The following is a 55,879-nucleotide window of genomic DNA, read 5'->3' on the forward strand; positions in this document are numbered from 1 at the left end:
GTCCTGCTCGAGCGCTGCGTCGAACTGCTGGCGCCCGCGCTCGAGAACGAGGGCGCCGTCTTCGTCGACGCGACCCTCGGCATGGGAGGCCACAGCGAGGCCTTCCTCGAACGATTCGACGGACTCCGGCTGATCGGTCTCGATCGCGACACCGACGCGCTGCGCATCGCGGGGGAGCGGCTGGCCCGATTCGCCGATCGCACGACCCTCGTGCACACGGTCTACGACGGCATTCGCGCCGCCGTCGCATCGGCGGGAGTCGACCGCATCGACGGCATCCTGTTCGACCTGGGTGTCTCCTCGCTGCAGCTGGATGAGGCCGAGCGCGGCTTCGCCTACGCCAAGGACGCGCCGCTCGACATGCGCATGGACCAGTCCGCCGGTATGACCGCCGCAGACGTGCTGGCCACGTACGGCGAGGGCGATCTGCGTCGGATCTTCGAGCGATACGGCGAGGAGAAGCTCGCGGGCCGCTACGCGCGCGCGATCATCGCCGCGCGTCAGGCGGAGCCCATCGTCCGCTCGGGCCGGCTCGTCGAGATCCTCGACGCCGCCACGCCCGCGGCGCTGCGCAACGCGGGGCATCCGGCCAAGCGGGTCTTCCAGGCGCTGCGCATCGAAGTCAACGCGGAACTCGCCGCTCTCGAACAGGCGCTTCCCGCGGCCCTCGAGCTGCTCGCGGTGGGCGGTCGCATCGTCGTGCTCAGCTACCAATCGCTCGAAGACCGCTTCGTCAAGCGCGAGTTCGCCCGCGCGAGCAGCTCGACCGCCCCCGCGGGCCTGCCCGTCGAGTTGCCCGAGCACGCGCCCCAGTTCCGCCTGCTGGTGAAGGGGGCGGAACTCGCCTCCGACGCCGAGCGCGAGTCCAACCCGCGCGCCACCCCGGTACGACTTCGTGCCGCCGAACGAGTCCGGGAGATCGTATGAGCACCACCACGAGCACAGCCTGGGCCATTGAGCCGCTCGAACGCGGGTCCGAGGTCGGGCGTCGGCCGGAGCGCACTCTCCGCCCCGTCGAGTCCCCGGCCCGCCGTCGTCGTCCCCGCCTGGTGTACGGCATCATCGCCGTCGCGGGGGCGCTCGCGATCGCGGGTGCACAGATGGTGCTGTCGGTCCTGTCGACCCAGAGCTCTTTCGAACTCGCGAGCCTGACGCAGCAGCAGCGTGATCTGACGGTGCAGAAGCAGATCCTCTACGACCAGGTCGCCGGCCTCAGCTCGCCCCAGTACCTCGCGGCGAACGCCGCGGCACTGGGCATGGTCATCAACGAGTCGCCGAGCTATCTCCGCCTCAGCGACGGTGCGGTCCTCGGAGCGCAGCAGGCATCCGTCTACACGTCGACGATCGACCCGCTGGGGCGCGGTGCCGTGTCGAACGCGCTCATCACCGAGACTCCGCTCGTCACCGCACCCGATGCCACCATCAACGGCGTGCAGGCGCCGCCTGCGGCCGAGACCGAGACGGGCACGGGGATCGATCCGGCGACACCCCCCGCGCTGACCGACGGACTACCGACACCTGCCACACACTGAGACCATGACGACGAGAAGCACGCGAACCCCCCGTCGCCGCACCGTCATCGCCCTGGCCGTGGTGCTGGCCGTCCTCGTCGCCTTCGTGGTGCGCCTTGTGGACATCCAGGTGGTGAATGCCGGAGAGCACATCGACGACTCGCTGCGCATCGCGATGGGCGGCAAGACCACTCTCTACGGCACGCGCGGATCAATCGTCGACGAGAACGGCAACGTCCTCGCGGGCAGCATTCTCACCTACGACGCGGAGCTCGATCCCAGCAACGTGGGACCGATCGAGCGCACGGATGCCTCGGGCAACGAGATCGAGGTCGACTGGCCGACCGTGGCGGGCGAGATCGCCCAGATCACCGGCCAGAGCGCCGAGGACGTGCAGAAGATCGTCGCGGACGCCCTCGCGGTCAACCCGAAGTCGCAGTACGCGTCGCTCAAGAACGGGCTCTCGACCGAGAAGTACCAGCAGCTGCTGGATCTGCGCATCCCCTATCTGACGATGCGGCCGCATCCCGCCAGGACGTATCCCGACGGGGCCGTCGCCGGCAACCTGGTCGGATTCGTGGGTTCCGACGGGGAGCCGCTGGAAGGACTCGAGGCCGCCCAGAACTCGTGCCTGGCACCGACCGAGGGCGAGCGCGTCTTCCAGCGGGGCAAGGACGGCGTGATCATCCCCGGCACCGAGCAGGTGACGCCGGCTGTCGACGGTGGCACGCTCACCCTCACGATCGACCGCGACCTGCAGTACTACCTGCAGCAATTGATCGCGGAGCAGGCGACCAACCAGGGTGCGCAGCACGGACAGATCATGGTCGTGGAAGCCAAGACCGGCAAGATCCGTGCCGCGGCGGAGTGGCCCACCGTCGACCCGAACAACGTCTCGGCGACGGCGCCGGAGGATCGCTCCAGCCGGATCTTCCGCGGCACGTTCGAGCCCGGCTCGACGTTCAAGGCACTGTCGGCGGCGACGGTGATCGATGCGGGTGCGGCGACGCCGACCTCGACCGTCACCGCGTCCGGGCGCGAGACCTTCCCCAACGGCGCCCGTGTCCAGGACGCGATCCCTCACGGGGCTTTGAACTACACGCTCGCGGGCGTGCTCATCGACTCCTCGAACGTCGGCATCTCGAAGTTCGCCGAGAAGGTCCCGGCGCAGACGCGCTACGACTACCTGCAGAAGTTCGGCATCGGCCAGATCAGCGGTGTGGACTTCCCCGGCGAGGCCAAGGGGACGCTGCGTCCCGTCGACCAGTGGGACAACCAGACCTTCTACAACACCTCGTTCGGTCAGGGTGTCGCCACCACGCTGCCGCAGCTGATGGGTGCCTACCAGGCGATCGCCAACGACGGTACGAAGGTGCCGCTGTCGCTCGTCGAATCATGCACGAAGGCCGACGGAACGGTTCAGGACGCGGATGCAGGCGCGAGTACGCAGGTCGTGAGCGCGAGCACGGCGAACCAGGTCCGCGAGCTGCTCGAGAACGTCGCGGTGCAGGGCGGCAACGCCAAGACCACGGCCATCAGCGGCTACCGGGTGGGGCTGAAGACCGGAACAGGCGAGATCTCCGACGGCTCCGGCTACAAGAGCGGTGTCTACTTCACCACCATGATCGGCATGGCGCCGGTGGATGACCCGCAGTACATCGTGGCGGTCACCCTCGATCAGCCCACTGCGGTACGCTCGTCTGCGGCCAACGCTGCGGCCTTCCAGAAGGCGATGACCCAGGTCTTGAAGACCTACCGGGTCCTGCCCTCGGATTCGCAGCCCGAGCTGCTGCCGAAGATCGGCTGAGCGGCGCCCTCCAGGACATGATCGCACTCACACTCTCCCGCATCGCCGAGATCCTCGGCGGAACCCTGCTCCCCGCCGGCTCTGACGACGCCGACACCGTCGTCTCCGGCGACGTCGACACCGACTCGCGCCAGATGCGACCCGGCGGTATCTTCGTCGCCAAGCCCGGCGAGACCACCGACGGGCATCTGTTCGTCGACGCCGCGGTCGCTCTCGGCGCCGTCCTCGCGATCGTCGAGCGCCCGGTCGACGCCGCGGTGTCCCAGATCGTCGTGCCCGACACCGTCGCCGCCCTCGCCGATCTCGCCCGCGCCGTCGTCGCCGAGGTACGCGCCGGCGGCCGCTTGCGGATCGTGGGGATCACCGGCTCCAACGGCAAGACGACCACCAAGAACCTGCTCGCCCGCATCCTCGAGCCGGAGGGCGAGACCGTAGCTCCCCGTGCCTCGTTCAACAACGAGGTCGGCGCGCCGCTCACGATGCTGCGCGTCACCCACGACACGCGCTTCCTGGTGAGCGAATTCGGTGCGAGCGCCCCCGGCGCGATCGCACACCTGGCGGGGCTCGTCGAACCCGACATGGGCGTCGTGCTGATGGTCGGCATGGCTCACGCCGGCGGCTTCGGCGGCATCGAGGCGACCTTCCACGCCAAGAGCGAGCTCGTGCGTGCGCTGCGCCCGGGCGGACTCGCCGTGCTCAACGTCGACGACACGCGCGTGCGGGCCATGGCCCCCATCGCAGCCGAACGGTCCGTCGACGTGCGCTGGTTCGGTCTCGGCGAGGATGCCGCCGTGCGCGGCAGCGATGTCGAAGTCACCGCATCCGGCACGCGTTTCGTCCTCACGGTCGATGGTGAGAGCCGCCCGGTGGCGCTGCGCGTCCTGGGCGCCCACCACGTGATGAACGCCCTCGCCGCGGCAGCGGCCGCGACCGCCCTCGGCGTGGCGATCGACGACATCGTGACCCGTCTGGAGTCCGTGGAGCTCGCCGAGCGCTGGCGTATGCAAACGCTGGGCTCCGAGCGCGTGCGCATCATCAACGACGCCTACAACGCGAGCCCCGACTCGATGGTCGCGGCGCTGCGGACACTGGCGCAGATCACCGCCCCGGACGAGCGGATGGTCGCCGTCCTCGGCGCGATGAGCGAGCTCGGCGAGTACGCGGGGGAGGAGCACGACCGCATCGGCGAGCTCGCCGTCCGTCTGCGCATCCCGCGCATCGTGATCATCGGACATGCCGCGCGGCGCATGTACCTCGCGGCGGTCGCCGAGGGTTCGTGGAGCGACGAGGCCGTGTTCTTCGACGACGCGGATGCGGCGTACACCTACCTCATGGGGGAGCTGCGCGACGGCGACCGCGTGCTCGTGAAGTCGTCCAACTCCGCCGGGCTCCGCTTCCTCGGCGACCGTCTGGGAGAATCGTTCTCGTGAGATCACTCCTGACAGCCGCCGCGATCTCGCTCGCCTTCACCCTGTTCCTGACGCCCGTCTTCCTGCGGCTGTTCCGGGCGTGGGGGTGGGGTCAGGTGATCCGCACCCCGGAGAACGAGCACAACCCGAGTCACGGCGCGAAGCGCGGCACGGTCACGATGGGCGGCACGATCTTCATCGTGGGAAGCCTCGTCGGCTACTTCATCGGCACCTACGCGGGCGGCAACCCGCCCACGATCTCCGGCCTGCTCGTCATCTGGATGATGGTCGGCTTCGGCGTCGTCGGGTTCATCGACGACTTCATGAAGGTGCGTCGCCAGAACAGTCTCGGACTCTCAGGCTGGCGCAAGATCATCGGCCAGATCCTCGTCGTGGTTCCGTTCGGCATCGTCGGATTGAGCCTGCCGAACGCCGACGGACAGACGCCGGCGAGCCCCTTCGTGTCGCTCTTCCGCGACATTCCGGTGCTCTCTTTCATGGCGCTGGGCGCCGTCGTCGGATGGGCGCTCTACCTGGCGTGGATCGCGTTCCTCGGCGTCGCCGCCTCGAACTCGGTCAACGTGGCCGACGGCCTCGACGGGCTCGCCGCCGGCTCCGGGATCTTCGTTACGAGCGCCCTTGCCCTGATCTCCTTCTGGCAGTTCAAGCAGCCGTGCGACCTCGACGCGATCGGCCGCGGGCTGCAAGACGCCTGCTACCAGACGCGCGATCCGTTCGACCTCGCGATCATCGCCGCATCCTTCATCGGTGCACTCGTGGGCTTTCTCTGGTGGAACGCTCCCAAGGCGCGGGTGTTCATGGGTGACGTGGGCTCGATGTCGATCGGCGGTGTGATCGTCGCTCTCGCGATCCTCACCCGCACCGAGATCCTGCTCGCCGTCATCGCCGGCGTCTACGTCATCGCATCGGGCTCCGTCATCCTGCAGCGCTTCTACTTCAAGCTCACGCGCGGCAAGCGACTGTTCCTCATGAGCCCACTGCACCACCATCTCGAGATGCGCGGCTGGCCCGAGATCACGATCGTGGTGCGAATGTGGATCATCGCCGGCCTTCTCGCGCTGACCGGCGTCGGTCTCTTCTACGTGGAATGGCTTGTGCGATCGTGACCGATGCTCGTCTGGACGCCCTGAACAGCTGGCACGCCGACTGGAAGGGGCTGCGGGTCGTCGTGCTCGGCCTGTCGATGACCGGATTCTCCGTCGCCGACACCCTGGCCGAACTCGGTGCCGATGTGCTCGTGGTCAGCGAGAGCGCCGATGAGGAGTACGCCCGGCTGCTGCCGGTTATCGGTGCACAGCTGTGGACCGGGCCGCTGGACACAGTCCCCGAGGCGCTGGTCGCACATCGCCCCGACCTCGTCGTCGCCTCGCCCGGCTTCGCCCCGCATCACCCGGTGGTCTCCTGGACGCGCGCCGAGGGTGTCCCGCTCTGGGGCGACCTCGAGCTGGCATGGCGCGTGCGCGACAAGGTGCCACGGCCGGACGGGTCCCCGCACGAGTGGATCCTCGTCACGGGCACCAACGGCAAGACGACGACCACGCGACTGACCGCCACGATGCTGCAGACCGCGGGCTACCGTGTCGCCCCCGTCGGCAACATCGGGGTCCCGGTGCTGGATGCGGTGCGCGATCCCGCCGGATTCGATGTGCTCGTGGTGGAGGTGTCCAGCCACCAGCTCTGGTATCTCTCGCTGCAGACAGGGCCCGAACCCGTGTCTCCCTGGGCCAGCGTGTGCCTCAACCTCGCCGACGACCACCTGCAGTGGCACGGATCCTTCGCCGCGTACCGCGATGCGAAGGCCGTCGTCTACTCCCACACGCGGATGGCCTGCGTCTACAACAAGGCCGACGACGCCACCCGCCGGATGGTCGAGGGCGCGGACGTCGTGGACGGCGCGCGCGCCATCGGCTTCGACCTCGGGATGCCGGGTCCGAGTGACCTCGGCGTCGTGGAGGGCATCCTCGTCGACCGGGCCTTCCTCGACGACCGCCGCAACAGCGCCCTGGAGCTGACGACGCTCGAGGAGCTCGCCCGCCAGCAGCTCGCGGCTCCGCATATGGTCGCGAACGTGCTCGCAGCCGCGGCGCTGGCCCGGTCGGTGGGCGCGGAGCCTGCTGCCATCCGCGAAGCGCTCGCCCGGTTCCGCCTCGACCCGCATCGCATCGAGATCGTCGCCACAGCGGCGGGGGTGACCTGGGTGGACGACTCCAAGGCCACGAATCCGCATGCCGCCGCATCCTCGCTCGCCGCCTACCCCGGTGCCATCTGGATCGTCGGCGGTCAGCTGAAGGGCGTGGATGTCTCCGACCTCGTGGCGACGCGCGGCGTCCGGGCGAAGGCGGCCGTCGTCATCGGCGCCGATCGCATCGAGGTGCTGGCGGCGTTCGCGCGACACGCGCCCGCGGTTCCCGTCTTCGAGGTCGTTGAGACCGAGACTGAAGACGTCATGGCGCAGGTCGTCGAGCTGGCGATGAAGATCGCGCACGACGGGGACGTGGTTCTGCTCGCCCCCGCCGCCGCATCCTTCGATCAGTTCACGTCCTACGCGGACCGCGGGACACGCTTCGCGGACGCCGTGCGCACGAGGATCGAAAGGGATGCGGGTGGTCGACACGACGAGGACCAGGCCCCTCCCGCAGGAGCCTGAGCCCGCGAAGCGGGGACTGGCCGCGCGCGTCTCTCTCGGACGCGTCTTCGCTCCTGTGCCCAGCGAGTTCCTGCTCATCGCGTCGACGGCGCTGATCCTCACCGGCTTCGGGCTCGTGATGGTGCTCTCCGCGACGTCGGCGACGAGTGAGGACGCCGGCGGCGGTCCCTACGACGCCGTCATCAAGCAGGGCGTGTTCGCGGTCATCGGCATCCCGCTCATGTTCCTCGCCTCCCGGATGCCCCTGCGGTTCTGGAAGCGCATGGCCTGGCCCGCCCTGATCGGGGCGACGGTCTTCCAGCTGCTCGTGTTCACGCCGCTGGGCATCACGAACGACGGCAACCAGAACTGGATCCGCATCGCAGGCCTCCAAGCGCAGCCGTCGGAGTTCCTGAAGGTCACCCTCGCGATCTGGCTGGGATACATCCTCTATCGCAAGCGAACGCTGCTCGCCGACTGGCGCCACGTCTTCATCCCCGCTGTTCCGGTGGGCATCGCCGTCATCGGAACGGTCATGGCCGGGCACGACCTCGGCACCGCGATCATCCTCGTGCTCATCATGCTCGCGGGTCTGTTCTTCTCCGGCGTGAAGCTTCGGGTCTTCCTCCTGCCGCTCCTGCTCTTTGCGGGCGGCGTCGCGTACTTCGCGATCTCGAGCCCCGACCGCATGCGCCGGTACATGAGCTTCCTCTCCAACGACTGCCTCGCCGACTACTACGGCGACTGCTACCAGCCGCTGCACGGCATCTGGGGCCTCGCCGGCGGCGGCGTGTTCGGCGTGGGCCTGGGCAACTCGAAGGAGAAGTACAGTTGGCTGCCCGCTGCGGCCAACGACTACATCTTCGCGATCGTCGGAGAGGAGCTCGGGCTGATCGGCTGCATCGTCGTGCTCACCCTCTTCGCGATCTTCGCGGTCGGAGCGTTCCACATCGTGCGCAAGACCGACGATCCGTTCGTGCGGATCGCCGCCGGTGCGATCACCGTCTGGATCATCGGCCAGGCGTTGCTCAACATCGGCGTCGTGCTGCGGCTGCTGCCCGTCTTCGGCGTCCCCTTACCGTTCCTGTCGCAGGGCGGGACCTCGCTCATGTCGGTGCTCATAGCCTGCGGTGTGCTGCTCTCGTTCGCGCGCACCATCCCGCACAAGGCGCGCTCAGCGGCATCGCCGTCGCCGCGTGGCAGAATCACCCGGTGACGACGTATCTTCTCGCCGGCGGTGGCACTGCCGGTCATGTGAACCCCCTGCTCGCGGTCGCCGACGGGCTGCGCGAGCGAGAGCCGGACGCGCAGATCCTTGTGCTGGGTACCCGCGAAGGGCTGGAGTCGCGGCTGGTTCCCGCCCGCGGCTACGAGCTGCTCATCGTCGACAAAGTGCCCTTCCCGCGTCGCCCGAACGGTGCGGCGCTGCGCTTTCCCGCCCGATGGCGGCGTGCTGTGGCGCAGGTGCGCGGCTACATCCGCGAGCGCCGGGTCGACGTCGTGGTGGGATTCGGCGGGTATGCCGCGGCTCCCGCGTACGTCGCCGCCCGCCGTGCCGGGGTCCCCGTCGTCGTGCACGAGGCGAACGCGAAGCCCGGGCTGGCGAACGTCCTCGGCGCTCGTCGCGCCGCCGCCGTCGGAGTGGCCTTCGAGGGGACGCCGCTGCGCCGCTCCGAGGTGGTCGGGATGCCGTTGCGCCGAGAGATCGTGTCACTCGACCCTGCGGCTCTGCGGCCACAAGCCGCAGCGTCCTTCGGCCTCGACCCGGCTCGCCCCACGCTCCTCGTCTTCGGCGGGTCGCTGGGTGCGCAGAGACTCAACGACGCGTTCGCAGCCGCCTACGAAGACGTCCTCGCCGCCGGCTGGCAGCTGCTGCACATCACCGGAGAGCGGTCCGAGCTCGCCGACCCGGCCGTGCGCGGCTACGTCGTGCGTCGGTACATCGACCGGATGGACTACGCCTTCGCGGTCGCCGATGCGATCGTCTCCCGCTCGGGAGCGGCGACGGTCAGCGAGATCAGCGCGCTCGGCATTCCCGCCGTCTATGTTCCGTATGCGGTGGGCAACGGCGAGCAGAGCCTGAATGCCGCATCCGCCGTCGCCGCGGGAGCGGCGTTCGTCATCCCGGACGCCGAACTGGACGCCGACCGGGTGCGCTCCGAGGTCCTGCCGCTGATCGCGGACCGCTCTCGCATCGCACGGATGCGGGAGGCATCCGTCGTCGTCGGCACACGCCGCGGAACGGAGAACGTCATCGCGCTCATCGACCGCGCGCGGGGCTGAGCCGGCTCAGCGCATCGCGCTCAGCGCATCGGTCACGAGTCGGACCGCTTCGTCATCGGCGATTCCGAGCGAACGGACAGTCGCGGTGTACGCCACCGCGGCTCGCTGGGCCTGGCTGCGCAGCGGGTCCTCCGCGAACGACACGAACGTCCCCGCGCGACCTCGGGTCTCGATCACGCCGTCCGCTTCGAGCTCTTTGTACGCGCGAGCGACCGTGCCGGGTGCGACCCCCAGGTCGTCCGCGAGGGCCCGCACGGTGGGCAGCTTCACGCCCGGCGCGAGGGAGCCGGCGGAGATCGCGGAGACGACCTGCGCACGCAACTGTGCATAGGGCGGTTCAGGCAGAGTCGCATCCACGTTCAGCGAGAGCATGCTCTCCTTCGTAGCGCCGGCGACCAGCGCCGTCAATGCGGAGCGGGACCGTCCGCGCGCGCCGGAGCCGTGCTCGGACGGGGCGAACGTAGACTTTGACGGTCATGATCAGACCCGACCTGAGCCTTCCCCTGCCCGCCGACATCACGGCGGCCCATTTCATCGGCATCGGCGGATCCGGGATGTCCGGACTCGCGAAGATGTTCCTCGAGCGCGGCATCCGCGTGTCCGGTTCGGACCGCTCCGACTCCCGGGCCCTGCGTGAACTCGCCGCTGCGGGCGCCGACGTTCATGTCGGCCACGACGCCGCACACCTGGGGGATGCGGACACCGTGGTGCACACCGGAGCCATCTGGCCCGAGAACCCCGAGTTCGTGACGGCCAAGGAGCGCGGGCTGAGCGTCATCCACCGCTCGCAGGCGCTGCACTGGCTCATCGGGTCACGCCCGCTCGTCGCCGTCGCCGGAGCGCACGGCAAGACGACCTCCACCGGGATGATCGTCACCGCGCTGCAGGCCCTCGGCGCCGACCCGAACTACGTCAACGGCGGTGTCATCGCGCAGTTGGGCACCTCCAGCGGCACGGGCGCCGACGAGCTCTTCGTCATCGAGGCGGATGAGTCCGACGGCACGTTCCTGCTGTACGACACCTCCGTCGCACTCATCACGAACGTCGATCCCGACCACCTCGATCACTGGGGGAGTCGCGAGGCCTTCTTCGACGGTTTCGTCCGCTTCGCCGACGACGCCTCCGAAGCTGTCGTGATCTCGGCGGACGACCCCGGCGCCCGCGACGTGCGTGCCCGCATCCGGCACGAGAGAGTGCTGACCTTCGGCGCGAACGAGCACGCGGACGTGCGGGTCACGGACATCGACGCCGCCGCGACGGTGTCGTTCACCGTGAGTGCCGAGGGGCAGTCGGAGCGCGTGTCGCTCTCCGTCCCCGGGGAGCACAACGCCATCAACGCGGCCGGTGCGATCGCCGTTCTTCTCGCGCTGGGCCATGCCTTCGCCGATGCGGTGCGCGCCGTCGCGGGGTTCTCGGGCACCGTCCGCCGGTTCGAGCTGCACGGCGTCGAGCGCGGTGTGAGCGTGTACGACGACTACGCGCATCATCCGACCGAGGTGCAGGCCGCGCTGAGCGCCGCGCGCACCGTCGTGGGCTCCGGCCGGCTGATCGCCGTCCACCAGCCGCACACGTATTCGCGCACGCAGCTGATGTCCGGCGAGTTCGCACGCGTGCTCGAGGAGCTCGCCGACCACACGGTCGTGCTGGACGTGTACGGCGCGAGGGAGGATCCGATCCCCGGCGTGACGGGGGAGCTCGTCAGTGACGCATTCGTCGATGCCGCCCGCGTCCACTACGTCGCCGACTGGCAGGAGGCGGCCGACTACACCGCCGACATCGCTCGTGAGGGCGACTTCGTCATCACACTGGGCTGCGGCAATGTGTACCAGATCATCCCGCAGGTGCTCAGCGCGCTCTCTGCCTCGCCGACGCCCGAGGACTGAGGATGCGTCGACCCTCGCCGTTGCCGCCGCAGGGCGGGAGACCCGCCGAGACGCCGCTGCGCGCGCGCCCGGTGGAGCCGCGGCGCGAGAAAGCGCCACAGCCGGTCGCGGACGAGGATTTTCAGGAGACGGCGCCCATCGCGCCGCTGTTCCTGCCCGGAGGGGGACCCGCGACGCCGAAGGCCGACTCGGCACAGGACGCCGAGCGTACGGATGCAGAACGCGCCGACACCGCCACGGCGCCCGTCGGCTGGCGCGATGTGTGGCGCGCCGCCCGCTCTCGGCGCAAGGCGCTGCGCGCCGAGGTCAGGCGCTTCACGGTCCGCCAGCGTCGCCGGCGCATCCTCTGGCTGAGCGTGGCCGCATCCCTCGTGCTCGTCACGATCGCGACGGTCGGCGCGGCGTACAGTCCGCTGTTCGCCGTGCAGAAGATCAGCATCGTGGGCACCTCCCAGCTGTCCGCCGCCGACGTCGAGGCTGCCCTCGACGGCCAGCGCGGAACCCCGCTCGCCGCGATCGACGCGTCCTCGATCAAGGCGGCGCTGGTGGCTTTCCCGCTCGTGGAGAGCTACACGCTCGAAGCGCGTCCGCCGCACGAGCTGGTCGTGCGGATCGTGGAGCGCACGCCCATCGGCGTGGTCTCCGGTGCCGCCGGTTACACCCTCGTGGATGCGGCCGGCGTCGCGCTGTCGACCTCGCCGACTCCGCCGGCGGGCTACCCGCTCGTCGACGCCGCGGGCGGTGAGGACGGGGTCGCGTTCGCCGCGATCGGCAAGACGATGCGTGCGCTGCCCGCCGACCTGCGAGCTCAGGTCACGCAGGTCGAGGCGAAGACCGCCGACGATGTGACGCTGACCCTCGGCGGGACGAACACGCGCGTGGTGTGGGGGAGCGCGGACGAATCCGCGCTCAAGGCGCTCGTGCTGCAGAAGCTCACGGCGACCCGTCCGCCGGACGGCGTCGCCGTCTACGACGTCTCCTCGCCCGAGGTCCCCGTCATCCGCTGACGCCTCCGGCGACGATTCCCGCGGGACTTGGGCGACACGCCCGCGCGCCTGCGCGCAGCACGGCGTGCGGCGCATACCTTCAATTCAGGAATTGCATACCGAGCAATACTTTAACCCTTTACGTGAGGTTTAAGGTTCAACGCTTCGGTAGGGACGTCGGTTCAACGAGACGAAAGGGCTGGGATGAGCCAGAACCAGAACTACCTCGCGGTCATCAAGGTCGTCGGGGTGGGTGGCGGTGGAGTCAACGCCGTCAATCGGATGATCGAGCTGGGTCTGCGCGGAGTGGAGTTCATCGCGGTGAACACCGACGCCCAGGCGCTGCTGATGAGCGACGCGGACGTCAAGCTCGACGTCGGCCGCGAACTCACGCGCGGTCTCGGAGCGGGAGCAGATCCCGAGGTCGGTCGACGCGCCGCCGAGGATCACGCCGAGGAGATCGAGGAGGCGCTGGCCGGTGCCGACATGGTCTTCGTGACCGCCGGTGAAGGTGGCGGAACCGGCACGGGCGGCGCACCCGTGGTCGCACGCATCGCGAAGTCGATCGGCGCGCTGACCATCGGTGTCGTCACCAAGCCGTTCTCCTTCGAGGGTCGCCGTCGCCAGAGCCAGGCCGAGGCCGGTGTGGCGAAGCTGAAGGAAGAGGTCGACACCCTGATCGTCGTCCCCAACGACCGCCTCCTGGAGATCAGCGACCGCGGCATCTCGATGATCGAGGCCTTCGCCACGGCGGATCAGGTGCTGCTCGCCGGTGTGCAGGGCATCACGGACCTCATCACGACCCCGGGCCTGATCAACCTCGACTTCGCCGACGTGAAGTCCGTCATGCAGGGAGCGGGCTCCGCTCTCATGGGCATCGGCTCCTCCCGTGGCGCGGACCGCGCCATCAAGGCGGCCGAACTGGCCGTCGAGTCGCCGTTGCTGGAAGCCTCGATCGAGGGTGCGCACGGTGTTCTGCTGTCCATCCAGGGCGGGTCCAACCTCGGCATCTTCGAGATCAACGATGCGGCGCAGCTCGTCAAGGAGGCTGCGCACCCCGAGGCGAACATCATCTTCGGCACGGTCATCGACGACACGCTCGGCGACGAGGTGCGCGTGACGGTCATCGCCGCGGGATTCGACGGCGGCGAGCCCAGCCCGCGGCTCGAGCCCGTGACAGCGACGCGCCCCGCGGTCAACCCGCTCACGACGCCGGCCGCCCCGGCCGTCGCCGCGGAGCAAGCAGCGTCCACCCCGGTGCCCGCCGCTGAGGAGCCGCCGGCAGTGCCGGTGACCGCGGGCGTCTCGGAGTCGTCGTCGTACGACTCCGCCTTCGGCGACGACGACCTCGACATCCCCGACTTCCTGAAGTAAGCCACGCGCAACGGGCGGGTCGCGGACATCCGCGACCCGCCCGTGCCGATTCTCCTGGAGGACGAGTGGGCGACACTCTCGCATCCCGTCTGGCGTCGATCGACGCACGCATCGCGGAGGCGGCCACGGCCGCGGGCCGAGACGCGAACGACATCACCCGGATCGTCGTGACCAAGTTCCATCCCGCGTCCCTCGTGCGTGAGCTGCACGCCCTCGGCGTGCGCGAGGTGGGCGAGAACCGTCAGCAGGAACTGACGACCAAGCGCGAAGAGACCTCCGACCTCCCGGATCTCGTCTGGCATTTCATCGGTCAGGCCCAGACGAACAAGGCGCGCGCCATCCGTGACGCCGCATCCGCGGTGCACACGGTGGATCGTGCGCGTCTCGCCGACGCGCTGCAGCGTGCAGCAGGCGAGGGCGACACGGCGCTCGATGTGCTCGTGCAGATCAACCTCACCGACGACCCCGGACGCGGAGGGGTCGCCCCGGACGGCATCGAGACGCTGGTCGAGCACGTCCTCGGTTGCGACACGCTGCGCCTGCGCGGCGTGATGGCGGTGGCTCCTCTGGATGAAGAGCCCGCAGCGGCCTTCGCCCGCGTGGCCGAGTATGCCGCGCGCGTGCGGCGGATCGAGCCCGCGGCGAGCTGGATCTCGGCGGGGATGACCGGCGATTTCGTCGAAGCAATCGCCGCAGGCGCGACACACCTGCGGATCGGGTCGGCAATCACGGGTCCGCGCCCGCTACACGGTTAGCCTCGAAGAGGACGAGCAAACGGAGGATGCGATGTCGAACCCGCTGAAGAAGACCATGGTCTACCTGGGCCTCGCTGACGAGGAAGAGGTCTACGAGGAGCAGCCGGCTCCGGTGCGCGAGCGCCGCAGCAAGCCCGAGCAGGTCGTCGAGAAAGCCGCGCCCGTGACCCCCATTCACCGCCCCGCGGTCGTCCGTCAACCCTCCGTCGGTGCGGTGACCGAGATCCTGACGGTGCACCCCAAGCAGTACCGCGATGCACAGATCATCGCCGAGAACTTCCGCGAGGGCGTGCCGGTCATCATCAACCTGTCGCAGATGAGCGACGCCGACGCGCGCCGCCTCATCGACTTCGCGAGCGGACTCTCGCTGGGTCTCTACGGTCGCATCGAGCGCGTGACGAGCAAGGTCTTCCTGCTCTCGCCGGAGAACGTCGCCGTTTCGGGCGACGGTGCCGTCGCGCAGGCCGACCCCGAAGCGACGCCGTTCGCTGCACAGCAGTAACGCGTCGTGGAGGTCGTCCGCCTCGTCGCCTCGATCGCGAACATCCTGCTTCTGATCTACCTGCTGGTGCTGTTCGCGCGTTTGGTGCTGGATTACATCCCCATCTTCAATCGCGAATGGCGCCCGCGTGGTGCGGGTCTCGTGGCCGCTGAGCTCGTCTACACGGTCACGGATCCGCCCATCAAGCTGTTCCGTCGTTTCATCCCCCCGCTGCGCGTCGGCCCGATCGCGATCGACTTCGCTTTCACGCTGACGATGCTGCTCTGTTTCATCCTGCTCTCGGTCACCGGTTCCCTCGCAAGGTGATTCACGGCCGACTATGCTTGGCTGAAGCGGCCCGTCCGCGGGCATCATCCCCCTGAAATCGGCACGCCGCCACGCCCCGAAAGAGGAATCATCATGGCATTGACTCCGGATGACGTCGTCACCAAGCAGTTCCAGCACGTCCGGTTCAAGGAGGGCTTCGACCCGGACGAGGTCGACGACTTCCTCGACGAGATCGTCGTCGAATGGCGCAAGACCATTGCGGAGAACGACGAGCTGAAGGCGAAGATCGCCGCTCTCGAGTCGGGCGCATCCTCGGCTCCCGCCGCCGCCGAGCCCGCCGCTCCGGAGCCGGTCGCCGAGACGCCCGCTCCGGCCCCGGTCCCCGCTGCGACTCCGGCTCCCGCTGAGGGCGCCGCCGCTACCGCAGGCATCATCGAGCTGGCGCAGCGCCTGCACGATGAGCACGTCGCCGAGGGCAAGGCTCAGCGAGACCAGCTCATCGCCGACGCTCAGGCCCAGGCCGCGACGATCGTCGCCGAGGCCGAGGCGAAGGGTCGCGACGAGATCGCTCGCCAGGAGAAGGAGCGCAAGGCGCTCGAGGCCCGCATCACCGAGCTCCGCCAGTTCGAGCGCGATTACCGCGCCGAGCTGCGCAGCTTCATCGAGGGCAAGCTCCGCGACCTCGAGACCTCGCCCAGCGGTTCGTCCAACACGCCGGTCTCGGCCATCGGTCTCTGAGTAAGGCCTTGTCGGACCGACGACCCCTGCGTCAGGCGGCGGCCGGCATCATCATCGCGTCTCTCGCGGTGCTGGTGCTGGCCGCCGACCAGTTTGCGAAGCTCCTTGCGATCGCCGAGCTGCCTCCAGAGCAGCCGGTCCCCATCATCGGGGACTTTCTGATCTTCTACCTCGTGAGGAATCCGGGTGCGGCGTTCTCTCTCGGCGAGGGCGTGACCTGGATCTTCACCATCGCGATGGCGGCGGTGGCCGTGGCCATCGTGGTCATCGCGCGCCGCATCCGTTCGCGGGTCTGGGCGGTCGTGCTGGGCCTGCTGCTGGGCGGCGTTCTGGGCAACCTGACCGACCGGCTGTTCCGGGAGCCGGGATTCGCGGTCGGCCACGTGATCGACTACATCTCCACGCCCTGGATGATGCCTGCGATCTACAACGTCGCGGACATCTTCATCGTGACGATGATGATCTCCGTCGCTCTGCTCGTGCTCGTCGGCCTTCGCTTCGACGGCACGCGCGAGCGTCGTTCGAGCGCCTCAGCGCCGACGGGCGATGCGGCTACGGCCGGCGACGCCGCTCCCGCGGGTACCGGCGAGTTGCGCGATCCGCTCTTCCCCACGGCCGACCCCGACGCGGGCGCTCCGCCGGCGGTGGGCGACGGTCGCCGCGAGAGCTGATGGAGTCGCGCAGCCTGCCCGTTCCCGACGGGCTCGACGGCGTCCGTGTCGACGCCGCGCTCGCCAAGATGCTCGGCTTCTCGCGTACGTTCGCCGCGGAGATCGCCGACGCGGACGGCGTGGAGCTCGATGGCCGGATCGTCGGGCGTTCGGACCGCCTGCGTGCCGGCGGCTGGCTTTCGGTGAGCTGGGAGCCCAAGCGCGAACCCGAGGTCGTTCCCGTGGAGGTGCCGGATCTCGGCATCGTCCATGACGACGACGACATCGTGGTGGTCGACAAGCCTTCCGGCGTGGCGGCGCATCCCTCGCTCGGTTGGGACGGCCCCACCGTGCTCGGCGCCCTCGCCGCCGGCGGCTATCGGATCGCGACCACCGGTGCCGCCGAGCGGCAGGGGGTCGTTCATCGGCTGGATGTGGGCACCAGCGGGTTGATGGTCGTCGCGAAGACCGAGAGCGCCTACACCGCGCTCAAGCGCGCGTTCAAGGAGCGCGAGGTCGAGAAGATCTATCACACTGTCGTGCAGGGGCATCCCGACCCCCTCGCGGGCACGATCGATGCGCCGATCGGACGGCATCCCTCGCATTCGTGGAAGTTCGCGGTGCGTCCAGAGGGCAAGGATTCGGTGACGCATTACGAAACGCTGGAGGCGTTCCCCGGCGCATCGCTGCTGGAGGTGCACCTCGAGACGGGCCGCACCCACCAGATCCGTGTGCACATGGCCGCGCACCGCCATCCGTGCGTCGGCGACCCGCTGTACGGCGCGGATCCGACGATGTCGGCGCGCCTCGGCCTCACTCGCCAGTGGCTCCACGCGCGAGAGCTTTCGTTCACGCATCCGCTGACCGGCGAATGGGTCACCTTCACGTCCGAGTACGCGCCGGATCTGGCCGCCGCCCTCGCGATCCTCCGCCGCGACTGACCCCGCGTCGCATCCTGCGCACCGTCTCCCTCGAGCGCCGCTCGCATCCCCGTTCTCCCGCGAGACTGCATCCCCTTCACGAGATCACGGCAATTGCCCGTGATCTCGTCGTGGATATGCAGTCTCGCGGTGGAGACGGGGTATCCCGCACGTCGACGATGAGGACACCTGGAGCGTCTGGCGCATCCGCCTGCGTCGGGACGAAGGCGATGCTCGAGCACGCGGGGTTCACGCAGGCGGCCGAGGTGAGCACCCGCGACCCACGCCGAACCGCGAAACTGCATCTCGTTCACGAGATCACGGTCATTACCCGTGATCTCGTGCGGGAAATGCAGTCTCGCGGGGAGGAGGGCGGGAGGAGAGGAGGAGAGGAGGGGAAGTCAGGGTTCGCCGAGGCGGTCCGCCAGCGCGCGGGTCTCGGCGCGGGTCGCAAGAAGCGCGTCGACCAGCCCACGGTACGCGGCCTCGAGTGCGGCGGGGTCGCCGTGAGCGGCGGCCAGCGTGAGCCCGCCTCGGAGGTTCGTCACGGCCGCGCCCAGGCCCGCGGCCGTGATATCGGCAGCGACCGCCAGATCCGACATGAGGTGGGGGTTTCCGACATCCGCCACCTCCCGCAGCTCCCGCGCCAGGGCGAGCGACAGGTCGCCGAGAGCGGCGGATGCGGCGCAGGCATCCGTCGCGGCGGCGAACACCGTCGGAGAGCGGTCCGGAGAATCGGTCAGCGCAAGCGCGGCGCCCAGCCTCTCCGAGGCCTCGGCGTCGGTCCCGGCCGCCGCGATGAGCCGATCGCCCAGCAGATCGAGGGCGAGCGCGCGTTCCCGGGCGCGGGGTTCGTCGGGTGTGTATGCGCACACCATCGTCCCCAGTGCCGCGCCGACCGCCGCCACGACCCCGCCCGCGGCGCCGCCGCCCGGATTGCCGGTCGGGCGGCGCAGGCCCTCGAGGAAGGCGCCGATCGTGCGGCCGGTCAACGCGCCCGTCGCCATCAACGGCCGCCGGCGAAGCGCGTCGGACCGTCCTCGAGCGCCGCGGCGACGCGCGCGCGCATCTCGTCATCCAGTCCTGAGAGGTCGTCGAGCGGGTACCAGCCCACCTCGCTCATCTCGCCGTCGGCGGGGTACGGGTCACCGTCGAGCCATGTGCATCGGAAGGTGAGGTCGAGGTAGTCCGTCTGGTCGCCGTTCGCGTACACGACGCGAGGAATCTGGTGCACCCAGGCGAGACGATCGACCCGGATGCGGACGCCCGCCTCCTCTTCAGCCTCCCGGCGCGCGGCGTCGGCGGGCTCCTCGTGCGGATCGACGATCCCCGTGATCGGCGTGAGCGCGCCGTTGTCGCTGCGCCGTCCCAGCAGGATGCGTCCCTCGTGCACGATCACCGCCGTGACCCCGGTGAGGGTGAGCGGGTGGGTGCCGACCATGCGGCGCAGTTCGAGGATGAACTCGGGGGTTGCCATGCCGCCAGGCTAGTCGACGGGGCCGATCGGGCGTCCGATGTCGGAGGTCCGCGTACCCTGGACAGGTGGCAGACTCCTTCGTTCACCTCCATGTGCACAGCGAGTACTCGATGCTCGACGGCGCCGCCAAGATCGGCGCGATGACGCAGGCGGCGTCCGAGTACGGGATGCCGGCGATCGCCGTCACCGACCACGGGAACACGTTCGCGGCGTTCGAGTTCTACCGCGCCGCGCAGGGCGCCGGAGTGAAGCCGATCATCGGTCTCGAGGCCTATGTGACCCCGGGAACGCACCGCAGCGACAAGTCGCGCGTGGCCTGGGGCTCGCCCGATCAGAAGAGCGACGACGTGTCGGGCTCGGGTGCGTACACCCACATGACGATGTGGAGCCAGACCACCGAGGGCATGCACAACCTCTTCCGGCTGAGCTCGCTGTCGAGCATGGAGGGCTACTACTTCAAGCCGCGCATGGACCGCGAACTCCTGCAGACCTACGGCAAGGGGCTCATCGCGACGACGGGCTGCCCGTCGGGCGAGGTGCAGACCCGACTGCGTCTGGGGCAGTACGACGCGGCGCGGGCAGCGGCCGCGGAGTTCCAGGACATCTTCGGCAAGGAGAACTACTTCGCGGAGATCATGGACCACGGGCTCTCGATCGAGCGGCGGGTCATGAGCGACCTCATCCGTTTGGCGAAGGATCTCGACATCCCGCTCGTCGCGACGAACGACTCCCACTACACGCACCAGCACGAGGCGGATGCGCACGAGGCGCTGCTGTGCGTGCAGTCGGGCTCCACGCTGGACGACCCCAACCGCTTCAAGTTCGACGGTGACGGCTACTACATCAAGACCGCGCAGGAGATGCGTCAGCTCTTCCGCGACCACCCGGAGGCGTGCGACAACACGCTGCTGATCGCGGAGCGCTGCGAGGTGGAGTTCAACACCTCGGCCAATTACATGCCGCGATTCCCCGTGCCCGACGGCGAGACCGAGGACAGCTGGCTGGTCAAAGAGGTCGAGAAGGGGCTGCACTACCGCTACCCGCAGGGGATCCCCGACAAGGTGCGCAAGCAGGCCGAGTACGAGACCGGCATCATCCTGCAGATGGGGTTCCCCGGCTACTTCCTGGTGGTCGCCGACTTCATCAACTGGGCCAAGGACAACGGCATCCGCGTCGGCCCCGGCCGCGGCTCCGGTGCGGGATCCATGGTCGCGTACGCGATGAAGATCACCGATCTCGACCCCCTCGAGCACGGCCTCATCTTCGAGCGCTTCCTGAACCCCGACCGCGTGTCCATGCCCGACTTCGACGTCGACTTCGACGACCGTCGCCGCGGCGAGGTGATCGACTACGTCACCGAGAAGTACGGCTCGGAGCGCGTCGCCCAGATCGTGACGTACGGCACGATCAAGTCCAAGCAGGCGCTGAAGGATGCGGGCCGCGTGCTCGGCTTCCCGTTCTCCATGGGAGAGAAGCTCACCAAGGCCATGCCGCCCGCCGTCATGGGCAAGGACATGGAGCTCGGCGGCATGTTCAACAAGGAGCACCCGCGGTACAAGGAAGCCAGCGAGTTCCGTGCGCTCATCGACAGCGACCCCGAGGCCAAGACCGTCTTCGACCGCGCGCTGGGGCTCGAGGGACTGAAGCGTCAGTGGGGCGTGCACGCGGCCGGCGTCATCATGTCGTCGGAGCCGCTGCTGGACATCATCCCGATCATGCGTCGTGAGCAGGACGGCCAGATCGTCACGCAGTTCGACTACCCGTCGTGCGAGACGCTCGGGCTGATCAAGATGGACTTCCTGGGGCTGCGAAATCTCACGATCATCTCCGATGCGCTCGACAACATTCGCAGCAACCGCGGCGAGGAGCTCGACCTCGAGCATCTCGAACTGGACGATCGTCCCGCCTACGACCTGCTGACCCGCGGCGACACACTCGGAGTGTTCCAGCTCGACGGCGGCCCCATGCGCTCGCTCCTTCGGCTCATGAAGCCCGACAACTTCGAAGACATCTCGGCCGTCATCGCGCTGTACCGCCCGGGCCCCATGGGGGCGAACTCCCACACGAACTACGCGCTGCGCAAGAACGGGCTGCAGCCGATCACCCCGATCCACCCCGAGCTCGAGGAACCCCTGCGAGACATCCTCGACACGACCTACGGCCTGATCATCTATCAGGAGCAGGTCATGGCGATCGCGCAGAAGGTGGCAGGGTTCTCGCTCGGTCAAGCAGACATCCTGCGCCGCGCGATGGGAAAGAAGAAGAAGTCGGAGCTCGACAAGCAGTACGAGGGCTTCTCGGGCGGGATGAAGGAACGCGGGTTCGGCGACGCGGCGATCAAGGCGCTGTGGGACATCCTGCTGCCCTTCTCCGACTACGCCTTCAACAAGGCGCACTCGGCGGCTTACGGGCTTGTGTCGTACTGGACCGCCTACCTGAAGGCGCACTACCCCGCCGAGTACATGGCAGCGCTGCTGACCAGCGTCGGCGACTCCAAAGACAAGATGGCGATCTATCTGAACGAGTGCCGTCGCATGGGGATCCGGGTACTGCCGCCGGATGTGGGGGAGTCGATCAACTTCTTCGCGGCCGTCGGCGACGACATCCGCTTCGGCCTCGGAGCCGTGCGTAACGTCGGATCGAACGTCGTGGACGGCATCGTCAGCTCCCGCGAGGAGGAGGGCTTCGCCTCCTTCCACGACTTCCTCGCGAAGGTTCCGATGCACGTCGCGAACAAGCGCACCGTCGAGTCGCTCATCAAGGCCGGCGCGTTCGACTCCATGGGCCACACGCGGCGCGCCCTGCTGGAGATCCACGAGGATGCGACCGAACAGGCCGTCCTCGACAAGCGCCGCGAGGCCAACGGCGAGGTCGGGTTCGACTTCGACAGCCTGTGGGGCGACGACGAGCCGCAGCAGGTCTCGAAGGTCCCGGACCGGCCGGAGTGGACGAAGAAGGACAAGCTGGCCTTCGAGCGGGAGATGCTGGGGCTCTACGTGTCCGACCACCCGCTCGCCGGTCTCGAGATCCCGCTCGCCAAGCACGCCTCGACCTCGATCCATGACCTGCTCTCCTCGGAGAGCGTGCAGGACGGCGATCAGGTCACGGTGGCGGGCCTGGTCACCAGCGTGCAGCATCGTGTGGCGAAGCAGAGCGGCAACCCGTACGGCATGATCACCGTCGAGGACTTCAACGGCGAGGTCACCGTGATGTTCATGGGTCGCACCTACACGGAGTTCCAGTCGGTGCTGCAGGCGGATTCGATCCTGGTCGTGCGCGGCCGCGTGTCGCGCCGCGACGACGGTCTGAACCTGCACGCACAGAGCTGCTTCAGCCCGGATCTGGGAGCTGTGGACGCCACGTCCGCTCTCGTCCTCGTGGTTCCGGAGCAGAAGGCGACCCAGTCCGTCGTGGAAGAGTTGGCCGCCGTGCTGCACCGCCACCCGGGCGAGACCGAGGTGACTCTGAAGCTGCACCGGGCGGGCACCGCCAAGGTGTTCGAGGTGCCGCATCCGGTCACGATCAGCGCGGACCTGTTCGGCGACCTCAAGGGTCTGCTCGGTCCGAGCTGCCTGGGATGACCGCCCTGTGGAAGCTATGACCGCTCATAGCCGCCGCCGTTAGGATCGACTCGCTCTTTCCCCCGCCCGCGCCGAGAGGATGCGACATGACCGATGAGAACCCCGTCGTGACCGGTGACGACGAGTTCGTCGACGCCGTGGAGGACGACCAGTTCGACGCGTTCGAAGATGACGACGAGCAGGCGGCGCCCCCGCAGTACGGCGTTTGGCCGTTCTCGATCCGTGAGGTCGTGCTCCTGGGGATCTGGGCCCTCGCGTTCATCGTCTCCTTCTTCTCCCTGAGCTACTACGCCCCCGTCTCGGTGTGGACGATGGGCATCGCATGGGTGCTGACGATCGGCGTGCCCACCGTGGCCGTGTTCCTGATCGTGCTGCGCCGGCTCTCGCCCCAGGGCATCCGGCGGGTGGGCTCGCTCGGCATCGACCAGTTCGCCTCCGTCGCTTTCGCCGTCTCAGCTGTGGTGTGGGTGCAGATGGTCTGGGAGTCTTTCGCGCTTCCTGGCCTCGGCAGCTGGGTTCACTGGGTCGAGCTGGTGCTCATGGCCGCCGGCGTCGTCTTCACGGCGGTGGCCCCCTTCATCCCGGGCCTCAAGGACGACTTCGAGTACCGCGCGGAAACCGTCTCCCACCGCGTCGCGCGGGGTGCCCGCCCCGTCACGCAGCGCCCGGCGCCCGTCGCCCATGCCGCTGCGCCCGCCGCGACGTACCCGGTGGCACACTCCGAGGCAGGGTGGACGCAGCCCGCACAGACCGCCGAGCCCGCTCACGATGAGGCCGCTGCGCTGTTCGCCACCACGGGCGACGTGTACGCCGATCCCCACGCGCAGACCGCCGCCTACGACCAGGGCTTCGCACCCGCGGCAGACCCCGCCACCGAGCAGATGCCCGTGTCGCAGGCGTTCTGGGCGCTCGTACCCGAGGAGCGCGAGGTGCTCGATGAGATGGGCGTGCCGATCTTCCGCGTGGACGCGACGGCGTGGGCCCTGGTCATCGAGGATCGCGGAGAGGTCTTCGTGGTGCGCCACGAAGACGGCCGCATCGGGTACCTGCACGACGTCTCCGGGGTTACGCGCGGCTGAGGAACGCACGGAACCGGATGCTCGAGACGGTAGCCTGAAGGGATGCTTCAGACGATCGACCTGCGCGGTCGCACGCTATCCGCGAGCGAGCTCTTGGCCGCGGTCCCGCGTGCGGAGATGGCACGCGAAGCGGCCCTCACAGCAGCGGCGCAGATCGTCCATGATGTCGCCGCGCGCGGCGAGCAGGCGCTCCGCGAGCAGGCGGAGCGTTTCGACGGCGTGACGGACCACGCGCTGCGCGTACCGGCGTCCCACCTCGACGAGGCTCTCGCAGCGCTCGCCCCCGAGGTGCGTGCGGCGCTCGACGAATCGATCATCCGCGTGCGGGCAGCCTCCGCGGCTCAGGTGCCGCCGCCCACGACGACCGAGCTCGCCCCCGGCGCGCGGGTCGTTCAGCGCTGGCAGCCGGTTCGTCGCGTCGGTGTGTACGTGCCCGGCGGCAAGGCGGTCTATCCCTCCAGCGTCGTCATGAACGTGGTGCCCGCGCAGGTCGCGGGCGTGTCGGTCGTCGCGCTCGCGTCACCGCCGCAGCGGGAGTTCGGCGGCCGCATCCACCCCGTGATCCTCGCGGCGGCACGGTTGCTGGGCGTCGACGAGGTCTACGCGATGGGCGGTGCCGGCGCCATCGGTGCCCTCGCCTACGGCGTGCCCTCCCTCGACCTCGACCCGGTCGACGTGGTCACCGGGCCCGGCAACAACTTCGTCGCTGCGGCCAAGCGCGCGGTGGCGGGACTCGTCGGCACGGATGCGGAGGCCGGCGCGACCGAGATCCTCATCGTCGCCGACGACTCGGCGCAGCCCCACCTCGTGGCCGCGGATCTCATCAGCCAGGCCGAGCACGACGAGCAGGCCTCGGCGGTGCTGGTCACCCCGTCCGCCGGACTCGCCGAGCGGGTGAGCGCCGAGCTGACCATCCGCCAGCCGCGCACGCGCCACGCGGAGCGGGTCGCCGCGGCGCTGTCCGGCCCGCAGTCGGCGATCGTGCTGGTCGACGACGTCGACCAGGCGATCGCGTTCAGCAACGCGTATGCGCCCGAGCACCTCGAGATCCATCTGTCCGAGCCCCGGGTCGACGATTTCGTCAACGCGGGCGCCGTCTTCGTCGGCGATCACGCACCCGTCAGTCTCGGCGACTATCTGGCCGGCAGCAACCACGTCCTGCCGACCGGCGGTCAGGCGCGGTACGCGTCGGGACTGTCCGCATCGACGTTCCTGCGCCCGCAGCAGGTCATCGAGTACGACCGTGCGGCTCTCGCCGACGTGCGGGACGCGATCGTCACGCTCGCCCGCGCCGAAGCCCTCCCCGCACACGGTGAGGCCGTCGAGGCCCGTTTCGAGGACTAATCTGGCCTGGTCATGCATTGCCCGTTCTGCCGCCATCCCGATTCCCGCGTCATCGACTCCCGCACCACCGATGACGGACTCAGCATCCGTCGTCGTCGTCAGTGCCCCGAGTGCGGCGGACGTTTCTCGACCGTCGAGACGGCGAGCCTGAACGTCATCAAACGCTCGGGCGTGATCGAACCCTTCAGCCGCGACAAGGTGGTCTCCGGAGTGCGCAAGGCATGCCAGGGGCGCCCGGTCACCGACGGCGATCTGGCGCTGCTGGCCCAGCGCGTCGAGGAGATCCTGCGGCGCACCGGCAGCTCGCAGATCGACACGAACGAGATCGGGCTGGCGATCCTCGATCCGTTGCGCGAACTCGACGAGGTCGCCTACCTCCGGTTCGCGAGCGTGTATCAGGCGTTCGAGTCGCTGGAGGACTTCGAGTCGTCGATCGCGCAGCTGCGCGCCGATCACGAGCTGCGCGCGGCCGCCGCGTCGGAGTCCACGACCGACTGACGGTGCACGAGGCCGCACGCGGCAGCGATAGCCTGGCTGTCGATGTATGACCTGCTCTTTCGCCGCGTCCTGTCCCGCATGGATCCCGAGACGGCGCATCACGCCGCCATGCTCGTCATCCGGGCGCTGGGGGTCCGCCCGCTCACGCCGCTCGCTCGCGCGCTGACGCGCCCCGCGCCGCAGACGAGGGTTCGCGCCCTCGGGCTCCAGTTCGACTCGCCCTTCGGCGTCGCCGCGGGATTCGACAAGAACGCGGTGGCCGCCGCCGGTCTGTACGCGCTCGGCTTCGGTCACGTCGAGGTGGGCACCGTGACGGCCGTGCCGCAGGAGGGAAACCCCCGCCCGCGTCTGTTCCGCCTGATCCCCGACCGTGCCGTCATCAATCGCATGGGCTTCAACAACGCCGGTGCGGATGCGGCGGCTGCACGTCTGCGGCGACTGCGCCGACGGCGCAAGCGGCCCGTCCTGGGCGTCAACATCGGCAAGAGTCGCATCGTCGATGTCGCCGACGCCGTGGACGATTACGTCCGCAGCGCGCGCCTGCTCGCACCCCTGGCGGACTACCTGGTCGTCAACGTGTCCTCGCCCAACACGCCGGGGCTCCGGGGGCTGCAGGAGATCGACACGCTCCGCCCGTTGCTCGAGGCGGTGCGCGCCGCATCCGGTGCGACGCCGCTCCTGGTCAAGTTCGCTCCCGACCTTTCCGACGACGGCATCCGCGCCGTGGCGCGCCTGGCGGTGGAGCTGGGGCTCGACGGGGTCATCGCCACCAACACCACGATCTCCCGCGAGGGGCTGCGCACCGCGCCCGAGATCGTCGAGGCGGCGGGAGCCGGCGGGCTATCGGGTGCTCCGCTGCGCGAGCGCGCGATCCAGGCGCTGCGGATCGTCCGCGAGGAGGTCCCCTCGGACTTCTGCGTCATCGCGGCCGGCGGCATCGAGACGGCGCAGGACGTTCAGGACCGGTTGGATGCCGGTGCGACGCTGACGCAGGGCTACACCGGATTCCTGTACCGGGGGCCGCTCTGGGCGCGGCAGATCAACAGGGGCCTCGCCGCCGCACCCTCACGCGTGCGCTGACGAGAAAGCGGCCGGTCCCGAGGGTCCGGCCGCTTTCTCGATTCGATCAGGCGGGACGCTGTCCGCGCTTCACCTGGGGCTTCGGCAGGCGCATGAAGCGCATCTGGACCGTTCGCATGGCGCCGTAGAAGCCGAGGCCCTTCTCGATGCGGTCGTCGCCGAACTTCGCGCGGGCGGCGCGCTTGACCCGGATCGAGGTGATCACCATGTCGAGGACGGCCACGATGATGAAGGCCCACAGCACCAGGTACGCGTAGACCTGGATCGCCGGGATGCCGACGAACATGAGCAGGAGAACCGCCACCATGATCGGCATCACGAGCTCAGCGACGTGCCACGTGGAGTCGACCCAGTCGCGGACGAAACGGCGCTGCGGACCCTTGTCGCGGGCCTGCAGGTAGCGGTCGTCGCCGTTGGCCATGCCGATACGCGCCTTCTCCTGCCGCTCTCGCAGCTCGGCGCGCGCCCGGGCCTTGGCCTCCTTCGTGTCGGCGACGAGGGGGCGCTTGCGCGCCGCCTCTCGCTCAGCGCGGGTGGGCGTCGCGCGCCCCTTTCCCGTCGTCGGAGTGCTCGGCGCGTCGTGCGCGGCGGAGTCGGCAGAGGTCTTGGCCACGATGGTCCTCAAAAGAACGGGGGAGGGGTGCGCCTTAAGATTACCCGCATGACCTCCGAGAATCCCAGGAACGGGGCCGTTCACGAAGCGGCCGCCGCCGGCATCCCCGTCGCCCTCGCCGATCTGGGTGCGCTCGTGCGCATCCCCTCGATCGCGTGGCCCGCTTTCGACCAGGAGGCGCTCGTGCGCAGCGCCGAGGCGATCGCCGCTCTCGCCGAGGGGATCGGCATCTTCGATTCCGTGGAGATCGCCCGCTCGGCCGTGCCGGGGACGGACGAGGTCGGTCAGCCCGCCATCCTCGCCACGCGCGCTGCGCGCGACGGCGCGCCGACCGTGCTCCTGTATGCGCATCACGACGTGCAGCCGCCCGGAGACGACGCTCTCTGGGAGACGCCGCCCTTCGAACCCACGGTGCGCGACGGACGTCTGTACGGACGCGGCGCGGCCGACGACAAGGCCGGTGTGATGGCGCACATCGCCGCGCTGCGTGCGATCCACGAGGTGTACGGCGACGACCTGACACTCGGCATCGCCCTGTTCATCGAGGGCGAGGAGGAGTACGGGTCCCGCTCCTTCGCGCAGTTCCTCTCCGACCATCGCGATCAGTTGCGCTCCGACGTGATCGTCGTCGCCGACTCGGGCAACTGGGATGCGGACACTCCCGCGCTGACGGTCTCGCTCCGCGGGAACGCCCGCTTCACGCTCACGGTGCGCACGCTCGATCACGCCTCGCACTCGGGGATGTTCGGCGGCGCCGTGCCCGACGCCACGATGGCTGCCATCAAGCTGCTCGCGACGCTCTGGGACGACGACGGTGCCGTGGCCGTCGAAGGTCTCACGGAGCGCGACGCACCGACGCCGGAGTACACCGAGGAGACCCTGCGCTCCGAGGCGGGTCTTCCGGCCGGCGTCGCCCCGATCGGTCGCGGCACGATCCTGTCGCGCATCTGGAACAAGCCGTCGGTGACGGTGACGGGAATCGACGCGACGAGCGTCGCCGCCGCATCCAACACGTTGGCGCCGGAGATCTCGGTCGTCGTGAGCGCGCGCGTCGCTCCCGGACAGTCGGCGCGCGAGGCGTACGCCGCGATCGAGGACCATCTGCGCCGGCATGCCCCCTTCGGCGCCGAGCTGACCTTCTCCGACATCGATCTCGGCGACGGCTTCCTCGTCGACACCGAGGGGTGGGCCGTCGAGGTGGCTCGGACGAGTCTGGCGACCGGTTACGAGGTCGACCCGGTCGACGTCGGCGTGGGCGGATCCATCCCGTTCATCGCGGATCTCGTGGAGCAGTTCCCCGGAGCGCAGATCCTGGTGACCGGCGTGGAGGATCCGCATTCCCGCGCTCACAGCCCGAACGAGTCCCTGCACCTCGATACGTTCCGGCACGCGGTGCTGGCCGAGGCGGCCCTGCTGGAGTCGCTGAACGAACGGCGCTGAACCGCCCTCACCGCGACTCGGCGGCGTAGAATCGGCGTGATCCGTCCCTCTGCGGGCCCTGCGCCCCGCATCCGACGTCATCAGAGAACACCGAGCAGTACACGAGGAGAGTCATGACCGACACCGCCCTGTCGAACGAAACGACGGCCCGCGCACACGGCGTGGCCCTCACCGACGACGCCGCCGCCAAGGTGAAGAACCTGCTCGAGCAGGAGGGCCGCGACGATCTGCGTCTGCGCGTGGCCGTGCAGCCCGGAGGATGCAGCGGGCTGATCTATCAGCTCTACTTCGACGAGCGCCTGCTCGAGGGCGACCAGACGGTCGACTTCGACGGTGTCGAGGTCGTGGTGGACGACATGAGCGTCCCGTACCTCGACGGCGCGAAGATCGACTTCAAGGACACGATCTCGGAGCAGGGGTTCACGATCGACAACCCCAACGCAGCGGGATCCTGCGCCTGCGGCGACAGCTTCCACTGACCCCGCGACACGCCGTGAATCGGCGCGTTCGGACTCGCTTTCGCGTGATCCGACCGCGCCGATTCGTCGTTCCGGGCTGAGCGCGTGGCCTGAATCAGGTGTGAGCTTGCTCTAGACTGAAGGAAGCTTTATTCGTGACCTGGAAAGGTGCACCGTGCCTTCGAAACGTCGAATCCGACTAGCCGTTCTTCCGCTGGGGATCGCGACGGCTGCCATCCTCGCCGGATGCAGCCCGACCCAGTTGCACGGCTTCCTTCCCGGGTTCACCGAAGACGGCCAGGCTGCGACGAACCACACCGACATGGTCGCCGGTCTGTGGGTCAACTCCTGGATCGTTCTGCTCGCCGTCGGCGTGATCACGTGGGGTCTGATGCTCTGGGCGATGATCGCCTACCGTCGCCGGCGTGGCCAGACGGGTCTGCCGGTCCAGCTGCGTTACAACATGCCGATCGAGATCTTCTACACGATCGTGCCGCTGATCCTCGTGGTCGGCTTCTTCGCCTTCACGGCGCGCGACCAGGCGACCCTCGAGACCCAGACCGAGAACCCCGACGTGTCGATCGTCGCGATCGGCAAGCAGTGGGCGTGGGACTTCCAGTACAACGGCGAGGAGGCCTCTGGCGACGACGCCGTCTGGTCCATGGGGATCCAGGCACAGACCGACGCCGCGGGCAACGTCGACCAGTCGCAGCTGCCGACGCTGTACCTGCCCGTCGACAAGAGCGTCAAGATCAAGCTCGAGTCCCGCGATGTCATCCATTCCTTCTGGATTATCGACTTCCTCTACAAGAAGGACATGTACATCGGCCGTGACAATTACTGGTCGTTCACGCCGACCCGTGAGGGCACGTACGCCGGCAAGTGCGCGGAACTGTGCGGCGAGTACCACTCGATGATGCTCTTCAACGTCAAGGTCGTCAGCGACGCCGAGTACGAGCAGTACCTGGAGAGCCTGCGCGACAAGGGTCAGACCGGCGACATTCAGGACGCCTACGACCGACTGGGCAACCTGCCGGGCACCGGCGCAACCGCCAAGGGAGACGAGTGATCATGGCGACGACAGTCCCGCTTCAGGAAGCGCCTTCCCGCCCCACGACCCTGCCGCCGCGCCAGGCCGCTCTGCTGAGCTCCTCGCGGATCGAGCAGAAGGGCAACATCATCGTCAAGTGGATCACCTCCACTGACCACAAGACCATCGGGTACATGTACCTGATCGCGTCGTTCCTGTTCTTCCTGCTGGGCGGCGTGATGGCACTGATCATCCGCGCAGAGCTGTTCGAGCCCGGGATGCAGATCATCCCCACGAAAGAGCAGTACAACCAGCTGTTCACCATGCACGGCACGATCATGCTGCTCATGTTCGCGACGCCGCTGTTCGCGGGCTTCGCGAACGCGATCCTGCCGCTGCAGATCGGTGCACCGGATGTGGCGTTCCCGCGACTGAACGCCTTCGCCTTCTGGCTGTTCCTGTTCGGCTCCACGATCGCCGTCGCAGGCTTCCTCACGCCCGCGGGCGCCGCATCCTTCGGCTGGTTCGCGTATCAGCCGCTGGCGAGCGCATCCTTCACACCGGGCGCCGGAGGAAACCTCTGGATGCTGGGTCTCGGCATCTCGGGCTTCGGAACGATCCTCGGTGCGGTGAATTTCATCACGACCATCGTCACCATGCGCGCCCCCGGTATGACCATGTGGCGCATGCCGATCTTCTCGTGGAACACACTCGTCACGAGCATCCTGATCCTGCTCGCGTTCCCGGTTCTGGCCGCGGCAATCTTCGCTGCTGCTGCGGACCGCGTGCTCGGTGCTCACATCTACGACCCGCACAACGGCGGCGTGCTGCTGTGGCAGCACCTGTTCTGGTTCTTCGGTCACCCGGAGGTCTACATCATCGCGCTGCCGTTCTTCGGCATCGTGTCGGAGATCTTCCCGGTGTTCAGCCGCAAGCCGATCTTCGGCTACAAGACCCTGATCTACGCGACCATCGCGATCGCCGTGCTGTCGGTCGCCGTCTGGGCGCACCACATGTATGTGACGGGCGCGGTGCTGCTGCCGTTCTTCGCCTTCATGACGATGCTCATCGCGGTTCCGACCGGCGTGAAGATCTTCAACTGGATCGGAACGATGTGGCGAGGATCGGTGACGTTCGAGACGCCGATGGTCTTCTCGCTCGGCTTCCTGGTGTCGTTCGTCTTCGGTGGTCTGACCGGCGTCATCCTCGCTTCGCCGCCGCTCGATTTCGCACTGAGCGACTCATACTTCGTCGTCGCCCACTTCCACTACGTCGTCTTCGGAACCGTCGTGTTCGCGATGTTCGCCGGCTTCTACTTCTGGTGGCCGAAGTGGACCGGCAAGATGCTCAACGAGCGTTTGGGCTACATCCACTTCTGGATCCTGTTCATCGGCTTCCACATGACCTTCCTCATCCAGCACTGGCTGGGTGTCGACGGCATGGTCCGCCGTTACGCGGATTACTCGTCGGCGGACGGCTGGACGTGGCAGAACCAGGTGTCGACGATCGGCTCCATGATCCTGGCCGCATCGGTTATCCCGTTCCTGCTGAACGTCTGGATCACCGCGCGCACGGCGCCCAAGGTCACCGTCAACGACCCGTGGGGCTACGGCGGATCGCTGGAGTGGGCCACGAGCTGCCCGCCCCCGCGCCACAACTTCACGTCCATCCCGCGCATCCGCTCGGAGCGTCCCGCCTTCGACCTGAACCACCCCGAGGCTTCCGTGCCGGTGGGTGTGGGACCCGCGAAGGATGCCCCTGACGCCCCGGTCGTCGATGCCGCCGACGGAGAGGTCAAGTAAGTGCGCACCAACATCAACCTGTGGTGGATCCTGGTCGGGTTCTTCGTCTTCATCGACGTCGTCTACACCGGGTGGAACATCCTCGCCCACCCCGATCTCGCTTGGCACAACGCCATCGAGTGGGTCGGCTCGATCGCTCTGCTGTTCGGTGCCTTCATGGCGCTCATGATCGGGTTCTATACGCACCGCGTCTACAAGGCCCAGCAGGGTGAGCTCCCCGAGGACACGCTGACGGCCGACATCGACGACGGCGACCCTGAGCTCGGCGAGTTCAGCCCCTGGTCGTGGTGGCCGCTCGTTCTCGCAGCCTCCGCCGCAGTGGCGGCGATCGGTCTCGCGGTCGGCACCTGGATGCTCCCGATCGGTCTCGGCATCTTCGCCGTGGCCATCGTCGGCTGGGTGTACGAGTACTACCGCGGGTACTTCGCGCACTGATCCGTGCCGATCAGGCTCAACGCGGCCGCCGTCTCCGACATCGGCCGATATCGCACGTCCAACCAGGATGCGGCCTTCACCGCATCCTGGGGGGCAGCTGTCGCCGACGGTGTCGGGGGAGGGCCCTCAGGAGACCTCGCTTCGGCAGCCTTCGTGCACCGGCTCGTGCCTTCGCCCCTCGCGGCGAGGGATGCGGAGCAATTGCTCGTGCAGATTCGCGAAGCGAACTGGGATCTGCGTGCCCACGTACAGCGTGATCCGTCGCTGCAGGGGATGGCGACGACCTTCACCGGGGTCTTCGTCGCGCCCGAGGACCGCCTGCTTCTGGCTCACAGCGGCGACTCCCGCGCGTACCTTCTCCGGCACGCGCAGCTGCGCCGCGAGACCCGCGACGATTCGTACGTGCAGGCACTCGTCGACAGTGGCCTCCTGACGCCCGAGGCCGCGGCATCGCACCCCCGACGCAACATCATCACGGCCTCGCTCGGCGGCGGTGAGGAGGACGTGGTTTCTATCGCGGAGCGCGACACGGTGATCGGCGATCGTTGGCTGCTGTGCAGCGACGGGGTCAGCGACTACCTCGACGACGAGGAGATCGGGTTGACACTGCTCCGCCACCGTGGCGTTGCGGATGCCGCTGCGGCCCTCGTGGCTCTCGCTCTCGATAGCGGCTCACGCGACAACGTGACGGCGGTCGTCTGCGACGTCCTCGATGGCGACGCCGCGGCGGAGCCCGCCACGTTCAGCGGATCGGCCGGCGAGCTCTTCCAGGAGAACCTGGACATCTCTGCCTGAGCGCCGACACCTCAGGGGGCGACGATCGACACGAGCGGGTCGCGGTGGCGCGGGAGAGGCCCTGAGGCGTCCTCCGCGGGATAGCCCTCTCTCACCCAGTACTCGTATCCACCGATCATCTCTTTGACCTCGTAGCCTGCCTCGGTGAAAGCGAGCGCGCCCTTCGTGCCCGCGTTGCATCCGGGGCTCCAGCAGTACACGACGACGGCAAAGCCGTCCGGAATGAGCTCCGCGGCGCGCTCCGCGATGTCGCGGTATGGAAGGTGGATGGCGCCGGGGATGTGGCCCTGATCCCACGCGGCAGCGCTGCGTACATCGACCAGGATGAACTCCTCGCCGGCGCGCTGCGCGGCGAAGACGTCGGAGGCGTCGGTCTCGTGGGCGAGCTTGGACGAGAAATAGCTGCGTGCATCCTGCATGCTGCGACTCTAGGCACCCTGACGTCGGCTCGCAGCAGTTAGAACGGCCGTGGACCGGAGGGATCCTGCCGGTCAGGTCAGGAGACCACCGATCGTCACAGGGCTATCGACGATGTTGCCGACGATTCCGCGGATGACGTTCTCCCCGGTCTCCTGGCGTAGCCCCGCATACCATGCGGCCGTGGTCTCCGGGTCGAAGCCGTGGGTCTCGGCGGCCCGCTTGCGCGCCCGCAGCACGAGGTCGCCGGCCCGAGCGGTCCGCGCAGCCTCGTACCGCCGCAGGGCGTCCGGGACTCCGAGGGTCGTGGTGGCGAAGACGAGGCCGAGCACGAAGCTGTCCTCGAGGGCCGAGCAGGCGCCCTGTCCGATGTCGGGAGCGGTGTTGTGCGCGGAGTCACCGAGCAGAACGACGCGACCGCGCGTCCACGTGTGGAACGGATCGATGTCCCAGATCTCGACGCGATTGAGCGACGCCGCGGGATCGATCGCGTCGAGCAGGATCTGCACCCCGTCCGTCCATCCGGCGAACGCCTCACACAGCGGGGTGACGCCCTCACTGCGGTCGTAGGGGAGTCCCGAGGGCTGCGGGACATCGAAGAAGAAGTAGAAGCGATCGCCGGCGACGGGCATCACCGACACTCGCTTGCCCTCGCCCACGTACGTCGTCCACTGGTCGGTGGGGGAGATCCGCGCATCGACCGGAACGAGGCCGTTGAAGTTCGTGTATCCCGAGTATCGGCGTTGCGTGGGCGTACCCAACACGTACTCGCGCGTGAGTGAACGCGCCCCGTCTGCCCCGATGACGAGATCAGCCCGTGCGGTGCTGCCGTCCTCGAAGGCGACGGTGACCGCGTCGTCGGCCTCCGAGATATCCGTCATCCGCATCCCGAGGTGGATGCGGTCGGTGCCGACCGTGTCCATGAGCAGGGCCTGGAGGTCGGCGCGGGCGACCGGGTAGGCGCGCTGACCCGTCTGCTGGGTGACGGGGTCGAGACTGAAACGGCACATCTCGTCTCCGGCGAGACCGTCGACGTACGCCATGTAGTCCATGCGGCCGCCGAGAGCGGCCACCTCGTCGCCGAGCCCGAGCCAGTTCAGCACCTTGACGCCGTTCGGCCACAGCGAGAGCGCGGCACCCACGGGACGGTTCTCGCGGATCTGGTCGTACACGTGGACGTCGTGGCCGAGGCGGGCGAGCGCGATCGCCGCGCTCGTTCCGCCAATGCCTGCTCCGATGATGATGACTCGCACATCGTCACGCTAGCGAGGCGCTGTCACGGGAATGTTACAGACACCAACATCGATGAGCACAGATGGAGAGAGGGCCCCGATCCGCGGATCGGGGCCCTCTCTCCATCTGAACGCGACTACTTCTTGTCGTCGTCTGTTTCGGGCTTCTCTGCGCCCTCGAGGAACTTCGGCGCGGGGATTTCTACCTCTGCCTTGTCGTGCAGGGCGACGGTCGGGCGGCCCTCGGCGGCGGCGCGCTCGGCGGCACCCTCGAGCTCAGCCGTCTCCTGGGCGTCGATGTGGTCCAGCTCGTGGTGCTGGTGCGCCAGAGCGGCATCCACCTCGGCCTGCGTGACCGGGGTCAGGCGGTCCTCGAAGAACCAGCGGGAGAGCGATGCACGCATGTTCTCGTGCCACGGGATGCGGCCCTGAGCGTTGGGGCGCACGACCAGCGGCTCGTTGACCTCGAAGTCCACCAGCTTCCAGCGCTCGTACTCGTCGACGGGCTGGTGCACTTCGATGTACTCACCGCCCGGCAGGCGCACGATGCGGCCGGACTCGTAGCCGTGGAGCGCGATCTCGCGGTCCTTCTTCTGCAGCGCGATGCACAGTCGCTTCGTGACGAAGTAGGCGATGATCGGGCCGACGATGAGGAGGGCCTGGAGCGTGTGGATCACGCCCTCCATCGTCAGATGGAAGTGCGTCGCGATGATGTCCGACGAAGCGGCGGCCCACAGCACGGCGTAGAACGTGACGCCCGCGGCGCCGATGGCCGTGCGGGTCGGCGCGTTGCGCGGACGCTGCGCGATGTGGTGCTCGCGCTTGTCGCCCGTGATCCATGCCTCGATGAAGGGGTAGATCAGGACGAGGACGATGAACAGGCCGAGGATGCCCAGCGGCAGGAGGATGTTCCACGACCAAGTGCGGTCGAGGAAGACGAACTCCAGGTGCGGCGGGACGAGACGGAGCGCACCGTCCGCGAAGCCGATGTACCAGTCCGGCTGCGTTCCGGCCGAGACGGGCGAGGGGTCGTACGGCCCGTAGTTCCAGATCGGGTTGATCGTGAACAGCGAGGCGATCAGAACGATCACACCGAAGGTCAGGAAGAAGAACCCGCCCATCTTGGAGGCGTACACCGGAACCATCGGATAGCCCACCACGTTGCTGTTCGTGCGGGCGGGGCCGGCGAACTGGGTGTGCTTGTTGATGATCATGAGCACCAGGTGCAGTGCCAGAAGCGCGATCAGGATCGCCGGCAGCAGCAGGATGTGCAATGTGTAGAGACGGCCGACGATGTCGGTTCCGGGGAACTCGCCGCCGAAGAGCAGGAAGGAGATCCACGTGCCGACGACCGGGATGCCCTTGACCATGCCGTCGATGATGCGCAGACCGTTGCCCGAGAGCAGGTCGTCGGGGAGGGAGTAGCCGGTGAAGCCCTCCGCCATCGCGAGGATGAACAGGATGAAACCGATGACCCAGTTCAGCTCGCGGGGCTTGCGGAACGCGCCGGTGAAGAAGACGCGCAGCATGTGCACGCCGATACCGGCGACGAACACGAGAGCCGCCCAGTGGTGGATCTGGCGCACCAGCAGGCCGCCGCGCACATCGAAGGAGATGTGCAGTGCGGACTCGAGAGCGGCGGACATCGCGATGCCGCGCATGGGCTCGTACGCGCCGTAGTAGTGCGTCTCGACCATGGAGGCCTGGAAGAAGAACGTCAGGAACGTGCCGGACAGCAGGACGACGACGAAGCTCCACAGCGCGATCTCGCCGAGCATGAACGACCAGTGGTCGGGGAAGATCTTGCGACCGAGCTCCTTGACCAGACCAGAGAGGCTCGTGCGCTCATCCAGGTAGTTCGCAGCGGCGCCGACGAAGCGACCACCGAGGGGCTTGCTGCGCTCCGAGGAGCTCGCAGGCATCGCGGGTTCCGTCGTGACGTTCTCCGTGGGGTGGGTTGCGGTGCTCAATGGCGCTCCCAGAAGCTCGGACCGACGGGCTCGGTGAAGTCACTGCGGGCGACGAGGTATCCCTCGTCGTCGACCGCGATGGGCAACTGCGGCAGCGGACGCGCGGCCGGGCCGAAGATGACCTTCGCGCCGTCGGAGACGTCGAACTGCGACTGATGGCAGGGGCAGAGGAGGTGGTGCGTCTGCTGCTCGTAGAGGGCCACGGGGCATCCGACGTGGGTGCAGACCTTGGAGTACGCGACGATGCCATCGTACGACCAGTCCTTGCGGTCCTCGGCCTCGATGAGCACGTCCTGCGGCATTCGCATAAGCAGGACGATCGCCTTCGCCTTCTCCTCGAGGTAGCCGTCGTGGTGGCTGAGGGAGGCGAGCTCTTCGGGGATCACGTGGAACGCGGAGCCGAGGGTGACATCCGATGCCTTGATCGGGCGACCGCTGGGGTCGTGCGCGAGGCGCATCCCCTTCTTCCACATCGTGTGGCTGAGAAGGTGCACCGGGTCGCCCGCATACGGGTTGTCCGGGCTCGACTCCGGAGCGAGGCCGCGGAAGAGGACCACACCGGGCACGACCGAGGCGACGAGAGCGGCGAACAGCGAGTTGCGGATCATCGCGCGACGCCCGAATCCGGACTCCTCGTTGGCGACCGTCAGGGCTTCCACGACCGCCTCGCGGGTGGTGTCACGACCGCGGGTCGCGTGCCGCGGCTCGATGAACTCCTTGTCGGACATGATCGCCTTCGACCAGTGGATCGCGCCCACGCCGATGGCCAGCAGCGCGAAGGCGATGCCGAGTCCGATGAAGAGGTTGTTGTCGCGGATGGCCGCGATCGAGCCGCTCTCGATGGGGAAGACCATGTAGGCGACGACGGCCCACACGGATGCCGCCACGGACAGGTAGAACAGCGTGTACACGGTGCGGACGGCGCGCTTCATCGCGGCGGGGTCCTTGTCGGTCACGCGCTCGCGGTGGGGCGGCAGACCGGGGTTGTTCACCGGGTCGGACACCGTCACGGCGAGCCCGCTGGAGGGCTTCCAGGAAGCCCTCTCGTGCTCGAGCGCGTCGTCCTCGTGTGCCATGGTGCTCCTCGTACGTTCCGTCAGTTCGTCAAAAAGATCAGTTGGACTTCGCGGTGATCCACACCGTGATGGCGATCAGCGTGCCGATGCCGAAGATCCAGATGAACAGGCCCTCCGAGACGGGGCCGAGAGAGCCGAGCGAGAAGCCACCGGGGGACTCGGTCTTCTGCATGTACAGCAGGGCCGAGATGATGTCGCGCTTGTCCTCGGGGGTGAGGTTCATGTCGTTGAACACCGGCATGTTCTGCGGGCCTGTCACCATGGCCGCATACATGTTCAGCGCGCTGGTCGTGTGCAGGTCGGGGGCGTACTTGCCTTCGGTGAGTGCACCACCGGCACCGGCGACGTTGTGGCACATGGCGCAGTTGATGCGGAAGAGTTCGGCTCCGGCCGAGACGTCGCCCTCGCCGTCGAGGACCTCCGACGACGGGTAGGTCGGGCCGGGCGCGATCGACTGGACGAACTTCGCGATCGCCTCGGTCTGCTCGTCGGTGAACTGGACGGGCTTCTGCGGCGCCTGCGGCGCCTGAGCCTGCAGCGGCATGCGGCCGGTCGAGACCTGGAAGTGCACGGAGAGCTCGCCGACGCCGTAGAGCGAGGGACCGTTCTGCGTGCCCTGCAGGTCCATGCCGTGGCAGGTGGCGCAGTTCGCCTGGAACAGCTTCTTGCCGTCTTCGACGGTGAGCTGGGAGGCGGCGGTCTGCGTCTCGGTGGTCGCCGCCATCGCGGCGGATGCGCCGGCGTAGATCCCGCCGGTCATCAGAAGGCCGATGCCGATCAGGGCGGCGGCGGCCAGGGGGCTTCGACGACCGGAAGTGCGCCGCTTCTTCTCACGTGCCATGGTGCTGGGCTCCGGCTTCTTATTTCAGGAAGTAGATGACGAGGAACAGGGCGATCCAGACCACGTCGACGAAGTGCCAGTAGTAGGACACGACGATCGAGGTGGTCATCTCCTTGCGCCCGAAGTTCTTGACCGCGTAGGCGCGGCCGATGACGAGCAGGAACGCGACGAGGCCGCCGGTGACGTGCAGAGCGTGGAAGCCCGTCGTCAGGTAGAACGCGGACGCGTAGGCGTTGGCCGTGATCGGCATGCCCTCGGTGACGAGCTGCGCGTACTCCCACACCTGACCGGAGACGAAGATCGCGCCCATGAAGAAGGTGAGGAAGAACCACTCGACCATGCCCCAGCGGCGAAGATTCCAGAACGACCCCGTGCGGTAGGGCTGGAAACGCTCTGCCGCGAAGACGCCGAACTGGCACGCGAAGCTGGACAGGATCAGGACCAGGGTGTTGACGGCCGCGAACGGAACGTTCAAGAGCTCCGTCTCCTGCGCCCACAGGTCGGCGGAGGTGCTGCGCAGCGTGAAGTAGATCGCGAACAGACCCGCGAAGAACATCACCTCGCTGCCGAGCCAGACGATTGTCCCCACGGCGACCGGATCTGGCCGTTTGACCGAACGGAGGGCCTGGTTATATGTCGCTGGCGTCGTCACGCTCACCATTATGACCGATATTCACGGCCGACTCTTGCACCTCGCGCCCTCGAACGGGCCTTGTCGCAGCTTAGGGCGACCTAAGAGAATGCGGCGAGCCGGCCGTGAAGACGCTCGGCATCCGGTGATCCGCTCCGCCGGGTCGTGGCCGCCGCCGGGCGATCGCGCTCGGTAGGATCGGGAACCATGTTCCCCGTGCGCACCTGGTCCGACATCCTGACGGAATTGCTCGGGGGTGCCGACCTCAGCGTGTCGGACGCGACATGGGCGATGCAGCAGATCATGGCGGGCGAGGCGACGCCCTCGCAGCTTGCCGGATTCCTCATCGCACTGCGTGCGAAGGGCGAGACCGTCGACGAGATCGTGGGTTTCCGCGACGCGATCCTCGCGGCGGCACTTCCGCTGCCCGTGCCCTCGGAAGTGCTCGACATCGTGGGAACGGGCGGCGACCGTTTCGGCACCGTGAACATCTCCTCGACGGCGGCGATCGTCGCCGCAGCCACCGGGGTACCGGTCGTCAAGCACGGCAACAAGGCGGCGAGCTCCTCCTCTGGCTCCTCCGACGTGCTGCGCGAGCTCGGTATCGATCTGACCCTCAGCTCGGATGCGGTCGCGGCGACGCTCGAGCGCGCCGGCATCACCTTCGCCTTCGCGGCGGCGTTCCATCCGGGATTCCGTCATGCCGGTCCCACGCGGGCCGAACTCGGCGTTCCGACCGTCTTCAACTTCCTGGGACCGCTGTGCAACCCGGCGCGCGCGGAGGCCAACGCCGTAGGCGTCGCGCACCTCGACCGCGTGCCGCTGATCACGGGAGTCTTCCGCACCCGCGGTGCGACCGCCCTCGTCTTCCGCGGCGACGACGGGCTGGACGAGCTGACCACGACCGGCCACAGCCGGATCTGGGAGATCTCGCGCGGAGACGTGCACGAGCACGACCTGGATCCGCGGGATCTCGGCATCCCCCTCGCCGACATCTCCGAACTCATCGGCGGCTCGCCCGCGCACAACGCCGACGTCGTGCGGCGGGTGCTCGCCGGCGAGGCCGGTCCGGTGCGCGACATCGTGCTGCTCAACACGGCGGCCGGTCTCGTGTCGTACCGGCTGTCGCAGGATGCGACCGAGGTGCAGCGCCCGATCCTTGAGCGCCTCGCGGAGGCGAAGGACGAGGCTGCGGCGGCGATCGACAGCGGTGCGGCCGAGCGCACGCTCGCCACCTGGGCGGCGACGACGCACGAGCTCGCGGCAGGCTGAGCGCCCGGGCCGATATTCACGGCGCCCTGCCTTTCGGCCGCTCACAGCGGACCCTTAGGTTCGAAGCACCACCGTTCGAACCCACCGAGGAGCAGAGATGTCCACCCCCACCACCGCCGACACCATCGAGGCACCCGCCAAGAAGATCGGCTTCGTCAAGATCGCTGCAGTTCTGGGAATCCTGGGCGGCGTCGCCCTCATCGTCGTGGGCATCGCCGTCTGGGTCATGGTCTCGTCGCAGCTGCGCGCCGAGAACATCGTCGTCCCCGACGACGCGATGGCTTTCCAGGGTCAGGTCGTCGACGGCCCGTTCACCGCCTACGTGCAGGCCGACATCATCCAGCACCACGCGCTTGAGGCCTCGAACGGTGCCACGTACGCCGAACTCGACCGCGACGACCCGGTGCGCGCCACGATGATGAACGCCTCGTTCCTGCGGGCCTCGCTGTTCACCTCGGTCGTCTCCTTCGGCGTCGCCGCGTTCGCAATGGGAATCGGCGTGCTGTCGATCCTGTTCGGCTCGGCCATCTACCGGCTCGCCGCGGTTCCGGTCGTCGTTCGTCGCTCGAACGTCTCCGGCGCCTGATCCGGTCGCGGGTCGGCGTGACGCCCGATCCGACCCGCGTTCATAGACTGGACGGATGAGCCCGCCCGCCCCGCCCCATGCTGGGGGTGCGGGGCGGGCATTTCCGTTCCTCGTCGTCATCGGGCTGCTCGTCGCCGCGCTGAGCCTGCGTGGCCCGATCGTCGCGCCGACGCCGGTGATCCGCCAGATCGAGGACGATCTGGGGATCGGGGCGGCATCCGCGGGGCTGCTGACCACGGCTCCGGTGCTCATGTTCGCGCTGCTCACGCCGATCGCCGCTCTCGTGATCCGTCGCGCGGGCGCCGAGCTCGCCCTGCTGGTGACGTTGACCGGCGTCCTCCTCGGCACCGCGATCCGCGCGCTTCCCGGTTATCCCGCGCTGCTGACGGGGATGATCGTCATCGGTGCGGCGATCACGATCGGAAACGTCGTGATCCCCGTAGTGATCCGCCGCGATGTACCGCCTGACCGCGTCGCGTTCGTGACCGCGTCGTACACCGCGACCCTCAACGCGGGCTCGCTGGTGACGTCGCTGCTGACCGCTCCGATCGCCGAGGTCGTGGGCTGGAATCTGGCGCTGGTGGGCTGGTCCGTGCTGACGTTCGCCGGTGTCGCCGTGTGGAGCATCCACCTCGCACGGGAGCGACGGCGTGGCGCCCTTTGGGGCGAACGCTTCTCCGGTGCGCCGTCGGCCGCCTCCGTCGGCGTGACGCCCGTCGACGACGTCGCTGCGCTGACCGGCCCGCTCCCGGTCGTCTCCGCGCGGGGCGGTGTCTTCCGGCGGCCGGTCGTCTGGCTGCTGTTAGGCGCCTTCTCGCTCCAGGTGACCATCTACTACGCGCTCTCGACCTGGCTGCCCTCGATCGGAGCCGACGAGCTGGGGCTCGACCGATCGGGTGCGGGCGCGCTCGCCTCCATCTTCCAGGGGGTCGCCATTGCCGGGTCCTTCCTCGTGCCGGTTCTCGCCCGCTACACCCCGCGCATCGTGGTGCCGCTGACCATCAGCGCCTGCTGGCTGGCGCTGACCATGGGCATGCTGTGGGCCCCCGAGCTCATGTGGGTGTGGTTGTCCTTCGGTGCACTCGCGCACGCGGGCGGGTTCGTCGCGATCTTCTCCGCCGTCGTCACCGTGGCCCGTACGGATGCGGAGGCCACGACGATCTCCGCCCTCGTCCAGGGTGGCGGCTACGGCATCGGGGCCTTCGGTGCCCCGATCGCGGGTGCCCTGCACGAGGCGACCGGCGGATGGCAGGGGCCGCTGGTTCTCATGCTGGCCGTCGCGGTCGGTTATGCGGTCGCGATCCTCGCAGCGATGGCGTTCGTGGCCCGCGCGAACGCGGTTCCCAGCCCCCACTGATCGGCGAAGGCTGCAGCATCCGGGGAGACCTCCCGAAGGGTCGCATCGAACGTCGGCAGCTCGAGGTCTCGCACCACGCGGACGACCGTGGGGGCGACGGCCAGGTAGTCGGCGCCGGCGACGATCTTCGTGCGCACCCCCGCGCTCATTCCTTCCCCGGCCGTCGCCGCGGCGATGATGCCCTCGAGGTCGCGGTGAGCGGTGAGGAGCGTCGCCGCTGTCTTCTCGCCGATGCCCGCGACTCCCGGAAGGCCATCGGACGCGTCGCCGCGGAGCACGGCGAAGTCGGCGTACTGGTGCGGTGCGACGCCGTACTTCGTGTGCACGACGTCATCCGTCACGATCTCGAGGTTGCTCATGCCGCGGGCCGTATAGACGACACGAACCGCGGCCGTGTCGTCGACGAGCTGGAAGAGGTCGCGGTCGCCGGTGACGATGTCCACCGGCATCCCCGCATCCGTCGCCAGAGTGCCGATGACGTCATCCGCCTCGTGCGCCGCGGCCCCGACGATCGGAATGCCGAGAAGGTCGAGAGACTCGCGGATCAGCGGGATCTGCGCCTCGAGCGGATCGGGGACCTCCTCGATGTCGGGACCGCTCTCGACCTCGGCGACCACGCGGTGGGTCTTGTAGCTCGGGATGAGCTGCACGCGCCAGTCGGGGCGCCAGTCGTCGTCCCAGCACGCGACGAGGTGGGTCGGCTCGTAGGTGCTGACGAGCTTGGCGACGATGTCGAGCAGTCCACGCGCGGCGTTGACTGGCTGGCCGTTGGGTGCCTTCACCGAATCGGGGACGCCGTAGAAGGCGCGGAAGTACAGCGACGCGGTGTCGAGGAGCATGAGGCGGGACACGGGCTCATCCTGCCACGCCCGTCAGCTTTCGCGACTGCTCCCTGACGCATGAGGCGGACGCGGGCACACTGGGGCGATGGATCCCATCGACGCACTCCGCGAGATCGCGACGCTGCTCGAGCGCGAGCGGGCGTCGCGTTATCGGTCCCAGGCTTTCCGTGCGGCAGCAGAGGCGGTGGCCGCGCTGCCGTCGGGGGCGCGGTCGGACCCTGAGACGCTGCGGCGCACCAAGGGGGTCGGTAAGAGCTCGCTCGAGGTGATCCTGCAGGCCGCGTCGGGCGCCATCCCCGACTACCTGGTGGAGCTGAGGGAACGCGCCGCCCCGGAGGAGTCGAGCACGCTCTTCGCTCGACTTCGCGGCGATCTTCACACACATTCGAACTGGTCCGACGGGCAGGCGCCCATCGCGGCGATGGCGGATGCGGCGCGTGCCATGGGCCGCGAGTACGTCGCCCTCACGGATCACTCGCCGCGACTCCGCGTGGCGAACGGGCTGAGCGCACAACGGCTCGCGCAGCAGCTCGAGGAACTTCCGCAGTACTCAGGGGACGGGTTCACGCTGCTGAGCGGAATCGAGGTCGACATCCTCGAGGACGGCGCCCTCGATCAGACCCCGCAGATGCTGTCTCGGCTGGACGTCGTCGTCGCGAGCGTGCACTCCAAGCTGAGGATGGCGGGCGCCGAGATGACTGCGCGGATGCTGCGCGCGGTGCGCGACGATCACACGGACGTCCTCGGGCATTGCACGGGACGCCTCGTGGAAGGCTCCCGCGGGACGCGGCCGCCGTCCGATTTCGATGCGGCGCGCGTGTTCGCGGCCTGCGCCGAACGCGGGGTGGCGGTGGAGATCAACTCGCGACCCGAGCGGCAGGATCCGCCGGACGAGCTGATCGCGATCGCGCTGGATGCGGGGTGCCTGTTCGCGATCGACAGCGACGCCCATGCGCCCGGGCAGCTCTCGCTCCTCGACCACGGAGCCGCCCGCGCCGAGCGTGCGGGGGTGCCGGCGGAGAGGATCGTCACGACGTGGCCTCTCGACCGGCTCCGGTCATGGCTGGCGCGCGAGCGCTGAGCGTCGTGTAACAGAGCCGACATGTGCCACGGACAGGATGTCCTCATGCCTCTCGCTTCCTCGCTCTCCGCCTCCCTGCCCGTTTGGCTCCTCGACGAGCTCGATTCGCTCCCCGAGGTGCTTCCGACCGCGGAGGAGCGGATGGATCTCGTCAACGCCCTCGCCGACCGCAACTGGCGCGAGGGAAGCGGTGGGCCGTTCGCGGCGATCGTGGTCGAGTCGACGACCGGGCGCCTCGTCTCGGCGGGCGTGAACGTGGTGCTCGCCTCGGGCCTCACCTCCATGCACGCGGAGGTGACGACGCTGAGCCTCGCGCAGACCGCTCTCGGGCGCTGGGATCTCGGCGCGGACGGCGCCGAGCTCGAACTCGTCGTCAACTGGCGCCCGTGCGTCATGTGCTACGGGGCCACGATGTGGAGCGGCGTGCGTTCGCTCGTGGTCGCCGGCGAGGGCCCGCTCCTCGAGGAGCTCACCGGCTTCGACGAAGGACCCGTCGTGGACGACTGGGCCGCCCAGTTCGAGCGTCGCGGCATCCGCGTGACCATCGGCGTCCGTCACGACGAGGCCGTCGAGGTCTACCGGGCGTACGGGGCGAGCGACTCCGTCGTGTACAACGCTCGAGGCGCCGTCGACTGACCGTTGCGCGATCGTGACCGACGACGGGACGCCGCGCGGCGATACTGACCACATGAAGCTCAGCAGGCTCGCGCTCGGTGCCGCGGTCGTCACCGTGTCCCTTCTCATGGCGGGCTGCTCGCCCGCATCCTCGTCGTCGCCCACCGGGGACGCGACGCCGATCGGCGGCGACGTCGTCGCGCCCGTGACGGTGTCGGCGGGCGACCTCCAGGGAGAGAGCGTCGATCTGGTCGTGGGTCAGACGCTCAACATCGACACCGGCGACCTCGCGGTAGCCAGCTACACCGGCACCGTCGCCGACGCGGTCGTCGCCGAGTTCGTCGCGGGCAAGGACGACGGGAGCGCCACCTTCAACCCGGGCGTGCGCGCGCTGTCGGCCGGGACCACGAGCGTCACGATGACGAACAAGGACGGCGGAATCCAGCCCCTGGAGTTCACGGTGGTCGTGACGGCACGCTGAGCCTGTGAACGACCCGAGCGACCCCGCCGTATTCACGGAGCTGCTGACGTCGTTGCGCCGCGACGCGTCGGCCCGCCTGACGGCGCGGGGTGATGCCATCCGTAGCGTGCAGGACGCCCGCAACGATCCTGCGGGCGCCGACGACGAGCACGACCCCGAGGGCGCAACTCTCAGCGACGAGTGGTCCCGACTGGAGGGGCTGCGTCGTGCGGCAGCCGTCGAGATCGACGAGATCGACGATGCGCTGCACCGACTCGACGACGGCACCTTCGGGGTGTGCCCGGCGTGCGGGCGCGACATCCCGGTGGGCCGTCTTCTCGTGCGTCCGACGGCGACGCTGTGCGTCCCGTGCGCCGAGCGCCGCCGCTGACCTCTCCTAGGCGTCCTCGCGTTCCGTGAGGCTGTGGTGGATGCGATGCAGATCCTCCAGCAGCGAGCCGATGAGCACCCAGTGCGCGGAGGGCGGACGAGCGATCTGCAGCGGCGTGGTGAGCGCGGGCGGCTCGTCGATCGGTGCCGCCTGCGAACCGCGCGTGCGTTCCAGGTCGTGCGCCGCGCGGCGCATCTGCTCCGCGAGAGCTCGCACCTGCGGGTCGGTGACGATCTCGGGCGCGTAATGGTCGTACACGGCACGTGTCATGCCGGTGACCTGCGTCACGATCGGCGTATACAGATCCAGACGGTCCCGGAGTTCGCCCAGCTCTGTGCGATGCCGCCGGCTGCGGGGATTGAGCGCCAGCGATTCCGCTCCGCTGCCGATCGCGCGCTCCGCCGCATCCCGCATGGGGCGCAGGAGCCGCGCCTCGACCATCAACGCCTCAAGCTCGCCCGGGGAGCGTTGCGTTTCGAGCGCGTCGGCGAGACGGTCCAGGGATGCGGCCAGTTCCGTCGACAGCCGATCGGTCGCCTCGCGGGCCGGGGCGATCGCGACCGGCGGGACGATCGCGATGTTGACGACGAAGCCGATGGCCGCACCCAGCAACGTCTCCAGGATCCGATCGAGCGCATAGTCGGGGGTGGCAGGTCCCAGTGACAGCACGAGGATCGCGCTGATCGCGATCTGCGTGGAGGCGGTGGGGGACAGGCGCAGCGCCCAGGCGACGAGCAGCCCCGCACCCGCGGCGAGGAGCACGACCCACGTGCTGTTGCCGAACGCGAGCCCGAGCGCGGAGGCGAGCAGCACGCCGGCAATGACGCCGACGGAGCGTTCGATCGCGCGCGTGAACGACTGGTTCAGGCTCGGTTGCACGACCAGTACCGCGGCGATCGCCGCGAACACCGGCGGTGGGCCGGGGATCAGCCATTGCGAGAGCAGCCACGCCCCCACGGTCGCGACGGCGGACTTGACGACCAGCAGGAGCGGTGCGCGCTGGGTCGCGCGCACCGTGACGGGGAGCGAGAGGCGGGCCATCAGGGCTGGAGCGCGCGCAGCGATCGTGCGGCATCCGACGGCGGGCACCCGAGGTCGTGCGCGGTGAAGGTCAGGTCGTATCCGCCGCTGCGCTCCCGCTGCGCCCGCAGGCTCTCGCGCGTGTGGCTGTTGTGCGCGCCGGCGAGGAGGGCTTCGGTACGGCGCATCCGGATGCCGAGCTCTCCCTTGGCCGTGGTGGCGATCCGATCGACGTCGCCCCACGGTGCCGCGCCCATACGTGCGACACGGATGCCCTCGGCATCTGCTCGCAGCACGGTCGCGTTGCGGAACTGACCGATCAGCGAGAATCCGCCGCCGAGCCCGAAGATGCCCACGACCGCGACGCCGAGCAACAGGCTGGGTGTGTTGTCGATGTTGAGGATGACGATGACCACTCCCATCGCGGTGATCACAGCGCACAGGGCCGCGAGCACGAGCAGGCGGCCCCGTGGAGTGACGAAGCGGAGGGTTTCGGTGTCGGAGGCCACCCGTTCAGGGTACGGGGCTCCGCGCCGTATCACCGTGTCAGCAGCTCGTCCGTGCTTGTGCCGCCGATGGTCGCCGTCACCCGCGTGCCCCACGGGTCATGCGCCGTCACAGCGCGACCGTCGTCGTCGAAGGCGACGTTCGAGCCGCGCAGCCGGTCGGTCAGGGCGTCCAGCGCGGCACGATCGGGCACGGCCAGCGCCAGCTCGCCCAGGCCGAGACTCGCCGCCCGGGGACCCGCGCCCGCGCTGTTCCAGGTGTTCACGGCGACGTGATGGTGGTACCCGCCGGCCGACGCGAACAGCGCGGTGGGAATACCGGTGAAGGTGGGGGCGAAGCCGAGGGCATCGACGTAGAAGCGACGCGCGGGGGCGATGTCGCCCACCTGGAGATGGACGTGTCCGACCCGGCCGGGCTCGGTGGACACGCGATCGAAAGCATCCTGCGTGAGGTGTGCGCGAAGGTAGTCGTTCGGATCCAGAAAGACCGTGTCCATCTGCACCTCTCCGTTGACGTGACGCCAGAGATCGCGCGAGCGGTCGGTGTACAACTCGATTCCGTTGCCCTCGGGATCCGTGAAGTAGAACGCCTCGCTGACGAGATGATCGCTCGATCCGGTGAACCGGGCGCGGCCGTCCTGAGCGGTCCGGTAGACGGTGGCGGCCAGGGTCGCGGCGTCCTCGAAGAGGAACGCGGTGTGGAAGAGCCCGGCGGAGCCGGGCGCGGCGAGGGGCAGGTCCGGTGTGTGCACGAGGCGCACCATGGGGACTCCGCCGCGTCCGAGTACGCGATGGACCTCGCGCCCGCGAGCGCGTTCCTCGATGGGCTCCAGCGCGATCGCGGACCCGTAGAAGCCCGTCATCTTCTCGAGATCGCCGACGCGCAGAGTCACCGCATCCATGGCGGTGTCATCGGGCAGGAGTTCTCCGGATAGTGAGGCGGGTGCGCTGTTCATGGTGCTCATTTCTTCGGCTGCTGGAGGGGCCAACGTCGACGCGACGGCGTTTATTGCGTCGGATGGGCCCGCGGGCGAGGATCGTCGGATGGAGAAACTGCCGTGTCCCTGTGGGAGTGGCCGCTCTTTCGGCGAGTGCTGCGGTCCGGCGCTGGCGGGCACGCCGCCGACGACCGCCGAGGCGCTCATGCGTTCGCGGTACACGGCGTTCGTCCGTCTGAACGCGGACTATCTCATGGACACCTGGCACCCGGGCACGCGGCCGTCCGAGCTGGCCCTCGACCGTGACGTGCGCTGGCGAGGACTCAGCATCCTCGACACGGTCGGCGGCTCGCCGGATGACCGCAAGGGCACCGTGGAGTTCCGCGCCGCCTGGCGCGAGGGCGCGTCCTCGGGTGTCCTGCACGAGCGCAGCCGGTTCGTGAAGCAGAGCGCCAGGTGGTGGTACCTCGACGGCGTCCTCGATCCCCCCGGCCCCTCCTCGGAGCCGGGTACGTGGGCTGGGGACACGCTCACGACGCGAAAGGACGGACCATGTCTCGCATCCTCATCATCGGTGGACACGGCAAGATCGCTCTTCTGCTGGCACCCCTGCTCGTGGCGCGGGGCGACGAGGTCACGTCGGTCGTGCGCAACCCCGACCACGTCGACGACGTGCGCGCGTCGGGAGCGAGCGCGCTGGTTGCGGACGTCGCCGCCGCGGATACGAAGACGCTGTCCGACGCCTTTGCGGGTTACGACGCCGTCGTGTGGTCGGCGGGTGCCGGCGGGGGCGACGCAGCCCGCACCTACGCCGTCGATCGCGACGCCGCCATCCGCGCCACGGATGCGGCGGAGGTGGCCGGCGTCTCGCGCTTCGTGATGGTGTCGTGGATCGGCTCCTCGCCCGATCACGGCATCGATCCCTCCGACTCCTTCTTCCCCTACGCCGACGCGAAGCTGGCGGCCGACGAGCACCTGCGGCGAAGCTCGCTGGAGTGGACGGTGCTCGGCCCCGGGACCCTGACCTCGGACGAGGCGACGGGGCGCATCACCACGGAGCCGACGGAGCGGGGCGAGGTCTCCCGGGCCGACGTCGCCGCGGTGATCGCTGCGACCCTCATCGGCCCCGCGACCGTCCGCCGCACGATCCGCTTCGGAGCGGGCGACACGCCGATCGCCGAGGCACTGTCCGTCTGAGCGTGGAATGCACCGTGCGGTGCGGGCGTTGACGAAAGCATGTCCGCATCCGATCCCGTCATCGGCGTGCCCGTGGATGTCGTCGTCATCGGAGCGGGTCAGGCGGGACTCTCTGCCGCCTACCACCTGCACCGTCGGGGCTTCCGCCCCCTCGATGCACCGGCCCTCGATTCGCGGAGCTTCGTGGTGCTCGACGCCGAATCCGCGGCCGGCGGGGCGTGGCAGCACCGCTGGGAGTCGCTGCGGATGGCGACGGTCAACGGTATCCACGAGCTCCCCGGCTTCCCGGTCCCGCCGGCCGATCCCGCGTCGTCCAGCCGCGATGTGCTCCCGCCGTACTTCGCCGCGTACGAGGATCGCTTCGATTTCCGGGTGCGCCGCCCCGTTCGCGTACGGGCGGTCTCGCGTGACGGTGAGCGGCTGCGGGTTTATACGGATGCGGGGAGCTTCTCCGCGAGATACGTGATCAATGCCACGGGTACCTGGACACGCCCCCATTGGCCGGCGGTGCCCGGGCGTGAGAGTTTCCGTGGCACGCAGCTGCACGTGCACGACTACGTCTCCGCGGAGCAGTTCGCGGGCAAGCGTGTGGTGATCGTCGGAGCCGGCGTCTCGGGGGTGCAGCTGCTCGAGGAGATCTCACGTGTGGCGGACACGTTCTGGGTCACTCGGCGCGAGCCGGAATGGCGCGACGACGAGTTCGACATCCCTGCGCGTGTCGCGGCGATCGCCGGTGTCGAGGAGCGGGTGCGCCAGGGCCTTCCCGCCGGCAGCGTCATCTCGGTCACCGGGATGCACTGGACCCCGTGGGCGCGCGAAGCCGAGCGGCGAGGTGTGCTCGTGCGGCATCCGATGTTCCGCGCGATCGAGCCCGACGGCATACGGATGCCCGACGGCACTTTGGAACCTGCCGACGTGATCCTCTGGGCGACGGGCTTCCGCCCCGCCCTCGACCACCTTGCGCCGCTTCGACTGCGGACGCCGGCGGGCGGCATCCGGGTCGAGGACTCGCGCGCGCTGGACGAGCCGCGGCTGTTCCTCATCGGTTACGGACCCTCGCAGTCCACGGTCGGTGCCAACCGGGCCGGTCGCTCCGCCGTACGCCAGCTGATGGCGGACGGCGTGCTGGAGGCGCCAGAGGTGGCGATCGCCGGATGATGCGTTGCGCTGTGTGTCGCCGCGTGCCCTGCCCGAAACATGAAAGTCGTAGCGTCGAAGTATGACCACTCCCGCACCCCTGTCGAACCCGCTCGGCGAGCACGGCGCCGAACGTGACCGTTTCGCCGGCGCCTCGCTTTCGCCGGACGAGTTCAAGGCACTGTTCCGCGGTCACCCCGGCGGCGTCGCGGTCATCACTGCTGAGGGACCGGAGGGCCCCGTCGCGCTGACCGCGACCTCGGTCTCGTCGGTGAGCGCGGAGCCGCCGCTGCTGATCTTCTCCGTCTCCGCCCTTTCGTCGGCCACCCCCGCGATCCTCGCGGCCGATACCGTCGTCGTCCACCTGCTCGACAGCGACGACCTCGGTGTCGCGAAGCTCGCATCGACCAGCGGCATCGACCGCTTCGCCGACTCCGAGAGCTGGAGCCGCCTGGTCACCGGGGAGCCCGTCTACAACGGCGTCCGGGCGTGGGTGCGCTGCGCGATCATCGAGCGGATGAACGCGGGCGGCTCGACCGTCATTGCTGCGCACGCCTTGCAGTCCGGCATCAATCGGGACGTGCAGCCGGGGGAGCACGGCGACGCGCTGGTCTACCACAACCGCTCGTGGCACCGGCTCGGCGACCACTCGCGGATCGACTGACCCTTTCACGAGAAGACCCCCGCCTCCTCGGAGGGCGGGGGTCTTCTCGTGTGGTCCGCTTACTCGGCGAGGTGGGCCGAGAGGAACCAACGGTCCTTCTCGAGGCCGGCACGGATACCGATGACGATGTCCTGGCTCGTGAGGTCGATCTCGTCCAAGCCGTCGATCGCCGTCTGTACGTCGACGATGATCGTGTCGATGTCGGCGACGATGTGGCGGATCATGTCGTCCCACTGCGTGAAGCCGGCCGGCACCGATGAGGGCGCCACCTTCGCAGCGATCGTGGACAGGCGCGCGTCCACGGGGAGACCCAGGGCGACGATGCGCTCGGCGGTCTCGTCGGCCCAGCCCTGAGCGTGCTCCACGACGGAGTCCAGGAGCTCGTGGATCGCGATGAAGTTCGCGCCGCGCACGTTCCAGTGCGCCTGCTTGCCGGTGACGGCGAGGGCCTGCAGGCCGAGGGTGACGGGGGTGAGGAACTGCGCGGCTCCGGCGGCGACGGTCGGGTCGGCAGCGCTGGCGGGGATGGTCTGGTTCTTCGTCATGACAAAGCCTTCCGTTGGGGCAGTCGCATCTGCTGAATGAAACGCTAGCCAGCCGGAGAAATTCCGCAAGCAAGATGAGGCTGGGCTCACACGATCGGACGTCGTGCCGCAGACGTGATTCCGGGGAACCTGCGGCTAACGTCGGAGGGTGCCAGCCTCAGATCCCGCCCGGACTCCGCAGAATCTGGACGAGCCGGCGCGCCTGCGCGGTCGCCAGCCGACCGGTGCGTCGCCCGAGCACGCGGAACCCTCCCGCTTCATTCCTCACGTACAGGGCCTGCGTGCGATCGCCGTGCTTCTGGTCGTGCTCTACCACTTCTGGCCGGGCCGGATCCCCGGGGGCTACGTCGGCGTCGACGTCTTCTTCGTGATCTCGGGCTTCCTGATCACAGGGCATCTGATGCGCGAACTGACGGCCACCGGGACCGTGCGCTTGGCGCAGTTCTGGGCCCGGCGGGCGCGCCGCCTGCTGCCGGCATCGCTTCTCGTCCTGCTCTTCTGTGCGATCGTCGCCGCGTCCCCGTACCTCATGCCGATCTCGGGGCTGCAGCGGGAGGTCAGCGAAATCATCGCGTCGACCTTCTACGTCGAGAACTGGTACCTCGCGCTCACGTCGGCCGACTATCTCGGCAACTCCGGCGAGCCGGCCATGGTGCAGCACTACTGGTCGCTGTCGCTCGAGGAGCAGTTCTATGTGCTCTGGCCTCTGATCATGCTTCTCGCGGCATGGATCGGTGTCCGCTTCTTTGCGGGCCGCCGCCGTCGCGCCATCCTGACCGCCCTGGGCGCGGTGAGCGTCGCATCGCTCGTGTACTGCATTCTGCTCACGATGAACGACCCCGCACCGGCGTACTTCGTGACCTTCGGTCGGATGTGGGAATTCGGACTCGGGGCCATGGTGGCGCTCGTGCCCGCGCTGCGCGTGCGCAATGCGGTGGCGAGCTTCGTGCTCGGCTGGGCGGGCATCGTCGCCCTCGTCTACACGGCCTTCCGTTTCGACTCCTCGACGCCTTTCCCCGGCTACGCGGCGTTGCTGCCGGCCCTCGGAGCGGTCGCCGTGATCGCGGCCTCCGACTCCGCCCGATGGTGGTACCCGACCCGCATCCTGTCGATCGCGCCCATGCGCTTCACCGGCGACATCTCGTACTCGCTCTATCTCTGGCACTGGCCGCTGATCATCATCGCGCCGTCCGTACCCTTCTGGGGATTGAGCATCTACCACCGGGTCGCGCTGCTGGCGATCTGCTTCGTGCTCGCGTGGCTTACCAAGAAGTTCGTGGAGGATCCGGTGCGGTCCTGGCGGGTGCTCACGTCGCGGCGTCCGCGTGTGACGCTCTGGGCATCGCTCGCGGCGATGGCGCTGGTCGCAGGCACGGCCGGCGGTGCCTGGGCGGTGAACGCGCCCGCCTATCGCGACGGAGTGGCGCAACTCGAACAGCTGCGCACCGACCCGCCCGCCTGCTTCGGCGCGCAGTCCGTGCTCGATCCGGACTGCCAGGATGCGCCCGCATCCGGCACCATCCTCCCGGCGCCCGGATTCGCCGGCGTCGACAAACCCGCCGACGAACAGTGCTTCGTCCAGCTGAACGACGCGCGGCCCGTGAGCTGCACCTTCGGCTCCGATGCGCCGGATGCGCCCACGGTGGCGCTCATCGGCGACAGCCACGCGTTCCAGCTGCTGTCGACGTTCGAGCGGATGGCGGAGGCGAACGGGTGGCGTCTGGTGACCTTCTTCAAGGGTGCATGTCCGTGGAACGACACACCGCTGTCGACGCCGGGAGCCTTCGGCGCGGCGTGCTCCGCGTGGCGTACCGCGGTCGATCAGGCGCTCGTGGACGCGAAGCCGGACGTGGTTTTCACCTCCGCCCTCGCGACGACGCCGTACGCGTCGGCCGGGCACGACTCCTCCTACGACGCCGCCGTGGCTGGCTACCGCTCGGCGTGGTCGAAGGTGACGGATGCGGGTGTGCCCGTCATCACGGTCGTCGACAACCCCGTGTGGGAGACGGACCCCAACAAGTGCCTGCGCACTCGCGACGCGGCCGCATGCGACGGTGCGCGATCCGACGTGCTCGTCGCCAAGGATCCGCTGCGCGAGGCTGCGGACGGCGCACCGGGGGTCACGCTGCTCGACTTCACCGACGTGTACTGCGACGACTCGACGTGTTTCCCCGTCGTGGGCGGTGCGGACGTCTACCGTGACCAGGACCACCTCACGGTGACCTTCGTCGATTCGCTCATGCCGCAGTACACGGAGGCGATCCGCGCCGCGCTGGAGCGTTCCGCCGGTTAGGGTCGGGGCATGACCGTCTCGGAAGCCGCATCCGTGATCGCCCTCGCCGACACGGTGCCGGAGGTGCCGGCATCCGCGTTCGTCGCCGCCGGTGCCCGCCTGATCGGCGCCGTCCGGCTGGGGGAGAACGCGAGCGTCTGGTACAACGCGGTGCTGCGCGCCGACGGCGACACGATCACGGTCGGAGCCCGCAGCAACGTGCAGGACTCGGTGAGCGTTCATGTCGACGGCGGGCATCCGGTGACGATCGGCGATGACGTGTCGATCGGGCACAACGCCGTCGTGCACGGCTGCACGATCGGCGACGGAAGTCTGATCGGCATGGGCGCCGTCGTGCTCAACGGCGCGCGGATCGGCGCCGGCTGCCTCATCGCCGGGGGAGCGGTGGTGCTGGAGGAGGCGGAGATCCCCGACGGCTCCCTGGTCGCCGGCGTGCCCGGCAAGGTGCGGCGCGCGCTGACGGATGACGAGCGCGCGGGGCTGGTACGCAACGCTGCGGCGTACCTGTCGCACAGCGAACGCCACGCCGCGGCGGGCTGACTCGCTTTCCACAACTCCGAGCGTTCGAGACGGTCCGTCATCACGCCTCCTTTAGCGTGGAATCCCCTGGTGTGCGCAAGGGTTCCGGCGGAGTTTTCTCTGCTCGGTTAGCGTGTGCGAGGTCCCCCGCAGCATCTCGAGAATCAGGGCGTCATGGCAGAAGCGACACCGGCCGGTTGGTACCCCGATCCCGCGGGCGGCGGTGGGCGACGCTACTGGGACGGCACGGGCTGGACCGCGCACGTGAGTCCCGATGCCCCGATGCACCCTGCGCCCGCCGCGCGCGAGCAGGCCTCGACCACATCCGCGCCGGCGCCGGCCGCGCCCGCATCCGCGCCTGAGTCGGGCGCGCGTCCCACACGCAAGCGGCGTAGGGGGCTCATCGTCGGGCTCAGCGTGACCGGCGGTGTCGCGCTCATCGCCGTCGTGACGCTCGTTGTCGGGATGTTCACGTTCCTTCGTCCCATCGAAGGCGTGCCCGCGGCGCTGCGCACAGATCTGTCGGAGCAGTACGACTACACCGACCCGATGCTGGATCTCGACCGCGATCACGAGTTCCACTTCGACGTGGACTACCTCCTCAGGGACGTCAACGCGGCGAACAGCCCGAAGACCGAACAGTCGGGATACGACGAGGGCCGGGCGGCGCCGGACTGGGCCTTCCAGGTGTACTACGACGCCGCGCTGACGCATGAGGCCGGTGCGACGGTCGTTCAGCCGGCGAGCTCGACGTCCTACCCGTCCGACGATCGCCGCATCCGCGTCGTTCCCAACGACTCGACCTACGCGCGCGCAGGCGACGGCCAGCGGGACATCTCCGACTCGGCGATCTCGGAGTGGTCACTGCACGACGAGTACTACCTCGTTCAGCGCGCCGACAAGGAGGGCAACCCTCTCGCGAAGC

56 protein-coding genes and 1 pseudogene (2 of these 57 only partly in view) are annotated in these 55,879 nt (G+C 68.7%); 42 read left to right on the forward strand and 15 right to left on the reverse strand.

The window, feature by feature from the left end:
* The 8 genes in view from rsmH to ACYVJS_RS11095 are tightly spaced (at most 17 nt apart) and all read left to right on the forward strand, a layout consistent with a single transcriptional unit that may run on beyond the window.
* Window positions 1-927 carry the 3' portion of a 16S rRNA (cytosine(1402)-N(4))-methyltransferase RsmH gene (gene rsmH, locus ACYVJS_RS11060; protein WP_460739999.1) on the forward strand. It extends 63 nt beyond the left edge of the window, so only the last 927 of its 990 coding nucleotides appear in the window; its start codon lies off the left edge, out of view; the stop codon is at window positions 925-927.
* On the forward strand, window positions 924-1,532 hold the full coding sequence (locus tag ACYVJS_RS11065; RefSeq protein ID WP_460740000.1) for a hypothetical protein: 609 nt from the start codon (window positions 924-926) through the stop codon (window positions 1,530-1,532). The genes rsmH and ACYVJS_RS11065 overlap by 4 nt, the downstream gene beginning before the upstream one ends.
* 4 nt (window positions 1,533-1,536) lie before the next feature.
* A complete protein-coding gene (locus tag ACYVJS_RS11070; RefSeq protein WP_460740001.1) occupies window positions 1,537-3,318 on the forward strand; it encodes a peptidoglycan D,D-transpeptidase FtsI family protein in 1,782 nt (593 codons plus the stop codon).
* Between the two features lie 17 nt (window positions 3,319-3,335).
* On the forward strand, window positions 3,336-4,748 hold the full coding sequence (locus tag ACYVJS_RS11075) for a UDP-N-acetylmuramoyl-tripeptide--D-alanyl-D-alanine ligase (protein WP_460740002.1): 1,413 nt from the start codon (window positions 3,336-3,338) through the stop codon (window positions 4,746-4,748).
* Entirely contained in the window at window positions 4,745-5,854 is a 1,110-nt protein-coding gene (mraY, locus tag ACYVJS_RS11080) for a phospho-N-acetylmuramoyl-pentapeptide-transferase (RefSeq protein ID WP_460740003.1), read from the forward strand. Before ACYVJS_RS11075 ends, mraY begins: the two co-directional genes overlap by 4 nt.
* Complete coding sequence (gene murD / locus ACYVJS_RS11085) at window positions 5,836-7,395, forward strand: UDP-N-acetylmuramoyl-L-alanine--D-glutamate ligase (protein ID WP_460740004.1); 1,560 nt, start codon at window positions 5,836-5,838, stop codon at window positions 7,393-7,395. The genes mraY and murD overlap by 19 nt, the downstream gene beginning before the upstream one ends.
* The gene (ftsW, locus tag ACYVJS_RS11090; RefSeq protein ID WP_460740005.1) at window positions 7,346-8,590 is read left to right on the forward strand and encodes a putative lipid II flippase FtsW; all 1,245 of its coding nucleotides are present in this window, start codon (window positions 7,346-7,348) and stop codon (window positions 8,588-8,590) included. Before murD ends, ftsW begins: the two co-directional genes overlap by 50 nt.
* A complete protein-coding gene (locus ACYVJS_RS11095) occupies window positions 8,587-9,657 on the forward strand; it encodes a UDP-N-acetylglucosamine--N-acetylmuramyl-(pentapeptide) pyrophosphoryl-undecaprenol N-acetylglucosamine transferase (protein ID WP_460740006.1) in 1,071 nt (356 codons plus the stop codon). The genes ftsW and ACYVJS_RS11095 overlap by 4 nt, the downstream gene beginning before the upstream one ends.
* 6 nt (window positions 9,658-9,663) lie before the next feature.
* Here the strand turns inward: ACYVJS_RS11095 and ACYVJS_RS11100 are convergent, their stop codons facing one another.
* Window positions 9,664-10,029: a GntR family transcriptional regulator gene (locus tag ACYVJS_RS11100; protein WP_460740007.1), complete on the reverse strand. Its 366-nt coding sequence runs from the start codon at window positions 10,027-10,029 to the stop codon at window positions 9,664-9,666.
* Between the two features lie 104 nt (window positions 10,030-10,133).
* On the opposite strand from ACYVJS_RS11100, the gene murC reads away from it, so the two are divergent.
* The 9 genes from murC to ACYVJS_RS11145 all read left to right on the forward strand — a co-directional run bounded on the left by murC (window position 10,134) and on the right by ACYVJS_RS11145 (window position 17,753).
* Window positions 10,134-11,540, forward strand: coding sequence for a UDP-N-acetylmuramate--L-alanine ligase (gene murC / locus ACYVJS_RS11105; protein ID WP_460740008.1), 1,407 nt, complete (start codon window positions 10,134-10,136; stop codon window positions 11,538-11,540).
* A 2-nt stretch (window positions 11,541-11,542) separates the two neighbouring features.
* Window positions 11,543-12,547 carry a cell division protein FtsQ/DivIB gene (locus ACYVJS_RS11110; RefSeq protein WP_460740009.1) on the forward strand — a complete coding sequence of 335 codons (1,005 nt, stop codon included), beginning with the start codon at window positions 11,543-11,545 and terminating at the stop codon, window positions 12,545-12,547.
* A 183-nt stretch (window positions 12,548-12,730) separates the two neighbouring features.
* Window positions 12,731-13,900: a cell division protein FtsZ gene (ftsZ, locus tag ACYVJS_RS11115; RefSeq protein WP_460740010.1), complete on the forward strand. Its 1,170-nt coding sequence runs from the start codon at window positions 12,731-12,733 to the stop codon at window positions 13,898-13,900.
* A 65-nt stretch (window positions 13,901-13,965) separates the two neighbouring features.
* A complete protein-coding gene (locus ACYVJS_RS11120; RefSeq protein ID WP_460740012.1) occupies window positions 13,966-14,655 on the forward strand; it encodes a YggS family pyridoxal phosphate-dependent enzyme in 690 nt (229 codons plus the stop codon).
* Between the two features lie 31 nt (window positions 14,656-14,686).
* Window positions 14,687-15,157: a cell division protein SepF gene (locus ACYVJS_RS11125; RefSeq protein ID WP_137416736.1), complete on the forward strand. Its 471-nt coding sequence runs from the start codon at window positions 14,687-14,689 to the stop codon at window positions 15,155-15,157.
* A gap of 6 nt (window positions 15,158-15,163) precedes the next feature.
* Window positions 15,164-15,463, forward strand: a complete 300-nt coding sequence (locus ACYVJS_RS11130; protein WP_243228083.1) for a YggT family protein — start codon at window positions 15,164-15,166, stop codon at window positions 15,461-15,463.
* A gap of 93 nt (window positions 15,464-15,556) precedes the next feature.
* Complete coding sequence (locus ACYVJS_RS11135; RefSeq protein WP_460740013.1) at window positions 15,557-16,162, forward strand: DivIVA domain-containing protein; 606 nt, start codon at window positions 15,557-15,559, stop codon at window positions 16,160-16,162.
* A gap of 8 nt (window positions 16,163-16,170) precedes the next feature.
* The gene (lspA, locus tag ACYVJS_RS11140; RefSeq protein ID WP_460740014.1) at window positions 16,171-16,833 is read left to right on the forward strand and encodes a signal peptidase II; all 663 of its coding nucleotides are present in this window, start codon (window positions 16,171-16,173) and stop codon (window positions 16,831-16,833) included.
* The gene (locus ACYVJS_RS11145) at window positions 16,833-17,753 is read left to right on the forward strand and encodes an RluA family pseudouridine synthase (RefSeq protein ID WP_460740015.1); all 921 of its coding nucleotides are present in this window, start codon (window positions 16,833-16,835) and stop codon (window positions 17,751-17,753) included. Before lspA ends, ACYVJS_RS11145 begins: the two co-directional genes overlap by 1 nt.
* A 380-nt stretch (window positions 17,754-18,133) precedes the next feature.
* Here the strand turns inward: ACYVJS_RS11145 and ACYVJS_RS11150 are convergent, their stop codons facing one another.
* Both ACYVJS_RS11150 and ACYVJS_RS11155 read right to left on the reverse strand, forming a co-directional pair.
* A complete protein-coding gene (locus ACYVJS_RS11150; RefSeq protein WP_460740016.1) occupies window positions 18,134-18,739 on the reverse strand; it encodes a cyclodeaminase/cyclohydrolase family protein in 606 nt (201 codons plus the stop codon).
* Complete coding sequence (locus ACYVJS_RS11155) at window positions 18,739-19,209, reverse strand: NUDIX hydrolase (protein ID WP_460740017.1); 471 nt, start codon at window positions 19,207-19,209, stop codon at window positions 18,739-18,741. Before ACYVJS_RS11155 ends, ACYVJS_RS11150 begins: the two co-directional genes overlap by 1 nt.
* Before the next feature lie 110 nt (window positions 19,210-19,319).
* On the opposite strand from ACYVJS_RS11155, the gene dnaE reads away from it, so the two are divergent.
* From dnaE to ACYVJS_RS11180, 5 genes are all read left to right on the forward strand, one after another.
* A complete protein-coding gene (gene dnaE / locus ACYVJS_RS11160) occupies window positions 19,320-22,790 on the forward strand; it encodes a DNA polymerase III subunit alpha (RefSeq protein WP_460740806.1) in 3,471 nt (1,156 codons plus the stop codon).
* A gap of 86 nt (window positions 22,791-22,876) precedes the next feature.
* Entirely contained in the window at window positions 22,877-23,869 is a 993-nt protein-coding gene (locus ACYVJS_RS11165) for a hypothetical protein (RefSeq protein ID WP_460740018.1), read from the forward strand.
* 42 nt (window positions 23,870-23,911) lie between these two features.
* On the forward strand, window positions 23,912-25,213 hold the full coding sequence (gene hisD / locus ACYVJS_RS11170; protein ID WP_460740019.1) for a histidinol dehydrogenase: 1,302 nt from the start codon (window positions 23,912-23,914) through the stop codon (window positions 25,211-25,213).
* A 12-nt stretch (window positions 25,214-25,225) separates the two neighbouring features.
* Window positions 25,226-25,711, forward strand: coding sequence for a transcriptional regulator NrdR (gene nrdR, locus ACYVJS_RS11175; protein ID WP_460740020.1), 486 nt, complete (start codon window positions 25,226-25,228; stop codon window positions 25,709-25,711).
* Window positions 25,712-25,753: 42 nt separating this feature from the next.
* Entirely contained in the window at window positions 25,754-26,791 is a 1,038-nt protein-coding gene (locus tag ACYVJS_RS11180; RefSeq protein ID WP_460740021.1) for a quinone-dependent dihydroorotate dehydrogenase, read from the forward strand.
* A gap of 46 nt (window positions 26,792-26,837) precedes the next feature.
* Here the strand turns inward: ACYVJS_RS11180 and ACYVJS_RS11185 are convergent, their stop codons facing one another.
* Window positions 26,838-27,404: a DUF3043 domain-containing protein gene (locus tag ACYVJS_RS11185; RefSeq protein WP_460740022.1), complete on the reverse strand. Its 567-nt coding sequence runs from the start codon at window positions 27,402-27,404 to the stop codon at window positions 26,838-26,840.
* A gap of 48 nt (window positions 27,405-27,452) precedes the next feature.
* On the opposite strand from ACYVJS_RS11185, the gene ACYVJS_RS11190 reads away from it, so the two are divergent.
* The 6 genes from ACYVJS_RS11190 to ACYVJS_RS11215 all read left to right on the forward strand — a co-directional run bounded on the left by ACYVJS_RS11190 (window position 27,453) and on the right by ACYVJS_RS11215 (window position 33,364).
* The gene (locus ACYVJS_RS11190) at window positions 27,453-28,844 is read left to right on the forward strand and encodes a M20/M25/M40 family metallo-hydrolase (RefSeq protein WP_460740023.1); all 1,392 of its coding nucleotides are present in this window, start codon (window positions 27,453-27,455) and stop codon (window positions 28,842-28,844) included.
* 113 nt (window positions 28,845-28,957) lie between these two features.
* A complete protein-coding gene (gene erpA / locus ACYVJS_RS11195) occupies window positions 28,958-29,323 on the forward strand; it encodes an iron-sulfur cluster insertion protein ErpA (RefSeq protein ID WP_274287933.1) in 366 nt (121 codons plus the stop codon).
* A 154-nt stretch (window positions 29,324-29,477) separates the two neighbouring features.
* On the forward strand, window positions 29,478-30,371 hold the full coding sequence (gene ctaC / locus ACYVJS_RS11200) for an aa3-type cytochrome oxidase subunit II (RefSeq protein ID WP_243228070.1): 894 nt from the start codon (window positions 29,478-29,480) through the stop codon (window positions 30,369-30,371).
* A 2-nt stretch (window positions 30,372-30,373) separates the two neighbouring features.
* Entirely contained in the window at window positions 30,374-32,134 is a 1,761-nt protein-coding gene (gene ctaD / locus ACYVJS_RS11205; RefSeq protein ID WP_460740024.1) for an aa3-type cytochrome oxidase subunit I, read from the forward strand.
* Window positions 32,135-32,569 carry an aa3-type cytochrome oxidase subunit IV gene (gene ctaF, locus ACYVJS_RS11210; RefSeq protein ID WP_460740025.1) on the forward strand — a complete coding sequence of 145 codons (435 nt, stop codon included), beginning with the start codon at window positions 32,135-32,137 and terminating at the stop codon, window positions 32,567-32,569.
* A gap of 3 nt (window positions 32,570-32,572) precedes the next feature.
* On the forward strand, window positions 32,573-33,364 hold the full coding sequence (locus ACYVJS_RS11215) for a PP2C family protein-serine/threonine phosphatase (protein ID WP_460740026.1): 792 nt from the start codon (window positions 32,573-32,575) through the stop codon (window positions 33,362-33,364).
* Between the two features lie 11 nt (window positions 33,365-33,375).
* On the opposite strand, the gene ACYVJS_RS11220 is transcribed toward ACYVJS_RS11215, so the two are convergent.
* The 6 genes from ACYVJS_RS11220 to ctaE all read right to left on the reverse strand — a co-directional run bounded on the left by ACYVJS_RS11220 (window position 33,376) and on the right by ctaE (window position 39,561).
* On the reverse strand, window positions 33,376-33,783 hold the full coding sequence (locus tag ACYVJS_RS11220) for a rhodanese-like domain-containing protein (RefSeq protein ID WP_460740027.1): 408 nt from the start codon (window positions 33,781-33,783) through the stop codon (window positions 33,376-33,378).
* A gap of 72 nt (window positions 33,784-33,855) precedes the next feature.
* On the reverse strand, window positions 33,856-35,034 hold the full coding sequence (hpxO, locus tag ACYVJS_RS11225) for an FAD-dependent urate hydroxylase HpxO (RefSeq protein WP_460740028.1): 1,179 nt from the start codon (window positions 35,032-35,034) through the stop codon (window positions 33,856-33,858).
* A gap of 116 nt (window positions 35,035-35,150) precedes the next feature.
* The gene (qcrB, locus tag ACYVJS_RS11230) at window positions 35,151-36,935 is read right to left on the reverse strand and encodes a cytochrome bc1 complex cytochrome b subunit (RefSeq protein ID WP_460740807.1); all 1,785 of its coding nucleotides are present in this window, start codon (window positions 36,933-36,935) and stop codon (window positions 35,151-35,153) included.
* 44 nt (window positions 36,936-36,979) lie between these two features.
* Window positions 36,980-38,059 carry a cytochrome bc1 complex Rieske iron-sulfur subunit gene (gene qcrA, locus ACYVJS_RS11235; RefSeq protein ID WP_460740029.1) on the reverse strand — a complete coding sequence of 360 codons (1,080 nt, stop codon included), beginning with the start codon at window positions 38,057-38,059 and terminating at the stop codon, window positions 36,980-36,982.
* A gap of 37 nt (window positions 38,060-38,096) precedes the next feature.
* Window positions 38,097-38,900, reverse strand: coding sequence for a cytochrome bc1 complex diheme cytochrome c subunit (gene qcrC, locus ACYVJS_RS11240; protein WP_274287941.1), 804 nt, complete (start codon window positions 38,898-38,900; stop codon window positions 38,097-38,099).
* Between the two features lie 19 nt (window positions 38,901-38,919).
* Window positions 38,920-39,561: an aa3-type cytochrome oxidase subunit III gene (ctaE, locus tag ACYVJS_RS11245; protein WP_460740030.1), complete on the reverse strand. Its 642-nt coding sequence runs from the start codon at window positions 39,559-39,561 to the stop codon at window positions 38,920-38,922.
* Window positions 39,562-39,738: 177 nt separating this feature from the next.
* On the opposite strand from ctaE, the gene trpD reads away from it, so the two are divergent.
* The 3 genes from trpD (at window position 39,739) to ACYVJS_RS11260 (ending at window position 42,746) form a co-directional block, all read left to right on the forward strand.
* Window positions 39,739-40,803 (forward strand): anthranilate phosphoribosyltransferase, encoded by a 1,065-nt coding sequence (gene trpD, locus ACYVJS_RS11250; RefSeq protein WP_460740031.1) that lies wholly within the window; start codon window positions 39,739-39,741, stop codon window positions 40,801-40,803.
* Between the two features lie 97 nt (window positions 40,804-40,900).
* Window positions 40,901-41,389, forward strand: a complete 489-nt coding sequence (locus ACYVJS_RS11255) for an aromatic ring-opening dioxygenase LigA (RefSeq protein ID WP_460740032.1) — start codon at window positions 40,901-40,903, stop codon at window positions 41,387-41,389.
* A gap of 55 nt (window positions 41,390-41,444) precedes the next feature.
* Complete coding sequence (locus tag ACYVJS_RS11260; RefSeq protein WP_460740033.1) at window positions 41,445-42,746, forward strand: MFS transporter; 1,302 nt, start codon at window positions 41,445-41,447, stop codon at window positions 42,744-42,746.
* Here ACYVJS_RS11260 and ACYVJS_RS11265 read toward each other — a convergent pair.
* Window positions 42,677-43,585, reverse strand: a complete 909-nt coding sequence (locus ACYVJS_RS11265) for a 5'-3' exonuclease (RefSeq protein ID WP_460740808.1) — start codon at window positions 43,583-43,585, stop codon at window positions 42,677-42,679. The two genes, ACYVJS_RS11260 and ACYVJS_RS11265, sit on opposite strands and share 70 nt — an antisense overlap.
* A gap of 88 nt (window positions 43,586-43,673) precedes the next feature.
* Here ACYVJS_RS11265 and ACYVJS_RS11270 point away from each other — a divergent pair, with 88 nt between their 5' ends.
* The 4 genes from ACYVJS_RS11270 to ACYVJS_RS11285 are packed head-to-tail and all read left to right on the forward strand — an operon-like array spanning window position 43,674 to window position 46,135.
* A complete protein-coding gene (locus tag ACYVJS_RS11270) occupies window positions 43,674-44,669 on the forward strand; it encodes a PHP domain-containing protein (RefSeq protein WP_460740034.1) in 996 nt (331 codons plus the stop codon).
* A gap of 45 nt (window positions 44,670-44,714) precedes the next feature.
* Window positions 44,715-45,305 carry a nucleoside deaminase gene (locus tag ACYVJS_RS11275; RefSeq protein WP_460740035.1) on the forward strand — a complete coding sequence of 197 codons (591 nt, stop codon included), beginning with the start codon at window positions 44,715-44,717 and terminating at the stop codon, window positions 45,303-45,305.
* Window positions 45,306-45,357: 52 nt separating this feature from the next.
* Complete coding sequence (locus ACYVJS_RS11280; protein ID WP_460740036.1) at window positions 45,358-45,765, forward strand: hypothetical protein; 408 nt, start codon at window positions 45,358-45,360, stop codon at window positions 45,763-45,765.
* Window positions 45,766-45,769: 4 nt separating this feature from the next.
* Window positions 45,770-46,135 carry a TraR/DksA family transcriptional regulator gene (locus tag ACYVJS_RS11285; protein ID WP_460740037.1) on the forward strand — a complete coding sequence of 122 codons (366 nt, stop codon included), beginning with the start codon at window positions 45,770-45,772 and terminating at the stop codon, window positions 46,133-46,135.
* A 6-nt stretch (window positions 46,136-46,141) separates the two neighbouring features.
* Here the strand turns inward: ACYVJS_RS11285 and ACYVJS_RS11290 are convergent, their stop codons facing one another.
* From ACYVJS_RS11290 to ACYVJS_RS11300, 3 genes are read right to left on the reverse strand one after another with little or no spacing between them, the layout of a single operon-like run.
* On the reverse strand, window positions 46,142-47,176 hold the full coding sequence (locus tag ACYVJS_RS11290; RefSeq protein ID WP_460740038.1) for an FUSC family protein: 1,035 nt from the start codon (window positions 47,174-47,176) through the stop codon (window positions 46,142-46,144).
* Window positions 47,176-47,664 carry a hypothetical protein gene (locus ACYVJS_RS11295; RefSeq protein ID WP_243228057.1) on the reverse strand — a complete coding sequence of 163 codons (489 nt, stop codon included), beginning with the start codon at window positions 47,662-47,664 and terminating at the stop codon, window positions 47,176-47,178. Before ACYVJS_RS11295 ends, ACYVJS_RS11290 begins: the two co-directional genes overlap by 1 nt.
* A 29-nt stretch (window positions 47,665-47,693) precedes the next feature.
* A complete protein-coding gene (locus ACYVJS_RS11300) occupies window positions 47,694-48,626 on the reverse strand; it encodes a VOC family protein (protein WP_460740039.1) in 933 nt (310 codons plus the stop codon).
* A gap of 79 nt (window positions 48,627-48,705) precedes the next feature.
* On the opposite strand from ACYVJS_RS11300, the pseudogene ACYVJS_RS11305 reads away from it, so the two are divergent.
* The 4 genes and pseudogenes from ACYVJS_RS11305 to ACYVJS_RS11320 form a co-directional block, all read left to right on the forward strand.
* Window positions 48,706-49,062 (forward strand): annotated as a pseudogene (locus ACYVJS_RS11305) (YchJ family protein); the annotation flags it as partial.
* A gap of 89 nt (window positions 49,063-49,151) precedes the next feature.
* Window positions 49,152-49,796 carry an NAD(P)H-binding protein gene (locus tag ACYVJS_RS11310; protein WP_460740040.1) on the forward strand — a complete coding sequence of 215 codons (645 nt, stop codon included), beginning with the start codon at window positions 49,152-49,154 and terminating at the stop codon, window positions 49,794-49,796.
* Window positions 49,797-49,835: 39 nt separating this feature from the next.
* Window positions 49,836-50,954, forward strand: a complete 1,119-nt coding sequence (locus tag ACYVJS_RS11315; RefSeq protein WP_460740041.1) for an NAD(P)-binding domain-containing protein — start codon at window positions 49,836-49,838, stop codon at window positions 50,952-50,954.
* A 61-nt stretch (window positions 50,955-51,015) separates the two neighbouring features.
* Complete coding sequence (locus ACYVJS_RS11320) at window positions 51,016-51,597, forward strand: flavin reductase family protein (RefSeq protein WP_460740042.1); 582 nt, start codon at window positions 51,016-51,018, stop codon at window positions 51,595-51,597.
* A 59-nt stretch (window positions 51,598-51,656) separates the two neighbouring features.
* On the opposite strand, the gene ACYVJS_RS11325 is transcribed toward ACYVJS_RS11320, so the two are convergent.
* On the reverse strand, window positions 51,657-52,142 hold the full coding sequence (locus ACYVJS_RS11325; RefSeq protein WP_274287956.1) for a Dps family protein: 486 nt from the start codon (window positions 52,140-52,142) through the stop codon (window positions 51,657-51,659).
* Between the two features lie 148 nt (window positions 52,143-52,290).
* Here ACYVJS_RS11325 and ACYVJS_RS11330 point away from each other — a divergent pair, with 148 nt between their 5' ends.
* The 3 genes from ACYVJS_RS11330 to ACYVJS_RS11340 all read left to right on the forward strand — a co-directional run.
* Window positions 52,291-54,435 (forward strand): acyltransferase family protein, encoded by a 2,145-nt coding sequence (locus tag ACYVJS_RS11330; RefSeq protein WP_460740043.1) that lies wholly within the window; start codon window positions 52,291-52,293, stop codon window positions 54,433-54,435.
* Window positions 54,436-54,444: 9 nt separating this feature from the next.
* Window positions 54,445-54,975, forward strand: coding sequence for a gamma carbonic anhydrase family protein (locus tag ACYVJS_RS11335; protein ID WP_460740044.1), 531 nt, complete (start codon window positions 54,445-54,447; stop codon window positions 54,973-54,975).
* A gap of 153 nt (window positions 54,976-55,128) precedes the next feature.
* Window positions 55,129-55,879, forward strand: the start of a protein-coding gene (locus ACYVJS_RS11340) for a DUF2510 domain-containing protein (protein ID WP_460740046.1). 1,553 nt of this gene lie beyond the right edge of the window; 751 of the gene's 2,304 nt are visible here — the first part of the coding sequence; it begins with the start codon at window positions 55,129-55,131; its stop codon lies off the right edge, out of view.

It is taken from the genome of Microbacterium neimengense, assembly GCF_054782995.1.

Bases quoted from the DNA above. Each gene is read 5' to 3' on its own strand.
- ACYVJS_RS11270 (WP_460740034.1), top strand. From the start codon at position 43,674: ATGGATCCCATCGACGCACTCCGCGAGATCGCGACGCTGCTCGAGCGC.
- ACYVJS_RS11125 (WP_137416736.1), top strand. From the start codon at position 14,687: ATGTCGAACCCGCTGAAGAAGACCATGGTCTACCTGGGCCTCGCTGAC.
- ACYVJS_RS11070 (WP_460740001.1), top strand. From the start codon at position 1,537: ATGACGACGAGAAGCACGCGAACCCCCCGTCGCCGCACCGTCATCGCC.
- ACYVJS_RS11180 (WP_460740021.1), top strand. From the start codon at position 25,754: ATGTATGACCTGCTCTTTCGCCGCGTCCTGTCCCGCATGGATCCCGAG.
- dnaE (WP_460740806.1), top strand. From the start codon at position 19,320: ATGCTCGACGGCGCCGCCAAGATCGGCGCGATGACGCAGGCGGCGTCC.
- trpD (WP_460740031.1), top strand. From the start codon at position 39,739: ATGTTCCCCGTGCGCACCTGGTCCGACATCCTGACGGAATTGCTCGGG.
- ACYVJS_RS11145 (WP_460740015.1), top strand. From the start codon at position 16,833: ATGGAGTCGCGCAGCCTGCCCGTTCCCGACGGGCTCGACGGCGTCCGT.
- ctaE (WP_460740030.1), bottom strand. From the start codon at position 39,561: ATGGTGAGCGTGACGACGCCAGCGACATATAACCAGGCCCTCCGTTCG.
- ACYVJS_RS11280 (WP_460740036.1), top strand. From the start codon at position 45,358: ATGAAGCTCAGCAGGCTCGCGCTCGGTGCCGCGGTCGTCACCGTGTCC.
- ACYVJS_RS11165 (WP_460740018.1), top strand. From the start codon at position 22,877: ATGACCGATGAGAACCCCGTCGTGACCGGTGACGACGAGTTCGTCGAC.
- ACYVJS_RS11265 (WP_460740808.1), bottom strand. From the start codon at position 43,585: ATGCTCCTCGACACCGCGTCGCTGTACTTCCGCGCCTTCTACGGCGTC.
- murC (WP_460740008.1), top strand. From the start codon at position 10,134: ATGATCAGACCCGACCTGAGCCTTCCCCTGCCCGCCGACATCACGGCG.
- ftsW (WP_460740005.1), top strand. From the start codon at position 7,346: ATGCGGGTGGTCGACACGACGAGGACCAGGCCCCTCCCGCAGGAGCCT.
- ACYVJS_RS11190 (WP_460740023.1), top strand. From the start codon at position 27,453: ATGACCTCCGAGAATCCCAGGAACGGGGCCGTTCACGAAGCGGCCGCC.
- ACYVJS_RS11100 (WP_460740007.1), bottom strand. From the start codon at position 10,029: ATGCTCTCGCTGAACGTGGATGCGACTCTGCCTGAACCGCCCTATGCA.
- erpA (WP_274287933.1), top strand. From the start codon at position 28,958: ATGACCGACACCGCCCTGTCGAACGAAACGACGGCCCGCGCACACGGC.
- ctaD (WP_460740024.1), top strand. From the start codon at position 30,374: ATGGCGACGACAGTCCCGCTTCAGGAAGCGCCTTCCCGCCCCACGACC.
- ACYVJS_RS11155 (WP_460740017.1), bottom strand. From the start codon at position 19,209: ATGGCAACCCCCGAGTTCATCCTCGAACTGCGCCGCATGGTCGGCACC.
- nrdR (WP_460740020.1), top strand. From the start codon at position 25,226: ATGCATTGCCCGTTCTGCCGCCATCCCGATTCCCGCGTCATCGACTCC.
- qcrA (WP_460740029.1), bottom strand. From the start codon at position 38,059: ATGGCACACGAGGACGACGCGCTCGAGCACGAGAGGGCTTCCTGGAAG.
- ACYVJS_RS11325 (WP_274287956.1), bottom strand. From the start codon at position 52,142: ATGACGAAGAACCAGACCATCCCCGCCAGCGCTGCCGACCCGACCGTC.
- ACYVJS_RS11275 (WP_460740035.1), top strand. From the start codon at position 44,715: ATGCCTCTCGCTTCCTCGCTCTCCGCCTCCCTGCCCGTTTGGCTCCTC.
- murD (WP_460740004.1), top strand. From the start codon at position 5,836: ATGGCTTGTGCGATCGTGACCGATGCTCGTCTGGACGCCCTGAACAGC.
- ACYVJS_RS11110 (WP_460740009.1), top strand. From the start codon at position 11,543: ATGCGTCGACCCTCGCCGTTGCCGCCGCAGGGCGGGAGACCCGCCGAG.
- hisD (WP_460740019.1), top strand. From the start codon at position 23,912: ATGCTTCAGACGATCGACCTGCGCGGTCGCACGCTATCCGCGAGCGAG.
- ACYVJS_RS11150 (WP_460740016.1), bottom strand. From the start codon at position 18,739: ATGGCGACGGGCGCGTTGACCGGCCGCACGATCGGCGCCTTCCTCGAG.
- ACYVJS_RS11135 (WP_460740013.1), top strand. From the start codon at position 15,557: ATGGCATTGACTCCGGATGACGTCGTCACCAAGCAGTTCCAGCACGTC.
- ACYVJS_RS11075 (WP_460740002.1), top strand. From the start codon at position 3,336: ATGATCGCACTCACACTCTCCCGCATCGCCGAGATCCTCGGCGGAACC.
- ACYVJS_RS11335 (WP_460740044.1), top strand. From the start codon at position 54,445: ATGACCGTCTCGGAAGCCGCATCCGTGATCGCCCTCGCCGACACGGTG.
- ACYVJS_RS11315 (WP_460740041.1), top strand. From the start codon at position 49,836: ATGTCCGCATCCGATCCCGTCATCGGCGTGCCCGTGGATGTCGTCGTC.
- ACYVJS_RS11320 (WP_460740042.1), top strand. From the start codon at position 51,016: ATGACCACTCCCGCACCCCTGTCGAACCCGCTCGGCGAGCACGGCGCC.
- ACYVJS_RS11290 (WP_460740038.1), bottom strand. From the start codon at position 47,176: ATGGCCCGCCTCTCGCTCCCCGTCACGGTGCGCGCGACCCAGCGCGCA.
- ACYVJS_RS11310 (WP_460740040.1), top strand. From the start codon at position 49,152: ATGTCTCGCATCCTCATCATCGGTGGACACGGCAAGATCGCTCTTCTG.
- qcrC (WP_274287941.1), bottom strand. From the start codon at position 38,900: ATGGCACGTGAGAAGAAGCGGCGCACTTCCGGTCGTCGAAGCCCCCTG.
- qcrB (WP_460740807.1), bottom strand. From the start codon at position 36,935: ATGCCTGCGAGCTCCTCGGAGCGCAGCAAGCCCCTCGGTGGTCGCTTC.
- ACYVJS_RS11065 (WP_460740000.1), top strand. From the start codon at position 924: ATGAGCACCACCACGAGCACAGCCTGGGCCATTGAGCCGCTCGAACGC.
- ACYVJS_RS11255 (WP_460740032.1), top strand. From the start codon at position 40,901: ATGTCCACCCCCACCACCGCCGACACCATCGAGGCACCCGCCAAGAAG.
- ACYVJS_RS11220 (WP_460740027.1), bottom strand. From the start codon at position 33,783: ATGCAGGATGCACGCAGCTATTTCTCGTCCAAGCTCGCCCACGAGACC.
- ACYVJS_RS11260 (WP_460740033.1), top strand. From the start codon at position 41,445: ATGAGCCCGCCCGCCCCGCCCCATGCTGGGGGTGCGGGGCGGGCATTT.
- ACYVJS_RS11300 (WP_460740039.1), bottom strand. From the start codon at position 48,626: ATGAGCACCATGAACAGCGCACCCGCCTCACTATCCGGAGAACTCCTG.
- ftsZ (WP_460740010.1), top strand. From the start codon at position 12,731: ATGAGCCAGAACCAGAACTACCTCGCGGTCATCAAGGTCGTCGGGGTG.